Here is a 57,671-nt window from a genome sequence, read left to right as displayed (position 1 = left end):
AGGCATCGATATCTTCCACTGTTCCACGCGCCGCTTCTGGGAACCTGAGTTTGCAGGATCAGGATTAAACTTCGCCGGCTGGGCAAAAAAACTGACCGGGAAAGCCACTATCACAGTGGGTTCCGTAGGTTTGGATAAAGATATTATTTCACTGCACAAAGGTGAGGACTCCGCGCCGGCATCTCTTGAAAACCTGGTGCGCAGGATGGATGATAACGAATTTGACCTGGTGGCAGTAGGCCGGTCTATTCTTACAGATCCTTACTGGGTGCGAAAGGTGAAAGAAAACCGGTTGGATGAATTGCAGGGATTCAACAGGGAAGCGCTGTACAGCCTCGTGTAACCCGGTATCAGCAAGGCGTTAACAATAGATAACAGTTCTCATTTCACTCTGGCATAGTTTTATCATTTATGATAGATGAACAAGAAGCTTAAACCGCCTGCAGTCGCTAAACTTCCATCTATTCATCACACATTCAAATTTTGCCATCATGAGAACGTTAAAATATCTTATCGTTACCGTTTTACTTATAGCCGGATTAAGCAGTTGCCTGGTTGTGCGCGACAGGCCCGGATATTATCCGCGTCACCATCATCATTATTATCATCATGGATATTACCGGTAAAACCAACCCCGGAAGTTACAGCACAATCCCCGCATTGTACCTGCGGCATGGCCATCTTCCCCTTTAATTTTGTGTGCGTAACATAAAAATTAACGAAGATGAATACACGAAACGGGTACAGCTGGTATAAGCTGTTACTGCTGGCGATGCCATTGGCAGGAACTATCACCGCAACAGGACAAAGCACGCATGCAACGGAACAGGCAGGGGTGAGCCCCTGGGGAAAATCAGATGAAATAGGCACGCTGAATATGATGAGCGACAGTAATAACCTTTCCCTGTTCTCCAACATCAGAACGGGAAAGGTTTATGATCTTGGTGTGGAATATTTTACGGGGATGCCAGGATTCACAGCACTGGGCGATCCTCCTTATCAATACTGGCTTACGCATACACCCCGCGGTACTGTTGTGGGCAACGTCACCAAACTGGGTGATGATATGAACAAAAAAGTAAGCTATACCGGTGATGCCATCTCCATGTACACGCATACCGGTACGCACATCGATGCGCTTTCCCACTTTGGTTTGAATGGTAAGATCTGGAACGGGTACACCGCAGATGAACACCTGGGCGACCGCGGCTGGGATAAAGGCGGTGCCGAAAATATTCCGCCGATTATCGGAAGGGCTGTGCTCATTGACATTCCCGCCTGGAAAGGCGTGGAGGTGCTTCCCGGAAACTATGTGATCACATTGGCCGAACTGCAGCAACTGGTACAGGCCCAACACCTCGACATTCACAAAGGCGATATTGTGCTGATCAGAACAGGGCTCATGAAATATTTCTACAGCGATACCGAACGGTTTATGAGCAACACGCCGGGTATGAGTATGGAAGCCATAAAGTGGCTGATAGAAGAAAAAGGCGTAATGACGCTGGGCGCCGATAACCTGAGCGTAGAGGTGATGCCCTCCGGCAATAATCATAACTGGCTGCCGGGGCATACCTACCTGCTGGCCCAAAAAGGGGTAATGTTTATAGAGTTGTTGTATCTCGAAGAATTATCTGCCGCAAAAATAAACACGTTCGTTTTTATCGGGCTGCCGCTGAAGTTAAGAGGCGCGAGCGGGGCGCCCGTCCGTCCCCTGGCTATCCCGTTGTAATTCTTCCGTTACGTCGTCACGTTCACGCACAATCAGCTTTATCACTTCATTTCCTTTTTTTATAAACTCAAAGGTGAGGTCCCGTTCTTTCGTAAAGAAAAGATTTTCTTTCTCCGCGTAAAGCGAAAACTTTTTATCGCCTATCAGCATGATGAGTAAACCATTTTCCGTTTTTATTTCGGATGTGGTTTGAGGTCCCTTATATTTACCAGCGTAGCTACGCAGCACATCCGCCGGTAATGTAAGGGCCTTTCTTTTATTGACATACGGCGCCGGGCCGTGGTCGTAACTCAGTGCCCGCGTCATTTTCCAGCTACCGTTTTTCAGCAGCCAGAGATCGGTGAACTTTGCCAACCCATCTGCATATTCTTTCTTTCCTTTATTATGTATATAAAAGAGATGCGAACCTGTAAGTATAGCGCCGTATATCACGCCGTCTTTTTTGAGCGGGAACACTTTGATGGTGCTGTCGACCGCCTCTCTTCTCAAAGTGAATTGTTCCTTGTTGCCACAAACTCCCTTTTCAAATGATTGGGCCATAGCCGGTTTTCCCAGGGTGATGCCGCCTTTGTCGTGATAGAACTCTATATCTTCTGAGAAATATTCCATCATCTTTGTTATATCACAGCTATTATACGCCCGCCAGAAAAGGCTATCGTTATGCAGGATTACCGCAGATAGTTGCTGGTCGTTGTGCTGCGCTATGGAAATGCTGCGGAACGACAGCATACATGTCAGTATCAGAGTGGCAGTTATGAATAGTTTTTTCATTATAGAAATTATGAATGTGATAGAATGACGGCTTATCTGGCGTAAAGATTATAGCGGGATATTCAGCTGCGATTGTACAGTAGCCACCTGATCATCTTTTGTTGCTTCCAGGTATAACCGGTAGTGTTCCGGGTTTTCAGGTATGGAGATGGTAACATCGGCGCCGGTGCCCAGTTTCTTCAGAAAAATACTGTTGCCATAACCATCCGTTTTTACCAGGTACCATTCAAACTTTAAAGGGGTATCATCGGTGGCCGGTATCCATTCATTGTTGCTGTAAAGAAGCGCATGATATGTGAGCCGGCTGCCGGGATAATTAGTCCTTGCCGGCCGGAGTATATGAATACGCGGAATGGCAGGTTCACGGAAGGAATGCTGCCAGTAGCGTCCCAGCTGGTAAAAAGAGGATTTATATCTTCCCTGGTGGTCCGTGAGGCCATCAAATGTTACGTAGTCCCGTGTTTCAAGGTCCTGCCAGCTGGTAATAAAAGCCGGTTGCCGGCGACCGGGTAAATGGGTGTAAGCCGTTACAGGTATCTGGCTGAAATAATGCGGAACGTTTACGGTGGCCAGCTGCGATAAACCCGTGGTGTCGTTGCCTGCTACGATGCCAAAAGCGTCCACCTGCGGTAGTTGCTGGTGCAGTATTTCCAGTGTGCCGGCGATGTTGCTGTTAATGGCTACATCTATGGTCAGCGGCCGGGTAGTATCTATCGCTTTTATGGCGGCCATCAGGCTGCCTAACCAGGTAAGAAAGCTTTGTTGCTGATAGAGCAGCTCCGGTTTAAAATAATCTTTTGACAGCTGCTGCCATACCGTATCACCAATGTTCCAGGCTACGATGCTCCGGTCGTGTTTCAATTCTTCTACCCGTTTAAGAATAGTTTTCCGGAGATCCGAAAGCATGGTAGCATCTTTATCCATATCTGTTATGGCAGGTATCCAGAAGCCGTAATGGATGTGCAGATCCATTTCTTTTGCCACATGCAGGATGTTTCGGTCGTACACACCAGGGCCAAAGCGGCGGATGGTATTTACGCCAACAGCTTTCATACCGGTGAAATCTTTGATGATTTCCCGCCGGGTAAGGGCATGTAAATTCCTGAACCAGTTTTCTCCTGTCTGGTAATTGATTCCCCTGATGGTATCCGGCAGCGGTATGGCTGCCGCCATCCGCCCGGCTGCAGGGGTGGTGATCATGCTGGCGTAAGCAACGGGTTTTTCGGACTCACGGATACGGGTATACTTTTTTGCGGCGGCAAATACTTTTCCCGGTTCCTGTAATTTCCAGCGGAGCATATTTCCTGCAACAGGACGCAGTATGTTTTTATCCTGGTCGCTGTTAAATAATACGAAGGCATGTATTTCGCTGAACGCATGGTCGATGGCGTTAAATGCATCATCCAGCCATAGTTGCTGGTTACCGGCATCAGCCAGTGAGCCCATTTCTGCCACCATCACGGGCAGGCCTGAATGGAATACCGGCAGCTGATGGAACGGCGCATATAACTCCCGGAAAGCATAGGATTGCCCGTTCTCATTTTGTGGTCCATAATTAAGGCAGGTTACCCCGATCCAGTCGACATACAGCGTGCCCGGGAAGTATTGCTCCGCTGCGGCGGCACGCCACGGGTTCCACACCCAGATAACATTGCCGGCCCCGTTACGCCGGAACAGGTCATGTACATATTTCCAGGCGGCCTTGAATTCTTCCGGCGTGTTGTTGCCGGCTGGTGACCAGGGATAGGCGGGGTTATCCGCCTCATGCGCAAAGCGGAGGAACACCGGGCGGTTCAACGATTTCATCTGCGCAGCAAAATGCACCAGGTATTGATCAAAGTCCCCCGCGCTGATACGGGCAAAGACTTTTTGTTCTTTACCGGCTGCAGCGTTTTTAAACAATGAAGTCCAGGGTTCCCAGGTGATCATGGGCAACGAACCGTTGTTATAAATGGCTGCTATCAGTGAGTCAGGCAGGTTACATTGCGGCGCATCTCCCCAGGGCAGGTATAACGATATGATGTTAAAGCGGGTGTTAAACTGTTGCTGGTAATCCTTTACCTGTTGAATCGCCGTGAGGCCGTTTGTATCAGCTGGACTGAATATTCCGGTATAAAATGTGGTTTGTTTATGTGTGGGTGGATGCGTTGCAGCAGCCGGTTCGGGGTTGTTTGTCATCATGTAACCGGTTAATAACACCACCACGAGCAATAAAGGCAGCCCCAGTTTACGGAAACCGGCATATAAATGAAGATGCCGGAAAAGCCATAACTGTTTCTTTAACAGTAACGGGTATACGAGCACGATCCCCAGCCAGTGATATTTTACGGATAAGCGCCGGAGCCGGAGACTGGCAATAATATTAAAGCTCATGATCAGGCAGTTCACGCCTGCTATGCCGGCCATCACAAGGGAATAAGGGTTCCAGTCGTACGACAGTCCATAAACAATCGCTGCCAGCGAAGTAAGCAACACCAGCATATTAGGGATGTTCAGTTGCCAGTTATCCTGCCCGGTGTCGTCTTTAGGGGTGGGAATATACGGCACCTTCTTCCGGATCACGGTATATACAAGTCCAAGGATATAAATCCACCAGGTACCGATCAGCAGCAGTCCGCCTACCACATGAAAGCCTCTTTCGGTTTCTTCCATCACCCATCGCTGCACAAAATGACGGATAAGGATAATCGCTGTAACGGCCGGTAATCCCAGCCATACAAAGTTGATAAAGTCGACCCGCAACGGTATCAACCCGGTAAACAGGGAGAGAACGGGGATGAGAAAATTGATGAAGAAAACAATGCCGGACAAATAATGGAAGGGAATAGTGCCGTAATGCAGGCGTTGCCGCCAGGTAAAAGACCGGAACAATTTCGGGTAGGAAGTAACCAGTAATTCCAGGGTGCCACGCGCCCATTTCAGCTGTTGCGCGTAATAGGCCGACATGGTGGCAGGCACCAGCCCCCTGGTGAGTACTGCCGGCACGTACACCGATTTCCAACCTTTGGCATGCAGCTGCATAGCGGTGTGCATGTCTTCCGCAAGACCGCTGGCATGTCCTCCGATAGCATCCAGCGCGCTTCTCCGGAAGGTGCAGTTGGCGCCTATGGCCAGTACGGTACCATAACTATTCATGGTAGCCATAATAGGGCCATAGAACTGAAACGTTTGCTGGGCTGCCCCTTTCGCCACCAGACTGTCGCCCAGGTTGCTGTACGCCTGAACAATCTGCACAAACCCTACTTCCGGGTTATTGAAATGTGATACGATCACGTCGAGGAAATCCGGCGAAGGAACGTGATCCGGGTCCATGACCACGCACAGCTCCCCGCTGGCCTGCCGCAACGCATTGTTGATGTTGCCGGCCTTGGCATTTTCACGGGTAAATCTGGTTACATGTTTTACGCCCAGCTGTTTACATACTTCTACCAGGTAAGGGTCATTGGCTTCGTCGCAGAGGTAGGTGGTATGCGGGTAGGTAATGGCCTGTATAGCCGTTAACGTTTCCACGATCATGGCGTAGGGTTCACCCGCGCAAAAAGTAGTAAAGATGTCTACCGTGAATGGGTGTTCCATTTCCGGTGTTTCCGGTACTGAAATGGAAAAATAGTGATACCACTCATGGAGTACCGTGAGGCAGTTAAAAAAAAGACCCGCCATCAGGATCCAGTAAAAAGGAGCATACCCTATCTGCGCCCTGTTTAAAAGGCAAAACAGCAGATAACCCATGCTGCATACACCCAGCAGGATCATCAGCCGTAGCGTAAAGCGTTCGCGCCGGGAGGGTGGTAAAATAGGTGATGGACTACTCATTATCGACTGACTACGTAAAATGGTGTATTAGCAGTAGCAAAATGTCCCTTATTATCGGAAACAGTTGCAAAGATCCTGTAAGGTCCTTCTTTTACAGGAGAACGGAATGCGATTTTATTCCCCTGGGCAGGCAGCAGCAGGTTGTTGTAAGCAACAGGGGGCTGCCCATTGGACGCATCTTTGTTGTTGGTGTACCAGTCTTCCGCCAGTATTTCCCAGGTGATATGTAACGGGCCGGTAGCAGTATCCTGCAACAGTACCTCCGCGGTTTGCAGGCTGTCAGGATTTAATAAGATGTTGTCACCGGCTCCTTTGCCATTCAGCAGCATATATTTTAACGAGGGCGCCCTGTTGGCCGGCCATTTGCCGGTCCACAGGTACTCCATAACGGACACCGTTTCCGATGCGCTGCCTTCTTTTGAAAATAAGCTGAACCAGGTATCTGTTACCTCCTGTTTGCTGCCCCAGTAAAAAACGCAGGCGCCCAGGAACCGCGGGTCTTTCACCGGCATATATTGCTGGTAGCGCTCCAGGTATTGTTGCGCCTTTTTGGTACTGGTAACCTCAATGGGCGCTCCCCAACTGGTGAACTGCGACTCCCACGGGCCGTTAATTCCCCATTCTGTAACCAGGAAAGGACCATCCCAGTACCACGAAAATTTTTCCAGGTTATGTTGCAGGTCGCGCAGCTCGCCAAAAATATTCATGGAGATCAGGTCGAGGCCCTGCACCTTTAACCGGATATTATAAAGACACCGCCTGTTGAAGTTTATCAGCGCGGTGGTCACCGGGTGATCGGGATCATCCGTATGGATCATTTCCAGCAGGTGGTTATAAGCATTGTAAAAGCTGCTGTATTCCGGTTTGTAGGGAAAGTCGATTTCATTGCCCAGGCACCACATCAGCAATGCGGGATGCGATTTATACCGGTTTACCACACGTTTGAAGGCCGTGTATTGTGCCGCTACTTTAGCGGTATCATTATAGTAGGGTAAGAATCCGCTGACAGGCATGGGGAAGCCCGCTATTACTGCTATATGATTGGTATATGCGTCGTCCAGTATTTTATCAAGGTGTAAAGTATCCCAGGTACGGATGGTATTGCCACCTGCTGCATGTAGTTCCCGGAGATTTTCAAAACCAGCTGCGCCCTTTATGGCAAAGGGTTGTCCCTCGCGGTACAGCAGGTATTGTCCGCCCTCTTTGCTGATATAAACCTTGCCCTTATGCACGGGGGCAGGGGACGACAGGCAACCGGTAAGAACAGTAAACAGTGCGGCACGAAAACAGATCTTCTTGAACATTCACCAGGTATATTATATATTACTCGCAACACATGGCCGAATATAACATAAAATCAGAAACTTACACGGCGGATGCGCCATCTCATTAGAAATAACAAAAAATTGCTTATTTTAATTGGCACAGGCCATTAAATCATCATAATGAAATTACGTAAAGTACTTACCGTATCAGCACTTTGCTGTATGCTGTTCTTTTCCTTCAGCGCATTGGCACAATCAGAAAAACCGGGTGTTGCAGATATCACTTTTCATATGCTCACCTGGGTGAAACACCTGGATAGTGATGTCGATAAATATTTCAAACGTGAAAAAGGAGAACAGCTCAATCAACAGTTGGAATCCCTGAAACAGGAACTGGATAATTACCGGAAAGCCCGGAAAACATTGTCAGATAGCTTGTTCAGGAACAATATTGCTCCTGGGAAAAAGGACGATTATAACCTGGAAGCGCTTAAAGTGAGGATGAGTGCAGTAATGGAAAAGCTGCGCGGAGTAACCGACCTGGTGAATCCTGCACTCCAGGCGGAAGGAGATAAGCTCAACGAAGAAATTTACAACGCGTTATACGGCGATCAGCCAAAGTATTTATCATACCTGGAAGCATTCCTCGGCGGTTTGGAGGTTACTAAAAAGGACCTGGCGCTGGATGGCAGCACGGCTTATTCGCGCCTGGGAGATTGTGTAAATATCATTTCATCGCTGGAAGGAAAAATTAATAAGAAGATGGGGCAATAATCTTTACAGCCCTTTCCCTTTGCTTACCCAATCATTATTTTTAATGCTGAAACGGTAGGGGAGATATGCATCTTCCCCGGCATATTGCACGCCCACACGGGTTGACACGGTCATCGCTTCCTCCGGGATGTCTTCGCCGGGTTCTATCCATACTTTCGTTCCCGTGAGGCTCTCGCCATTCAGGCTGGCATCAATACCCATCGCTTTGCAAAGACTACCAGGTCCTGCTGTGAGTTTGGCGGAGGGCTTGTTGTTGTACCGCTGCTTCATGACTTCTATACCATCTACAGGTTGTAGCGCCCTGATCAATACTGCATGGGGCGTATCTTCGATGTTGGTCACCACATTAAAGAGATAGTGAATGCCATAGCATAAGTATACATAGGCAAATCCTCCCGGCTTGTAGATTACTTCCGTGCGTTTGGTACGGCGGTTATTCCATGCGTGGGATGCCCTGTCGCCAGCACCGGCATAGGCTTCTGTTTCCACAATCATACCGGCGGTGCGAACGCCATTGATACGTGTCACCAGTATTTTGCCCAGCAATTGTTTCGCAATAGTAGTTACCTCATGCTGCTGATAAAATTCCTTCTTTAGCTTGGCCATTGAAATAAATATCCCTGTTTTAAAAAATGAATTTATGTTATTTGCATAATTATAAGCACCATTATGGAAGAAATAAAATGGGGAATTATAGGTTGTGGAGATGTGACAGAAGTCAAAAGTGGCCCGGCTTTTAATAAAGTGCCGCATTCCTCCCTGGTGGCGGTCATGCGCAGGGACGCCGCAAAGGCGCAGGACTATGCCCGGCGGCATGGCGTACCCAAATGGTACGATAACGCGGAGCAACTGATCAACGACCCGGAGATCAACGCCATATATATTGCCACACCACCTTTGCAGCATGAGGAATACACCCTGCTGGCCTTATCAAAGGGCAAGCCGGTATACGTGGAAAAGCCAATGACGCTGAACGCAGCGTCGGCCATCAGGATGAAAGCCGCAGCAGACAAATACCATGTAAAATTAAGCGTGGCACACTACCGGCGCGAGCAGCCGGTATTCCTCAAAGTAAAGGAGCTGTTGTCGGAGAACGCCATCGGGGATATCCGTTTTGTATCCCTGCAGATGCTGCAACCGCCGGCCTCTGCCCTCATTGCAGATTCAGCGGTTAACTGGCGGATAGATCCCGCTATTTCCGGAGGCGGCCTGTTTCATGATCTGGCCCCGCATCAGCTGGACCTGATGATCTATTTCTTCGGCCAACCAAAACACGCCGCCGGCATTGCCGTAAACCAGGCCGGTGTAAACCAGGCCGACGACCTTGTTACCGGTCATATCTTATTTGAAAACGGCGTGGTGTTCAACGGCATGTGGTGCTTCACGGTATCGCCCGCTGATCAGCAGGACCGCTGCGAGATTACCGGATCATCCGGCACCATCAGCTTCCCCGTATTTGGCAGTAAAATAACCCTGCGCAAAGACGGACATACAGAAGAATTCATTTTTGATCCGCTGCAGCATGTGCAGCAACCCATGATAGAAAAGGTAACCGCCTTTTTCCTGGGCAAAGGCGGCAATCCCTGCTCTGCTGAGCAGGCTATACTCTCAATGGAGCTGATGGACCGGTTCACGCGGAGGTTGTCTTACTCAGGATTACGCTGATTATATTGATTTATGGGATTTGATCACTTTTGATTTTAATAGATTTGGGGAGATATGAGCGGAAACGCGGAGGTTGTCTTACTCAGGATTAAACTTATTTCACTGATTACGCTGATTTGACCACGTTTGATTTTAAGGGGATTATACTTTTTTCTGGTATATTTAAAAAGATGGCGCGAAGATGAGATAGCCCATACTTTACACATACCTTACAGATGCTTTACGCCTGCTTTACATATGCTTTATACGTGCTTATAACCTGCTGTTGATGTGAAGATGACGTGGACTTGATCCGTAATGTATTGTGTATCAATTCGCTAGAGTGGGTTTTACAATATTGTTTAGACGCGTTGCATCAAAGAAATGGTCTGGATATCAATGCTTTATACACATTATAAAGATAAACATAATCAGGCAGAAAGACAAACGATTAAAAAACTCAAAAAATAAAATCAACCTCCGCTTATATCTCCCCAAATCCTTTAAAATCCAAAAGTGATCAAATCAGCGTAATCAGTGTAATCAGCGTAATCCTGAGTAAGACAACCTCCGCTTACGTCTCCCCAAATCCTTTAAAATCCAAAGTGATCAAATCAGCGTAATCAGTGAAATAAGTTTAATCCTGAGTAAGACAACCTCCGCTTATATCTCCCCAAATCTTTTAAAATCAAAAGTGGTCAAATCCCATAAATCAATATAATCAGCGTAATCCTGAGTAAGACAAAATACGCGTTGTGAATACCCAACTATTTGCGTATCTTAATATCAGCAGAGAGCAGCATTCAACCATATCGCTCGTAGTGTGATGCAGACATATCCTCCCGGATATGAACTTTATGTTACGAATGCAGTGAACACTTAATATTCAAATTATCCTGTAATATTTTCGCGCTCATGAAACCTATCTTCACACTTCTGTCAGTACTGTTATTATGCTGCATCATCAGGCAGCCATTGCTTGCACAAACAACGCAGGCCTCGATTTCAGGGATTGTCTCTGATAATGCCAAACAACTCATTCCCGGGGCATCCGTATTGGTGCGCAACGAATCAACCGGATTTAGCAGCCGCACTATTTCAAACGCCAAAGGGGAATACCTTATTAAAGAGTTGCCACTCGGCGGACCATACACCATTCAGGTAACAGCGATGGGATATGCAGAACAAAGACGTACCGGCTACTCACTCAACCAGGGCGATGTAATCCGCGCCAACTTCCAGATGCAAACATCTGCGGTGGATATCAAGGAGATCACTGTGTCCGGCGCCGCACTCCGCAACAAAACGGAGAACTTTGGTGCAGCCACCACTGTATCGGCAAGGGATATTGCCCGCCTGCCGGTGAATGGCCGTAACTTCAGCAGCCTCATAGACCTTTCGCCGCTGAGCAGCGGAAGCAACCTGGCAGGACAGCTCGGCTCTTCTACCAACATCACCATTGATGGAACCTCTGCGAAGAATCCAACTTCCAGCAGTGGCACCAACACCCGTATCGGCGGCCCATATGCTATTTCAATGGAAGCCATCCGGGAATTTAAAGTGGTCACCAATCAGTATGATGTTACTTTTGGCCGCAGCGGCGGCGGTACCATCAGCACTGTAACCAAATCAGGTACCAACACCTTTTCAGGTAGCGCCTTCACCTTCGTAAGGGCCGATGCGTTGTCCAGTAAATACGACGCCCGCGGTAACAGGCGCCAGAACGACTTCTCCACCTATCAGTATGGCTTCTCTCTGGGAGGTCCTATCATTAAAAATAAACTGCACTTCTTCCTGGCATGGGATCACCAGGCCGACTCACGCCCCCTGCAACTGGCGGATATCAAAACGCCGGCGGATGAAAAACGGTTCAACGTTACACAGTCTACGCTGGATACCTACCTCGATATTGCCCGCAGCAAATATGGAGTGGCCTCCACGCCGCAGTTCGGGTCATTTAATAAGAAACGCGGTACAGATGCGGCTTTTGCGCGTATCGACTGGCAGCTCAACGAGCGGAACCTCCTCACTATCCGCGATAACTATGTAAACGACCGCGCACCATTAGGCCGTGACGATAACACTGCCATCAACCTCTACGAAGTATATGCGGATGCACATGCCGTTAACAACAGCTTGCTGGCCACGCTCCGTACGGTGGTAAATCCCCGGATTACGAATGAGCTGAAATTGCAGCACCTGTATACTTTTGAAGAGAGTTCACCCGGCGATCAACTGCCGGCGCAGAATATTCCGCGCGCCATCGTGGAAAGGGTACAGTCCACTATTGACAACAAACCGGTATTTACCTCTATCCAGCTCGGCGGACAACGCTATTCACCGGAGCACTTCTATAATAACGTATTCCAGCTGGTAGACAATCTTTATTATAATACCAATAAAGCCAACTATACTTTCGGCGCAGATATAATGTACAGCCACATGAACTCACTGTATGGCAGTGAAATGAACGGGCGTTATTATTTCACCGGTATGGATAATTTCAATAACCTGAAACCTTACCGTTATGCCCGCGAAGTGGCACTGGCAGATGATCCCAGCGTGAACCAGAATATTCTCAGCGGCGCATTGTACGCGCAGATGCAAACCTACCTGTTCCCGGGTTTTGAAATGATCGCCGGTATCCGTGCCGATTATACCACTTACCTGAACAAGCCAAACTTTAACCAAACGGTGTATGATGAGCTTGGACTGAGCACCGACAACTCGCTGAAAACTTTCCAGCTGCAGCCACGTATCCAGTTCAACTGGGATATCAAAGAAAAGCATACGGATTACCTGCGCTTTGGTGCAGCCATCTTTGGATCAGACATAAACAACTATGCCATGATCAACAACATGCTGTTTGATGGAACCAAAGTACTCACCGTGGATATCCAGGGCGCCGGTGTACCCGTTCCCGATTTCCCGGCATACCGTAAAGATCCGTCAACCGCACCAGGCAAGGAAATGTTCGACAAGCTCGGGCTGCCGCGCCAGGGTACCATTAATATGAACGGTAAGGATGCCAGGATCCCGGTAGTGTACAAAGCGAACATCTCCTACAATCACCTGTTCTCCGACCGCTTTAAAATGGGCGTGACGTTCTTCACCACTATTGCGCGTCACAATTATATGTATGTAGACAGGAACATGGCTGATCAGCCTTTCTTCCGTTTGTCGAATGAAGATAACCGCGGTGTATATGTACCCGCATCTACTATCAATGTAACCAATGGCGCTACCGACTGGACCAAAGGCCGTAAAACCACCAATGTGGGACGCGTGCTGGAACTGAACAGCGATGGTAAAGTAAACCAGTTTGCATTTGTGGTGGATGGTACCTTCCGTTATTTCAGAGACGGAGAGGTGTCCGTTAGCTATACGTGGAACGATGCGAAAGACAATACCTCTTACAACGGCGACGTGGCCAACACTGCTACCTTGTCGCTGATGGTAAAAGACGATCCGCGTAATCTCAGCACCATGAGTTATTCCGATAACCAGTTCCGTCATAAGGTAGTGGTATACGGCACCCTGCCTACTTTCTGGGGCATTAATGTGGGCGTGCGCTATTCCGGTATAGGCGGCACACGTTATTCGCTGGCAGTAGGCGGTAACGTGAATGGCGACTTTGTAAACTCAAACGACCTGGCCTATGTATTTGATGTGAATAATCCCAGCGTGCCGGAAAAGATGCGCACGGATCTCCAGGCGATTTTAGATAATCCCCTGGCGGATGAAAGCGTAAAAGATTATATCCGCAAAAGCAGCGGGAAAGTAGCAGAAAGAAATGGTGGTGTAAACGGTTTCTATGGCGTATGGGATCTGAGGATTGCTACAAAGATCCGGTTTGGCAAGAAGCAATATCTTGAACCATCCTGCGATATCTTTAACCTCGCCAATGTGTTTAACAAGGAATGGGGTACCAGTAAATTACTGGGCAAACAGAATATTTATTCTTTAGGTGGTTTCGATCCTGTTACCTCTACTTATAAGTATAACGTAAACGTGAACTCAGGCGTGGTGGTGCCGGGTGGTAACCCATGGCAGATCCAGCTGGGGCTCCGGTACGGGTTCTAGGAAAAAGAGGTAAGATATAATGAGAAGATAAAGCAGCCGGCCAATGTGCCGGCTGTTTTTTTGTCTCCCAAAAAAAAATCCGGAAAAAGATTTGACTCTAACGCTACGTCATACCCTAACTTCGTTTTCAATCTAATAGTTACCAGGATGATGAAGCAGTATGCGGTAAATAAACTGGCAAAATTGGCAGGTGTGAGTGTGCGCACGCTCCACTATTACGACCAGATTGGTTTGCTGACGCCCTCTGTGCGTACCTCCGCGGGGTACCGGGTGTATGGTGAAGCGGAATTGCTCCGGTTGCAGCAGATCCTGTTTTACCGTGAACTGGATGTAGAGCTGAAGGATATCGCCAGCATACTGGATGATCCTGGCTTTGACCTGATCCATGCGTTGGAAGGGCACCGGCAAATGCTTTTGTCGAAGAAAGACCGCATCGAAACCCTGGTGGCTACAGTAGAGAAAACCATCTCTCATCTAAAAAACAATGTAAACATGAACGTAGAAGATCTATATGCAGGACTGCCCAAAGAACAGGCAGCAGCCTGGCGGCGGGAAGCACAGGAAAAGTGGCCCGGTCAGGTAGCGCATGCAGAAAAGCAATTACTGGAAATGGACAAAGACAGCTATCAACAGCTACAGGAAGGCTTTAAAGCCAACTGGGAAAAGCTGGCATCGCTCTCTCACCTGGATCCGGCCAGCCAGCAGGTGCAACAGGAAATAGATCTGCATTACAGGTATATCCTGCAATTCTGGGGTAAAACCGGTAACCAGGCAGAAGCCTACAACGGGCTGGGTGATCTGCTTGCCACCGATGAACGGTATATGCAAGTGAATGGCCTGGCCAATCCGGCTTTTGGCAGTTTTATGCAACAGGCCATCCGGGTATATGTGGCGCAGCAATTGAAATAAAACAAGCAGGGTACGGAAATTATACCGTACCCTGTTTAAATTTTTGGGAGATGTGATTACCACGCACCCAACTCTGACAGCACTGCATAGTGTGAGCCTGAGTAATTGGAAGCGGTCACGATTTTGATATATTTTGCAGAAACAGCTGCCCCGAAAGAGATATACTGCTTACTGTTTACATTCGCCAGTGTATAGTTTCCCCTCGATGTATAGGTTACATTATCAGTACTGGTAAACACCGAAATATCTTTCAGCGAACCATTAAGATTGGCCCGCTGAAGGAATGCCAATCCTTGTATGGACTTGATGGCATTCATATTTACAATCACTGTATGCGGATGCGCCGGCTGTACTGTTTTCCACTGGGTATGCCATACGGTAGCCTGGTTGTTGTCAAGCAGGTTAGTGGCGGGCCCATCGTCTTCCTGGCTGCTTACATACGTGATACTCCAGGAAGATTTATTCAGTTCATCTTTGGTGCTGATATCCAGTACAGGTTCATTATTTACAAAAGAATACGGGTAAGAGATTTCAGTAGAGGAGCCGTTGGTATACAGGAAGCGGATACGCAGGGCGTAGTTGCCTGTCTTCGTATGAAGTTCACTGATGGGCATACTCAGCTGGAAACTATCGCCGGAAGGCGCAGCCACCCATGGCACGGCATCATAATCATTTCCTCCTTCCGGATCATTATATACGTTTACGTTATTCACGGTTTGTGTGGAAGAGAATTTCACTTTCAGCACAATGTTGCCGCCGGTATAACTGGCTTTGATGATATCGATAGTGGTATTTCCTCCGCCGTAAATACCTGTGGCGGTGCTGGTGCGGAATACCTGCGAGTTGTTGAGGATAGCAGCGCTGGCGGCAGTAAGGAAAGTGGGGTTTTTACCATAGGTATAATTACCGCTGCCCATGAGCGCCGTGCCTTTAGCCGGATCAGCGGCTTCCGATACTTTCTCTTTGTTATGCGGGAGATTAAGTCCATGGCCCAGTTCGTGCATGAGGCCACCTATCCATTTGGTAGCGCGGTTGCCCAGCGTGGTATTCTGACCGAGGTAACTGGTATCCATTTGGGCATAGTCCAGTGCAAAGCACCAGCGGCCCAAGCCGTAAAAGGGTACGCCACCGGGATCACCATCGGAAGCGTAGGTGCTGGCGGGCATGATAACGAGCGTGTGTTCACTGCGTTTATCTGCCGGATGCGCAGCAAACCAGGTGTTCAGTTCACCGATAGCAGTGTTGCCGCCTCCTTCATAAGGATAACCGGTTTTTGGCAGCGCGCCTTTTACTACGGTGATCTTTACTTTACCTGCGGAATCGAGCGCCAGGCCAAAGGAGCGGTCGCCATAACCGTAATAGTTCATCCACTTCCCGTAGAAGCGCTGCCCCTGCTGTAAAATACCGTTTAGCCGTGCCCGGTAGTTTGTGATGGTATCGCCATCGGAAGGCACAAAGTAAACAACGTTTAAGGCATATGCGCTGGGTACAAAGTTTTCCAGGCCGGATTTGGTTTTATCTTTCATGGGCTGCAATTCCCCGCCGGGAGATCGTTTGCAGGCCATAAAAAGGGTAGGCAGCAATAGCATACCTGCTAGCAGGGAATGAAGGTTTTTCATTTTCATTGTTCAGATTTATGATTAACAAAGACAGTAAGAATCGACAGATTTTGGTTTAAGGTTTTCCAGATTACGCTGTTGGCGTTTCACATATTCAGGTGAACTAAATTAAGTAATTGTTTTATAAAGCAGAAAAATAATATCGGGTAAACAGGTTTGACTACTTTTCACCGAAAGAAAATTATAGAGAGAGCAGGAAAAATATATAATAACTTTAAGGATGCCCGAAGTATTGAGTAAAAAAGAACAGCAAAGAAGATTTCTTTTAGGATACAGCTATGCTTTTGAAGGTTCGCCTGGAAGGCGGAACTGGAAAAAGGTTTTTGCCTTCTGGCATTCAGCTGCGTCGAATGGTCATAAAAAGGCGCAGTTTTATGTGGGGACCTGCTATGATTATGGAAAAGGTGTAGGGAAGGATACGGAAGAGGCATTTTACTGGTACCTGAAAGCCGCCATGCAGGGGCATATGGATGCACAGTTTAATGTAGGACTCTTTTTCAGGACCGGAGAATATGTAAACCAGGATTATGAGAAAGCAATAAGATGGTTTACACTTTCAGCAAAACAGGGAGATATTGAGGCCTGGAGAGAATTGGGATATAGTTATTTCTACGGCCAGGGTGTGACAGAAGATCATCGGAAAGCAGTTTACTGGTATAGAATGGCCGCCAGAAAACAAGACCTCAAAGCCCTTTACAATTTAGCGCTTTGTTATAAATGGGGAGACGGTGTAATGCAGTCTGACCGGTGGGCAAAGTATTATTTTGAAAAAGCTGGAAGGAAAGGACATAAGGGGGCGCTGAGGCAATTGAAAAATTATGTAAAAAAGACCAGGGATAGATAGTTTCCTCTGCTCCAACATTAGTTGTAATATTCCTTCCTTTCTTCCGGATATGGAATATTTATCGCAAATTGGTCCCCGTAAATATTAATAACTTATGTTCAAGTACCTGTACCTGTCAGGGTTGCTCTTTGCAGCCCTGGGTTTGTATGCAACCCCGGCTGTCCCTAAAGCCGCCCCCATTGAAGATTCAACGGAGCTTTATCAAAAAGAGCTTGATAATTATGTTGATTCTGTCAACAAGTCTTTTAAATATGAAACCGGCACTATTGTATTGCCGGGTGGAAAGGTGGAGATTAATGTGCCTGCGGGTTTCAAATTCCTGAACAAGGAAAAAAGCCAGTATGTGCTCACTACGCTTTGGGGCAATCCGCCGGAAAACGCCAACAATACGCTGGGAATGATTTTCCCGGCAAATTCTGATCCTTTTGCGGATAGCAGTTATGCCTTTATTATTGAATTCGAAGACATTGGTTATGTGAAGGATGATGACGCCGAAAAGATTGACTACAATGAAATGATGAAAAACATGCAGGAAGGCGAGAAGGAAACCAATGAGGAACGTGCCAAGCAGGGATACTCTGGTATTCACCTGATTGGATGGGCGCAGCAACCTTTCTACGACAAAAAGAATAAGGTACTGCACTGGGCAAAGGAAATCCGTTTCGATGACCAGGAAGGCGGTCATACGCTGAATTACGAGATCCGTATACTGGGGCGCCATGGCGTATTATCGCTGAATGCGGTTTGCACGATGAGTGAACTCCCGCTGGTAAAGGCGGATATCGGCAAGGTGTTACACATGGCTACTTTCACACAGGGGAATACTTATTTCGATTTCGATCCGAAGGTGGATAACGTGGCGGCATGGTCTATTGGTGGCCTTGTAGCTGGTAAATTGCTGGCGAAAGTTGGGTTCTTTGCCATCCTGGTAAAATACCTTGCTGCCGGCTGGAAATTTATTGCCATTGGGTTTGTAGCGCTCATCGGATTTTTCAGACGCCTGTTCAGCCGCAAAAAAGCAGAGAAGGAAAATGTTGTTTTCAACACCGGTACAAATGAACCGGATACCGAACCACACACCGCTGAAGAAAACAGAGATACCTCTGTTCTGCCTCCGGTAGAAAACAATCCCGAAGACAAATCCTGATAAAAATCTTTTAAAATCAAAAAATAAAAGTTAATCAAATCAGCGTAATCAGCATCATCCGCCTAATCAGGCAGAAAGACAATTTCCATCGCCGAAGGCGATCCCCGATATCAGAAAGCCTGCGCACCCCGCAGGCTTTCTTTCTGCCCGAAATATTTGTTTTCCTATTATTTTCCGAATAAATGTCTTATTTTTTCAAGTGAGATGCCATTATCTATGGTTTCCGGATTGTCAGAATTGATCACGAAAGGTATATTTTATGTCAACGCCATCCGATGCACTGGAGCCAGCCATACTTTTCAAAACTTACTATACCAGGCTTTGCTACTTTGCCTTTCAGTTTACCGGCGATAAAGACGCAGCCAGGGATATTGCCCAGGAAGCCTTTGTAAGCTACCTGGGGCAACAGGGGCAGGTAACCGCGCATCCGGGGGCCATCAAAAATTTCCTGTATACAACCGTCCGTAACGCCTGTTTAAATGCCATCCGGCATGAGAAAGTGGTGGAGAAATTTGCAGCCGCACAGGAAGGCGCGTCAGAAAATGATCCTTCTGTAATTTTAACGATGATCCGGTCCGAAGTGATCGGCGAAATTAACCGCGCACTGGAAACGTTGCCCGAAGCCTGCCAGGTGATTATCAGGATGGGCTATATCTCCGGGCTTAAAAACCAGGAAATCGCCGACCAGCTGAACATCAGCATTAATACGGTTAAAACCCAGAAGAAAAGAGGACTGCACCTGTTAAGACAACGGCTTAACCCCGAAATTTACGCCGTATTATTCCTGTAAATCCTGCTTTCAAAAAAATATTCTTATTTCTTTCACCCTTTTTTCCGTCCCGCGTTTCTTTACCTGGTAAGCAACCTTTATGGAGCAAAACCAGGATCTGTATAAATACGCCGGCTTAATTTTAAAATATCTCCGGGAACAGGCTACGGCGGCCGAACAGCAGGAGCTGGAAGCCTGGCTGGAAAAGGATGTGCGGCATCAGCAGCTGCTGGAATCCCTGAAAGACCAGGAAACCCTGCGCGATGCGATCGCCTTTCATGATACCATTGATGTGGATGCCGACTGGCAGGCCGTGCTGGCCCGCTCCACTCCGGCAACTCCGGGTAGGAGGGTAGCGTGGCGCCGGATCGCTGCATGGACGGCCGCCGCTGCCGCCATATTAGGAGGCGTGATCCTCGCCTACAATTGGCGCACACCGGATAGCAAACCCGGGAAAATGCTGGCCGCTACTTCTTCACAAATAAAAAATGATGTCCTCCCTGGCAGCAACAGTGCCACCCTGCAACTGGGCAACGGGAAAACCGTACACCTGGGCAATCAGCCGGAAGGGCCCATCAAAGAGGCGGATGGAACCACTATTGCGCAGCAACCAGGCGGACTTGTATACAATAAATCAAATGAACCGCACGGGGCTGCGCTATTCAATACTTTGTCTACCGCAAAGGCGGGGCAATACCAGCTCACACTGGAAGACGGCACACGCGTATGGCTCAATGCCGCCTCCTCCCTGCGTTTCCCCGTACACTTTACTAATGGCGAACGCCGGGTAGAACTCACCGGGGAAGGATATTTTGAAGTAGCTGCCAGTCCTGACAAACCTTTCCGGGTAATGGTGCAGCAGATGGAAGTACTGGTGCTGGGCACCCACTTTAACGTAGGCGCTTACAGCAAAGTGGTGAAAACTACGCTGATCACCGGCGCTGTAAAAATCCAGGTAAAGGATAAACGTTCCTGGCAGCTGGCGCCTGGTCAGCAGGCTAATGTGCAGGGCGACCAGGTACGTATCGCCGCAGCGGATACTGAGAAAGCTATCGCCTGGAAAGAAGGGATCTTCTTTTTTAAAGATGACGATTTCCGGGAAATCATGGAACAGGTGGCCCGCTGGTACGACCTGGACATTCATTACGAAGGCCCGCTGCCCGCAAAACGCATCAGCGGCAATATCAGCCGCCAGGCGAAGTTGTCGCAGGTGCTGGAAATGCTCAACTTCGTGAGCGGGGCCAACTTCAGGGTAAATGGAAAAGACGTCACTGTAACACTGTCAAAATAAATAAGTATAACTGGAACGGACACACGAAAATTAAAAAAGTACCTGTAATAAACAAAGACCAGAATTTAAACGAATCAATCGCTATTAATTAAAAATTAAACCGATGATGAACAGATTTATTTCCGCTTCCGGGCGGGGTATACTACTCCCATTGCCTGTAAAAATGAAGGTGGCCCTGAAGCTGACCACCCTGCTGCTTTTTCTTTTTGCATTAAGTGCAGCAGCCACTGCTTATGCGCAGAAAGTTACGTTGTCGGTAAAGAAAGTACCGCTGCAGCAGGTGTTTGACGCTATCAAACAACAAACCGGCTACTACTTTTTATACAACAATGATATCCTGAAAAACACCACTCCCGTTTCTTTGAACGTAAAGGATGCGGAAATAACGGCGGTGTTGAATCAATGCCTGGCAGGCCAGCCGCTGGAATATAAAATCATCGACCGCACCATTACCCTGAAGGAGGTGCCGGTGAAAAAAGCTGCCACGGAACTGGCGGCCGATACCTTGATCACCGGCAGGGTGACCGATGAAAAAGGTGTGCCACTGCCCGGTGTAACCGTTACAGTAGAAGGATCTGCAAGAGGCGCCGTAACAGATGCTACGGGAAAATACACCATCCAGCTGCCCTCCGGCGCCAGCGCATTGTTGTTCTCCTTTATCGGGTTTAACAAACAACGGGTGGAAACTGCCGGCAGCACCACGCTCGATGTAAAGTTAACGGAAAGCTCAAAGGGTTTGTCTGAGGTAGTGGTAACGGCACTTGGTATCAAGCGCGAAAGTAAGTCGCTTGGATACACCGTAGCAGAGCTGAAAGGCGCCGACCTGTCGGAAGGAAAGGAAGTGAATGTAGCCAATGCGCTATCCGGTAAAGTGGCCGGTGTACAGGTGAGCCAGCCAGCCTCCGGTGCTGGCGGATCTTCCAAGATCCTGATCCGTGGAAATAACTCCCTGCAGGGTAACAGTCAGCCGCTATACGTAGTTGACGGAGTGCCCCTCGATAACCAGAACATCGGTGCTGCCGGCAGCACCGGCGGTGTGGACTATGGCGATGGCATCTCCAATATAAACCAGGAAGATATTGAAAGCATATCCATCCTGAAAGGCCCTAATGCTGCAGCATTGTACGGCCAGCGCGGCAGTAACGGTGTAGTGCTCATCACCACCAAATCGGGCAGCTCCCGCAAAGGCATCGGGCTGAAATTCAGCAGCGATTATGCCATCGGCAACGCATTGGTAACTCCCGATTTCCAGGATGAATATGGCCAGGGATTAAACGGTGATTTCACGCACTTCCGCGCCACCGACGGTAAAGTGTATACGATGGCGCAAGCCAAAGCACAAGGGCTGCAGGGCATGCCTAAAATGAGCGCCGGCCGCGACAGGATTGCCCGCAGCAGCTGGGGCCCAAAAATGGAAGGGCAGGAGTATGAAGACCAGTGGGGAAATATTTTGAAGCTGACGCCGCAACCCAATACCTATAAAGACTTTTTCGACCAGGAAAAACAATTCGTAAATAATATTGCCGCAGATGGTGGAAATGATAAAGTGAACTACCGCTTCTCTTATTCCAACACGCATGTAAACGGGTATGTGCCCACTAACACGCTTGACAGGAACACTTTTACCCTTCGCACACAGGCGTCTATTACGCCCAAATTACAGCTGGATGCGAAGCTCAACTACATCTCCCAGAAAGGTAAAAACAGGCCCACACTCTCCGATGCATCCGATAACCCGGCTTACCTGTTTATCAGTCAGCCGCGGAGCATGCCGCTGAGCATCCTCGCCGATTATACCTGGACCGCCCAGGATGTGGCCCGGCAGTTCGGCTACAGCGGCGTAACACCCGGACTGGAGAAAACATACGCTACCAACAGTTCTACCGCCAATCCTTACTGGACCATCCATAAAACGCAAAACACCGATCACCGCGACCGGCTCCTGGGGATGCTGCGGCTGTCGTACGATTTTAATAAATGGTTGAAATTAACTGCCCGCGGCGGTACCGATTTTTATACAGAAGAACGCCTGCGCTGGAGAGCCAAAGGCACGTACCAGAGCCAGAACAGGAATGGTGATATTGAAGACCGGATAATAAGGGTCCGGGAAGATAACTATGATGTATTGCTGGCCGGCAACCTGGAGCTGAGCAAGGACTTCACCCTGGGGCTGAATGCAGGCGCCAGTCACCAGAAAAAGTTTATGCGCATGACCGGCAATACCGGGAAAGAGTTTATTGTGCCGGACCTGCATGTGATCAATAACACGCTTACCAATTCCTATCTTTTCGATTTACAGGAATCTGAGATCAACTCCGTATACGGCTTCGGGCAGCTGGCTTTCCGGAACTACTGGTTCGTGGATTTCTCCGCACGGAACGACTGGTCATCTACCTTGTCTGCAAGTAACAATTCTTTCTTTTATCCTTCTGTAAGCACCAGTTTAATCATGACCGACCTGCTGAAGATGAACAGCAACATCGTTAGTTTCTGGAAGCTGCGCGGATCGCTGGCGCAGGCTGGCAGCTCTGGTAATCCTTACCAGCTCACCGGCGCCTACAGCCTGGATCAGTTCACACATGGGGGTCAGCCGCTGGCATCTTTTACTTCTATTATTCCCGATCCTAACCTGAAAAATGAACTGACTACCTCGGTGGAATTTGGTACCGACGTACGTCTCCTGAACAACCGCCTGGGCATCAGCTTTACTTACTATAACGCCGCTACGAAAAACCAGATCCTGGATGTGCCCTTACCGCCTTCCAGCAAATTTGAAGCGCGCAGGATCAATGCCGGCGAAATCCGCAACAAGGGAATTGAACTGTCGTTAAACGGAACACCCGTGAAGCTGGCCAATGGATTTACCTGGGAAAGCACCTTTACATTTTCCCGCAACAAAAATGAAGTGGTATCACTCACCGAAGGTGTGGAAACATTTGTATTGGGAAGTGATAGGGGGATCAACGTAATAGCTGCACCAGGTAAGCCTTTCGGCACTATGATCGGAACAGGCTTCGCCTGGCTGAAAGATGAAGCCGGCAACCGGCTGATAGATCCTGCTACGGGCTTGCCATTGCGCACACAGGGGCGTCAGCTCACAGAGCTGGGAAATGCCATGCCCGACTGGACCGGCGGTTTTGCCAATACCTTCCGTTACAAAGGTTTTGCTTTAGCCGCATTAGTGGATATCCGCCAGGGCGGCCTGGTATATTCCCAAAGTAACCGGGAAGAACTGATTTATGGTACCACAACAAAAACACTGGCAGGCAGGGACGGCAGCTACGTAGCCTCCGGTATGATTGCGGAAAAAAACAGCAGTGGCAACTGGGTTAGCACCGGTAAAGAAAATACGATGAAAGTATTGGCGCAGGACTACTGGAACGTAGTCGCCAGCGATAAAGAAAATGTGGTATCGGAAGAAATGATGAATGACGCCAGCTACGTAGCCATGCGTGAAATCAGTTTGAGTTACGCGCTGCCATCGAAATTATTCTCCGGTAAAATGATCCGCAGAATGAATGTAGGCATCTATGGCAGGAACCTTTTTTACTTCCAGCGGAAAACGGATGGCTTCTCTCCCGAAGCGTCTTCCTTCAACGTAAACAACTCCTCTCTCGGCCTGGAGTCAACGGCGCTGCCGATGATGCGGAGCTTTGGTGTGAATGTAAGCTTGGATCTTTAATCTGTAAAAACGAAGCATATGAAAAACAAATCATCGATATATAGAAAAGTGCTGGTGTTAACGGTGGGGTTGTTACTGGGTGGCTGTACCAAAGACTTCAGCGATCTGAACACGCCGCCAACAACGGTAACAAACATTGATCCCGCCCTGTTGTTATCAAAAGTACAGAAAGATGCGGCCTTTGCTGAAGGAACAGAAACCGCCAATATACAGGTAGGTTCCTGGGTGCAATACTGGGCCGGTGGCCTGGTGGCGCCTACTTCCCGTTATATCCAGCAGCCGGATAATAACATGTGGGCCGCACATTATACCTTGTTGAGAAACCTGGGCCAGATCCGCAACCAGGCATTGAAAGGAAAAGAAAATGATCCAACCGGGAGAACAAAGCTTGCCATTGCCCGCATCCTCGAAATATTTATATGGCAACGGTTAACGGATCTCTTCGGCGCCGTACCGTTTTCACAAACAACAGAGGATGCTACCGACGTAAATAACAAACCGGTGTACGACAGCCAGCAGTCGATCTATGAACACCTCATTGCCGACCTGGATGCCGCTATCGCCAATATCAACGCCAGCGATGTATCGTACGGCAACGCGGACTTCTACTACAAAGGCGTTACCGACAACTGGAAGAAATTCGGTAACTCACTGAAACTGCGTTTAGGTATGCGCATTAAGTATGCCGCGCCGCAGCTGGCGGAAAAAACGGTGCGGGAGGCGATGAGTCAACCACTTTTTTCAGATAATAAAGACAATGCCGCGGTACCTACTTTCAACGATGCACAAACTACCAACGCAAATCCTATCCTGGCGCAGTTTATCAGCGGCAGCCCCGATCTGCGTTACCTGGCATCGGCTTTTGTGGCCACACTGAATGATAAGCATGATCCCCGCCTTACCTTTATTTCCGCGCCTACCGTAAATTCAAAAAACAGCGGAACGCCTGTGTACAAAGGTATTGGTGTGGCATTAACGGATGCGTTGTTGTCCGGTATCATTAAAGATGATTATTCCACCGCTTCTATGACCACCTACTTTAATAAAACATTGGCTACGCCTATCCCTGCTTATGTATTCACCTATGCAGATGTATGTTTCTTTAAAGCAGAAGCGGCGTTGATGGGATGGGGTGCTACGCCCGCAGAAGCGGAGAAATTTTACCAGGATGGTATCAAAGCAGCAATGGCCATGCAGCCGTATAATATTACTACCATTCCGCAGGCGTACATTGATGCGGAGTTTTCACTCGCCGGACTTACATCAGAAAAACAGCTGGAGAAGATCATGACCCAGAAATGGATCCTGCTGTTTGGCCGTGACTATGAAGCCTATGCGGAATGGCGCCGCACCGGCTACCCCGTTTTAACGCCGGGCCCTAACCAGGGATCTACCAACGGTACCATTCCCCGCAGGGCGGTATATTCATCACTGGAAGCCCTGCTGAATACGGATAATTATAAGACTGCCGTATCTGGTTTAACTAACGGAGATTCTTACCTGTCGAAGGTTTGGTGGGATCAAAAGAAATAGATGCTGAATAATAGAGAAGAGGGCCGTCTTTTACAGACGGCCCTTTTTTATTTCGCCCCGGTACTTTACCGGTAAAAATGTGTTTTTACCGGCATGATCGTGTCATTAACCCATTTGTACTATGCTGCCGTAGTTCGGCTGCCTATTTTCGTATTCATTCCTAAAACAACTATCGTATGAATCAGGTACATGAAATTAATGCGATCAGGCAGGCGAACAACGCCATCTATCATTCATTCCGGACACTGGATTTCCGCGGCGCTGCAGTATATCTTACGGAAGATTGCGATTACATTACGTTTAACGGCATGCACTTAAAAGGGCGGGAGGAGTACATCACACTGCACGAGCAGCTGATGAATAACTTTATGTTCAAAGGCGCACGGTTGCACGGACAGATTGAACAGGTACGTTTCCTGAATGAGAATGTAGCCATCGTGGTAGCCACCGGCGCTATCCGTTTCCGCTGGCAGAAAAAAGTGCCTGAAAGCCGTCAGTCGGTGAACACCACGGTTTGGGTAAAAAGCCCGGAAGGCCAATGGCAGATGTCTGCCTTTCACAATTGCCGCGTAAAGAAAATGAACTGGCTGGCCAGGTGGATCATGGGGACTGTGAAAAAAGCCGCCTGAAAGACGCCGCAAATCGCCCCTTAGTTTGTCGGAACCACACCCCCGGAGTGTTCCCCGGAATGAATAATTTTGTTTTAAGAGATACATCTTACAAGATCATTCAAAATAAAAACAGGTATTATGTCATTCCAGGCTTATTTAGACAATATCAAAGCAAAAACCGGCAAAACAGGTGAAGACTTTAAAAAGCTGGCAGAGAAGAAAAAGTTCTTACAAAACGGCGAGCTGGCCCCCAAGGTAAAAGCCGGCGACATTGTAAACTGGCTGAAAGAAGAATATGAACTGGGCCACGGTCATGCGATGGCGATATTCGCGTACTTTAAAGGGAAGCGGGATTAGTTTTTTTCCGCAACTGGTCTGCACTCCAGCGATAGGCAGGTAAAGCAGACAATAAAAAGCTGCCGGCACTGGCGGTGAAAACAGAATAGTTCAATGGCGCGGCTATGCCCAGCGCCACTGTCATGGCCAGTGCAAAGCCAAGTAGCAAAACGCCGCTGCCAATAGCTGCCCACCGGGTCCAAAAGCCCGTGATAAGCATTACGGCAAAAAGTATTTCTGCCCCCGAAGCTAATGCAGCAAAGACTTCCGCCACTGCATAGGGGAAAAAGAACATCAGTTTATGTGCATACTGCATAAAATGTTGCCAGTCGCCCCACCCGATATTCGCTCCACCCGGAGGTCCCCACACGCCGAACCTGTCGAGCCCCGCACACAGATAACTGGCACCTAACGCCACCCGCAGAAAAAGCTGGATGATATCCTGTTTAATATTCATTGCCTGGTATTTTTGACAGGCAAAAATAATACAGGTAAAGCTCCTCCTGGTAGTCCAGTTTATAATCAGGAGATAGTCCAGCGTTGTTATTATCTATGCTATTTACTACTTTCAATGGGCAAAATATATTATCATGAAGAAATGGTTGTTGGGACTGCTCATCGCCGCAATAGTGGCCGCTACTGCCTTTACACCCCGCAAAATCACCTGGGTGGCCATCGGGGATTCTATTACCTACCTGAATGATCACCCCGGTGAAACCGGCAACAGGATCACCAAAGGATACCTGACACGCGTAACCGAAAAGCTCCCGCACATACAGTATATCAATAAAGGTTATAACGGCTGGACTTCCGGCGGTATCGCCGATGCCATAGAAAAACTGGATCCTGTAAAAGCGGATGTGTATTCTGTGTTTCTTGGTACCAACGACTGGTGGGGCGGGCGCCCTGTTGGTAATTTCTCCGACTATCTCGATAAAACGGGGAACAGCACCGTGTATGGCGCATTCCGGACGATCATTGACAAGTTGAAATCACTGAATAAAAAGGCGCATATCATCCTGATCACCCCGCTGCAACGCGGCGATTTTGTATACATCGCCGATATGCACAACAACGCCTGGGGCTCTTATAAAGAAAGAAAAGGGCAACAGCTTTCACAGGTGGTGGCCGCCATTGATTCTATTGCCGGCTATGAACACTTCGACAAATTAGACCTGTATCATAACAGCGGCATCACCCCGGAAAATATGGTGAAGTATAAACGCCTGAAAGACCCCGCCACCGGTGAATATAAAGACTATCGCTGGCCGGATTATAAAGGTATTCCTTTCCATCCGGACACAGATGAATACCCTTATCCGGTGTCAGCGATCGATATGACGTACGATGGCCTGCATCCCTCTGATAAAGGATTTGCCGTTATTGCGGATATGCTGGTGGAGATCATGAAGCAATATTAGCTTCATCTTTGATACATGAAAAGTTTACTAAGCATTGACTGTAATATCGCCATATATCCTCTGAAATAAATATGCTATATTACCCCTGGTTTAAATTCTGAATAATGGCGATTAACTTACAAAAGGGACAAAGGATCGATATCGGCCTCTCAAAAATCAGTATTGGTTTAGGCTGGCATCCTAATGAAGGAACAGGCTCCGCTTTCGACCTGGATGCTTCTGCATTTATGATCGATGAGAGCAGGCATATTCTCCAGGAAGAATATTTTATTTTCTACGGAAATACAGATTCTCCGGACGGCGCACTGCATCACACCGGTGATGACCCTACCGGCGGCAACAGCGCTGATGGCGATGATGAAACCATCCAGGTAGACCTCACCAAAATAGATCCCCGCATAAGGGAAATCTTATTCGTGGTAACTATCCATGAAGCCATCAGCAGAAGACAAAACTTCGGACAGGTAAGAGATTCGTATATCCGTATCGTTGATGAAGGCACCGGCAATGAAATTGCAAAGTATGAACTGGGAGAAGATTTCTCCATTGAAACCGGCGTGGAGTTTGGCCGTCTTTACCTGAAAGATGGGAAATGGAAATTTGAAGCATCCGGGATTGGCTACAGGGAAGATCTGGCTTACTTCTTATCCAAATATTTCAAAGGTCAGATTATTAAATAACCCCTGATAAACCACTACCTATGGCTATCAATTTAGTAAAAGGTCAAACGATCGACCTCCGTAAAAACGACAAAGGAGAAGAATTCGATTTATCCACGGTCACGATTGGTTTGGGCTGGGATGTACGGCAAACGAAAAGCAACGAAGGCTTCTTTGGAAAATTATTCGGCGGAGAAAAAAAAGAAGCAGAATACGACCTCGATGCCGTAGCCATGCTGCTCGACAGCAGCGGCAAAGTGGCGAACCTTGGCAGAACCGTACAAACAAAGGATGGCAGATCAGTAGGATTGTTTGAGGGAGATGTGATCTTCTTCAATTCCATGCGCCACCCTTCCGGCAATATCTGGTTAACCGGCGACAACCGGACCGGTGCTGGTGATGGAGATGATGAACAAATCATCATCAAGCTGGACCAGCTGGAGAATAAATATGAAAAGATCCTGTTTATGGTCACCATTTACAATGGCCGCGCCACCAATCAGCATTTTGGTATGATCGATAATGCGTTCATCCGGGCGGTTGACAGCCGCGGAAAAGAGATCGCTAAATTTAGCCTGTCGGGCGACAGCACCTACAATGGGATGTGCTCCATGACATTTGCAGAAATTTATCGTAAAGATGGCGCCTGGAAGTTCAGGGCCATTGGTATTCCACATCAATCCGATAGCTTTGTGGACGAATTGAAAAAGTTAACCTATTCCTGATCACAAAAAACCTATATTCAGCATAACCTCATCCGGCGGAAAACGCAGGATGAAATGTTACCCATTTTCAACATGCCAACACTGGTATTAAATTAATGCAGTATGAGAAGATTACCCGTGTATCTTTTATTAGATACTTCCGGTTCTATGAATGGAGAACCTATTGAGGCAGTGAAAAATGGCGTACAGATAATGATTAACTCACTACGTCAGAATCCACAGGCCATTGAAACCGCATTTATCAGCATCATTACTTTCGATAGCTCCGCACGGCAGGTAGTACCCCTTACCGACCTCGCGTCTTTCCAGATGGTGGATATAAAAGCGACCGGCACCACCGCACTGGGAGAAGCGCTGCAGCTGGTAAGCAACTGTATCGATCACGAAGTGGCCAAAACAACTACGGAGAAGAAAGGCGATTGGAAACCACTCGTGTTTATCATGACCGACGGCATTCCCACCGATAACTGGCAAAGTGGATTGACCGCATTTAAACAACGCAAAGTGGCGTATACGATCGCCTGTGCTGCCGGCTCCGGTGCAGATACCGTCATACTGAAACAAATCACCGATAATGTACTCAGTCTCGATACCGCCGATAGTCAGAGCATCGCCCGCTTCTTTGCATGGGTAACCGCTTCCATTGGCGTTACTTCCACAAAAGTGGAAGATGCCGGCAAAGAATTAATAGGCTTAAACGAACTGCCGCCACCACCGGCAGAACTGAATATCGTGGTGTAAGAAATTAAAATATTGATATGCGACGATTACCGGTATTTTTTTTATTGGATACCTCCGGATCTATGTACGGTGAGCCCATTCAGGCACTCAACAACGCCCTGAGTGGTATGGTAAACACTTTGCGGATGGACCCCCAGGCAATGGATTCGTTGTGGCTCAGCATCATCACTTTCGACCGGGAAGTAAAAGAACTGACCCCGCTGGTGGAACTGGCCAATTTCCACCTGCCGGAAATTACCTGTCCGCAGAGCGGGCCCACACACACCGGCTATGCACTGGAATTTCTCCACGCAAAAGTGAACAGCGAAGTACGCAAAGGTACTCCCACGCAAAAAGGCGACTGGCGCCCGTTGCTGTTCCTTTTTACCGATGGTAAACCTTCGGATCTGCAGCTGTACCGCAAAATGATCCCGCTGATAAAAGACCTGAACTTCGCCACCATTGTAGGTTGCGCGGCAGGAAAAGCAGCAGACAACGGCATGCTCAAGGAACTGACAGACACCGTGGTGCATCTCGATACGGCCGACAGCGCCACATTGAAGCAATTTTTCAAGTGGGTATCCGACACCATAGAACAGGGAAATAAAAGTATGGGCACCACCGAGCAGGTAACACTGCCGCCGCCTCCCAACGAAGTGAATTTAGTCATCTGATAATAAAAAGAATGAACGTAAAATTGATCGGACACGATTTTAAATGCCTGGAAGTAGAATTATCCCAACAGGAGAAATTCTTCTGTGAGAAAGGTGCACTGATTTATCATGAAGAAGGAATTACTTCAAAGGTCAATGTATTCGATAAAGGCGTAGCCGGACTGATAAAAAGAAAACTCACCGGCGAAAGTATTTTCCAGGTAGAACTGTGCAATACCCATTTAAATCCGCGCAAGCTGGTGGTAGCCGGCAAAGTGGGGCTGTTGCCCGTTAACCTCAAGCAGCTTACTTCCGGCATTGTTTGTAAAGCAGGCGCTTTTGTGGCCTCCTCCGACAAAATTGATATTGATGTGAAAATGAACCTGACCTCCCTCATAGGTGGTACAGGCCTGATCATGCAGAAAATAACAGGATTTTGTACGGTATTTTTAGATGTGATAGGTACACCCATTACACTGGACCTCACACCCGGGCAAACCGTTTTTGTGGATGAAAAAAGCTTTATCTGCATGAATGCAGATATGGTAAACCGGATGTCATCCCATTTCTCCGGAAATAATCTCCTGGGAGGAGAAGGATTAAGTATGCTGAAAATTACCGGTCCGGGAACCGTATATATCACTTCTGTAAATTTTGGATAATGAGAAGACTACCGGTTTATTTCCTGATAGACGTCTCCGAATCAATGGTGGGAGAACCTATTCAACAAGTGGAAGAAGGGCTGGGACAAATCATCCAAGCACTTAAAACAGATCCCTACGCCATTGAAACAGCCTGGATCTCTATTATTGTTTTTGCCGGCCAGGCGAAAACACTGGTACCGCTGCAGGAAATCATCAACTTTTATCCGCCGCGTTTTCCTATTGGCGGAGGCACCTCTTTAAGCCGGGGACTGGGACACCTCATGTATGAACTGAGAAAAAACCAGGTGAAAACCACCTATGAAATAAAAGGCGACTGGAAACCGATCATCTTTCTTTTCACGGATGGCGTGCCTACAGACGATACCAGCGCAGCCATCGCGGAATGGAAACAGAACTGGCAACGCACTGCCAATATGGTGGCCGTTTCTTTCGGCAATGAAGCAGATACCAACCTGCTGAAGGAGCTGACGGAAAACGTAGTGCATTTTAAAAACAGCTCTCCCGCAGCCTATAAGCAGTTCTTCAGGTGGATTACCGACTCTATCAAAACCAGCAGTGAAAGTGTAGAGAAAAACGCTTCAGGATTTGAACTGTCGAAAATACACGATACCGTTACCTTATCGAAAATAGATCTCTCAAAACCATCACCACCCCGCAGTTACACCGATAGCAATTACGTGGTAATGGTGGGTAAATGCCAGCACCTGCAACGCGATTACCTCATGAAATACCGCCGCGCAGAACAGGACGCAGAAATATACGGACTAAACCTGAACCGGCTGTATTACCGGCTGGTAGGGGCGTTCCAGGTAGATAAAACCTATCACGAACTGTCCGATAGCCACACAAAACCGGCTGTTATCAACAGTGAAGAACTGATAGGCAATCCCACCTGCCCCTGCTGCGGCAACCAATGGGGATTCGCCCTGTGCTCCTGTGGCCAGATTCATTGCATCGGCGAAGAAAAGCTCAGTACCTGCCCCACCTGCGGAAACACCGCGGCATACGGCGCCAGCGACGGTGGTTTTGATGTAAACCGGGCACAAGGCTAACCGACAAAAGAGAAACATGGACAAATCCTTTATCCGGGAATTATTTAAAGCAAATAATATTACGGTCGGCACTAACCGGCAGCACCTGTTCGACGCTTTTGTGAATGAAGAGAAAAACAGGCTGGCGGTAAGGCAGATCCTGGAAAATAAAAAGCTACTAATGGATACCTGGCAGTTTAAAAACCGGTTGGCCGACATTCAGCAACAACCCGTCAGCATCCCGAATGCCACTGCAGGAAAGCCTTACGAGGTGACACTGGATTTCGGACTGCTGAAATGGAACGACTTTACCTATTTTCATATCGAGGGGCTGGAAGAAACCGGTCTGCAATACGATCCGGAAACAAAAGTGATCCGGGGCACACCCGTTAAAAGCGGCGATTTTAAACTAACGTTGAAATACCGCATCAACGGCGAAGATGAAACCACCGCGCCAAACGAAAAAAAGGTGCCGCTGGTCATCAACCCCAATCCCAGATCGCTCTGGAAAAATATTGACAGCGATAAAAATGATCCCTACTGGAAAGAAGACAACGTAGCGGAATATGCCCCGCTGGGCGACAGGCACCTGCTGGTAGCCTCCAAAAGAGGCCGCTCACACGCCAATACCGGCGGCTTCCGGGAAGATGATTTCGCCTTTAAACATTTCGGCGACACCGGCTGGAGCGTTATGGCCGTTTCTGACGGCGCCGGCAGCGCAAGGCTGTCCCGCGCAGGGTCCAGGATCGCCTGCACCGGCATCGTGGAATACTTTGAGCAGCACTTTACGCCGGTACTAAGGAGCGCATTTGATGCGCTGATTGCCGCACACGCTACCGCCGGAAGCGACAAAACACAAAAAGAACTCACCCGCTTTGTATACGATAACCTCGGCAAAGCAGCGTTCACCGTACATAAAAAGCTGGAAGAATTTGCTGTCGCCTGCGCAGCGCCAGTAAAAGATCTTCATTCCACACTTATATTTGTACTTTTAAAAAAGTACGAATCCGGCTATGTGATCATGAGCTTTGGCGTAGGCGATTGCCCCATTGCTTTGATTAATAAGGATTTTACAGACATCCAGTTGCTGAACCGGCTGGATGTGGGAGAATTTAGCGGGGGAACCCGGTTTATTACCATGCAGGAAATCTTTAAAAGTGATACATTTGCAACCCGCTTCGGGTTCAGGCTGGTGCCTGATTTCTCGTACCTGATGCTGATGACCGACGGTATTTATGATCCCAAGTTTGAAGTAGAAGCCAACCTGGAGAAGCTGACAGCCTGGAAAGCACTGCTGGAAGACCTCGGCGGTAAAAACGATGACAATGTAAAAGTAGACCTGGCCAGCCATACACCGGAAACCGCCAGCCAGCTATCTGCCTGGATGGACTTCTGGAGCCCCGGGAATCATGACGACAGAACTTTAATGATCATCAGTTAAGTATGCGGACTATATGAGTACAAAAACGGTGAATTCCGTCATCAATGCAGGGAAAAGTTATCAATACGTTGATAACGGAGAACCTATGCGGGGTGGCATGAAGGACGTTTACTTCAGTCCGGATAAATCATACGTGGTGGCATTTTACCGGGACACACAGGACTACGCTTCGAAAGAGCGGTTGCGGAAAATTGTGACGGACTACTATAACAGCTTCTTTAACCGGGAAGGCGGCGACTACTACCGGGATCTTTATTGCTGGCCAACAGACATGGTGGAAGCAGATAAAAAGGTAGGCCTCGTAGTACCGTGTTACCATGCTAACTTTTTTTTCAAGAAAGGATACGCATCAAACGACCTGATTAAAGGAAAGGAGAAAGAAGGGAAATGGTTTGCTTCACCCAAATTCAGGAACAAGCAGTTTACGCTGCGCCTGGATGAAGCAGAACTGGGCAACTGGTTAAGCTATTTCCAGATCTGTGTAAATATTTCAAGAGGTGTGAAACGCCTGCATGCAGCCGGACTCGCACATTCCGACCTGTCGTATAAAAATGTGCTGGTAGACCCGGTAAGTAAATCGGCTACTATCATCGATATAGATGGCCTCGTGGTACCGGGCCTGTTTCCACCGGATGTAATTGGCACAGCCGATTTCATCGCACCGGAAGTACTCGCCACCAAGCACCTGGGCCTGAAAGACCCGGGCAGGAAGCTGCCCAACCGTCTTACCGACCTGCATGCGCTGGCAGTAATGATCTACATGTATCTTTTATACCGTCATCCCTTAAAAGGAGGGAAGATCCACGATCTCGACGCAGAAAAAGACGACCTGCTGGCAATGGGAGAGAAGGCGCTGTTTATTGAACATCCGCAGGATACTTCCAACCGGCCAAAACTGAATCACATTAATCCGAAGGAATTGCCCTGGGCAGATGTAAATAAGTTACCATACACCATTACAGGGCCTTACCTGAAGGAACTGTTCTACCAGGCGTTTGTAACCGGTTTGCACCAGCCAACCGAGCGGCCGCCGGCAGAAATGTGGGAACAGGCGTTACTAAAAACAACAGACCTCATGCAGCCCTGCAGCAATGCCGCCTGCGAACAGAAATGGTACGTTTTTGATAACACCCATTCTCCTAAATGCCCTTTCTGCGGTACGCCGCATAAAGGCACCCTGCCCGTACTGGACCTGTATTACGAGTTTAAGCCAACGGTATGGAAACCGGAAAACCACCGGCTGATGGTGTATAATAATCAATACCTGTTCCAATGGCATGTAAACAGGAATACTATCCGCAACGAACGGATCACCGCCGCGCAAAAAGTGCCGGTCGGGTATTTTGTTTTTCACCAGGGCAAATGGGTGCTGGTCAACCAGCAGCTCACTTCTTTAAAAGATCTTACAGAAGATAAAGAAATTGCCATCGGTGAGATGGTGGAACTAACGGATGGAAAAAGACTATTGCTGTCGAGGGAAGAGGGTGGAAGAGTAGTCATTATAACGATTGCCAACAAGTAGAAACCTATATAAAAAATAAAGTGAAATGAATGAATTAATCCAACAAATTATTGACAACCCAATACCTTCGGCAATCATTGTCGGGAATCTCGTTATTATTGAAAGTTTATTGTCGGTAGATAACGCCGCTGTACTGGCTACCATGGTAATGGACCTGCCCGAAAAACAACGTGACCGCGCCCTTAAATACGGGATTTTCGGCGCTTACCTGTTCCGTGGTCTGGCTATGTTGTTCGCGTCTTTCCTGATCAAGATCTGGTGGCTGAAACCATTGGGCGGTTTATATCTCCTGTACCTGGTATTCAGCTGGTGGAAAAATAAGAAAACAGAAGGAGAGAAAGAAGAAGAGAGCATCGACAAAGGCCAGAACTGGCTATACAAGGCCACAGTGGGGGCTATCGGGCCTTTCTGGGCTACGGTGGCACTGGTGGAGTTAATGGATATGGCTTTCTCTATAGATAATATTTTTGCTGCAGTAGCTTTTACTGATAATATACTGCTGGTTTGCCTGGGCGTGTTTATCGGTATCCTCGCCATGCGTTTTGTGGCACAGGCTTTCGTGAAACTGATGACGAAGTTTACCTTCCTGGAAGCAGCGGCGTACATCGTTATTGCGATCCTGGGTATTAAACTGACGTTGTCTATCTACGAACATTTCTTCCCGGAATCACCTGTTACCCACTTCCTGGAAAGTTCAAAAGCAGACATCATTACGTCGATCATCACCGTAGGCGTGTTTATCGTTCCGATCATTACATCGGCGCTGTTAAATGTTCCTAAAAGAACCCCTGCTGCAGAGTTGGAGAAAAAATGATGCCGGTAACAAACCGGCTTAGCTTAATAAAGGTTTCTATGGCGCCAGTTTGCGGACTGGCGTCTTTTTTATGCCTAAATCACATTGGTGTTCAGCATCGTTTTGAGGATGTTTGTCTGCACATCAAAGCGACCAATCTGTTGCAGGAAATCGACGTCGGAAATTTTCTCATAGTATTCTTTCAGGAGGGCATGCACGTTATCCGGGATCACCGTTTTCAGTACGTTGGCGCGGCTCATCAGGTTATCATTCTTATCCGTTAACTCCTGTACAATCCTTGTTTTTTTGGAGAGGGTATTGGACCAGTCAACATCTGTGATTTTTGAAAGATCGCAGAACAGGAATAAATTTTTAGCGGGGAAGAAGAGATAGTAACGGTCCATATTAAGGAAACGGTACACTTCCAGGATCAGGTTACCGGCACTGAGTCCGCAAAAGAACTCGGTTTTAAAATCCATTTTGCACAACAATCCCATCAGCTTGCGCTGTATGATGGCGGAGTTGTTGCGGTACACTTCTGCCGGGTTGAATTTAATCAGTTCATTGAGCGCTTCGGTGGAAATATCGAAATAAAAATCCTGGGAGAAGCGTGCGCTGAAAGCGTTAATGTTTTTGGAGAAGGGGTAGTCTTCGGAGTTGTCAGACAGCACCTGGTACAGCTTCCGCAAAGATAAATTGATCTTCAGGGATTGTTTCTGTTTATCCTGCTGGTAATTTTTCTCTGAAAAAACGGAGTCGTTGATATTGGCGATCAGGTCTTTGTTGATCTGTATTTCGTCGTATAAAATACTCACGTTTCTTTCATTGCTGGCTTTTATTTTTCGCAACAGGTCAATCACCGTGGCGGTGTATTGCAGGTGAAACAGTTCCAGCTTATTGACATCAAGTTCCGGATTGGTTTCAAATAATTTATGGACAACCTGGCTTCGGAGATAAATCTTGTATATTATCTCTTCTTCAAAAAAAGTGGACAGCAATTGTAACTTGCTGATAGTTTTATTTGAGTCATTTAATATTATTGCCAGGTTATCCTCCATTACTTATCCTCCGTTAGCTAACGTTTGTTACATTTTTCTTCAGCTCTGTTTCCAGCGTCTGCAATTCACCATTCAGCACTTTCCGGCTTTCGGTGCCCTGATCGTGGATCTTCTTCACTTCATGTAAAGTTTCAATCAGCGACTGGGTAGTTCTCTTCAATGTTTCAATAGATACTACTGTTTTCTCATTCTCTTTCGCTACCTCGATGCTGTTTTGTTTCAGCAGATCGGCATTTTTCTGGAGAATGGTATTGGTGGTATCAGAAATCTTCTTTTGCATTTCCACGTTGGCTTTCTGTCTTTGCAGCGCTACCGCAATGGTGAGCTGGTTTTTCCAGACAGGGATCGTGGTGGAAATGATCGACTGCGCCTTTTCCGCAATGGAAGTATTGTTGTTTTGTACCAGCCTGATCTGAGCTAAAGACTGCAGCATAATAAAGCGTACAATCTTCATGTCCGCCAGTCTTTTATCCAGGCGGGTAATGAAGTCCCTTAAATCAGCGATTTCATAGTCATTGTAATTGGCGGCATTCACTTCCATTTCGGCCAGCTTCTGGCTGAGCTCATTGAATTTCAGCTGACCTGAAATAATGAGATCTTCCATTTGTTTGATGTAAGATACGTTACTATCAAACATGGTTTGCAAAGAACTGTTGTCTTTCAGTGAATTGATGCGGCCCGCTTTGATCTTGTTGGTAATCTTATCAATGTTACTGATAACGGTATCGTACTTCTGGAAAAGCTTCTTGGCATCAAATACCAGTTTTTTCAGGAAAGGTATTTTGGAGATAAAGCTCTGTACGGCGCCCTGGTTCAGTTCATCTACGTCGATATAATTCAGTTCTGTAAGCAGATCGTTGATCAGCCCGCCTACTTCGCCTGAGTTATAGGTACGTACAGAAGTGAGGAACTCATTACTGTATTTTTCCATTGAATTCTGTACATCGGTACCATAATTCAGAATGGAATTTACATCGGTGGTTACCAATGTTTTACTTATTTCCCCGTATTTCTTTGCATCGTCCGGCGTAATAACTGCCAGATCCACATTTCCCTCTTTGTCGAGCCTTACCGCGGGAAGGGTTTGGTCGGTGATATTTGGGTTTGCTTCCATAAGGTATCTGATTATAAATTGATATTATCTTATCAAAAGTGATCCTACAGGTAGTTCTGCGCAACGGTGCTTACGGTTTCCTGCAGTTTTTTATCTTTTGTAGGTTCACCGATCGCATTAAATTTCCATTCGCCGTTCTTTTTGTAGAAAACGCCCATCACCATAGATACGTGTCCTGCAAAGCCGGGGCCGCTGGCGATATCATAGGTGGCAAATACTTCGTTCACGCGGGAGGGGGTACCTTCATAAATGCGGATAGACGCAAAAGGAATCGTACCAAAGTCGTGTCCGCGGAAGCTGTTCAGCACAAACGCTACGTAGTTGGTGTTAGCGTCCAGCCTTGAGAAATCGAGCGTGATCACTTCATTGTCCAGGCCGTCGTTGCCGTTCAGGTCACCGGTCAGATCATCGCCGCTGTGTTTTACCGCGTTGTCTTTTGATTTCAGGTTACCAAAGTAAACCACTTCCTGCAGTTGTTTCTGTTCGGTGAACATTGCGCAGCTGCCGTCCAGGTCTACCGCTTCTTTGGTTTTTGACAGGCCAAACAGGCCTTTCTTTTCAATAGCGCCCCAGTTGATCCCTACACAGATATTCTGAAGTTTGGCGCCATTGCTTTTTTCGAGATTTATACGCTGACCTTTTTGAAGATTGATTGCCATGTTGATCTTATATTTAGATATAGTGGTGTATAGATTAGTTGTATTTGTTCAGGTAGTCCTGCAGACCGCCTTTCATGCCAACGCCTACTGCTTCAAACTTCCATTCGTCGTTGCGTTTGTAAATTCTTCCGAATTCCACAGCGGTTTCAATAGAAAAATCTTCTTCCAGCTCGTATTTCAGCAGCACTTCGTTGGTAACCGGGTCGAATATACGTACAAAGGAATTCCTTACCTGGCCAAAGTTCTGGCGGCGTGCTTCTGCATCGTGGATGGTTACCACCACGCATATTTCGGTAATTTTCGGATCTGCTTTAGACAGGTCAATTTTAATCTGTTCATCGTCGCCGCCGCCATCGCCGGTGAGGTTATCGCCGGTATGCTCTACGCTGCCATCGGGTGATACGAGGTTATTATAAAAAATAAAGTGCTGCTCAGATAATATCTTTTTATTCTCTCCCATTACGAACAGGGAAGCATCCAGATCGAAGCTGGTGCCGGTAGATGAAGCATTAGCGTCCCAGCCCAGGCCGATTACGAATTTGGGCGCATTAATCGTTTGCCGCTGACCTTTTTGCAAATTAATTGCCATGTTGTATGCTTTTATGTTTTCTGTTAAATAAGTAATTATTAATAAAATTCAGATTTTTCTGGTAAACTTCTATCGTATGATAACCGTTTCCCAGGGCCATATTATACAAAAGATTCACAAATTTATCGGATTGATTTTGAAGGAAAATACAAAATGAATCGAAATCATAATTCAAGATATACTTTACAATCCGTGTATTAATGAAAAATTGTTCCCCCTGGATGATTTTTTCCAGGTGGAAGATGGACTTTACAAAATGATAGTTCAGGTGGTTTTCAATGTTGGGATGAATGCTTTTATTCTGCAGTTCTGCATAATAGAGCAGGTACACATCGTTAGGCAGGTCATAGGCATCCACCATTTTCAGGATCATTCTTTCATGGCCTCCTGTAATTTTGATGTCATCCAGGAAAATCACTTTCTTCCCGGTCAGGAAGTGGCGGTCGATATGGAAGCTGTCGTTGCCGATCAGCTTTAACCGTTGCTCCGCATCCAGTTCGCCGTAATCCTCCTTGTAGGTAATGGTACGGTGTACTTTGGTTTCCTGTAAAACCGGGTGCCCGTGCGCTGCCAGCCACCTGTTCAAATGAAAAACGAAATAGTTTTTCATCGCAAAGGTAGCCGTTGGGATAAAGGAATATGGACTTGACACTACCACAAACTGTGGCACTTCCTGTCCTTTGAGGTGATGCTCAATAAACCCTTCCGCCAGGCTGGTCCCGAATTTTTCGGCAACGGCGTCGTCCCCGAACTTGAAACGGCTGTAATCATCGGGGCTAAACCCGAAATGGCCGGCATGGGTGATCTTATGAAGTGAATAGGTTGTTGTCATCAGTTAAGTAAACTTGAAATACATTGATGATTGGAGTTGACCAGTAAAGTACGAATGCCTGTCACCTGCGCCCCGTTAATATCTGCTTTTACATTATCGCCAATATGTATGATGTTACTTAGCGGGATTGCCGTATCATTTCTTACTATCGCTACGTTTTCCAGCATCAGGCGAAACATTTTTTCATTGGGTTTCGACATGCCGGTTTCATCTGAATACAGCTGGAAATCGAAAAAATGCTCCAGCTCCAGCTCCTGTAATACCCGTCTTAATGTGCTGCCTTTTATAAAAGCGGTGTTACTGAGTAAACTGATGGTACTATCGGACGATGCTTTTATCCTGCGCAATGTTTTCACTGTTTCCGAACAATAAATAACCGGGAGGTATTTGAGCACCAGGGCGTCCATTTCCTGGTAAAGTCCTGCCAGATCAATGCTCCCGAAGGCATTGTCGTAATCATTTATTTCACTGATCACCATGAGGTACATTTCTTCCGCATCAATATTACCGCCTGTTTTTTCATTGATGGCATTGCATAGCAGATCTGTTTTGCGGAATATGCGGCCTACCTCTTCCAGTGTTTTTTGGTGTTGATTGAAATGGTTGTAAAAAAAGCGCGTCCTTTCCTGTTTAAATAAAGGATTCGATTTTATTAAAGTTAACCATAGATCAAAAGAATAATGTTGGTATATGTTCATGTACTTTTTAATCATTTACGTCACTCCGGCAATTGTTAGTCGGCCCGGTTCCCTGTACCAGCATACCTGTAAGGGTTAATATAAGTAATATTTAGCAGCTCCTGTTTAATCTTTTTGTTACCAAAATCAGTTTGTTATGGGTTAATACTAAAAAAGCCTGCATCCCGCTTTTTTTCAAGGTCCTAATATAGGATTTTATCTTTCATATAAACCCAAAACCACCTGTTAATGTATTGGTAATAAAGTAAGTTGGTTTTTTAACTTATCTAGCTTTCCTGCCCGGGTGTTACAAGCCCGGATATGCAGTTCCCGGCCGCTAAGCTACCAAAAAGCAGCCATTCTGCACCTGCGGAAATTCTCAGGTTGCGAGTGCTGTTTCTGGCATGCTCTATGCGCTGGCCCGCAGGCCAGCACTGAATCGGTGTTGGAATCTGTGCAAAAAAGGGATGTGTATAAATCTCCGGTTCTATCATCAGTTAATGAACACGGCCTCTCTCTTCCTGGTTGCCGGTGTCGCCGGCCGGCTGCTTAGCGGCCCTGCTGCCAAAGCGGTAACTGATGCCTAGCTGCAGGTAACGGTTCAACTGGAAGTTGCTCAGCTGCTGCCGCGCGCCGTTGATGGTGGAATTAATGGTCATGGCGCTGCTCTGGCAAATATCATTCATGGTTAACACGATGTCTACTTTCTTCTTCATCACCGATGCCTTCAGCCCGATATCCAGCTTAAAATAAGCATCTGATCTGCCAATATGATTTATTTCGGGGAACTGGTACCAGCAGTTGATGGCGCCTGCAAAAGTTTTATCGCGGTTGAAATAGATGTTATTATTTGTGGCAAGATACATTCCCCATCCACGGATACTACTCACCTGCGGAATGTCAGAATGTGCGTCGGTATGGTAAAGGGTTACCTGGTTATTGTTGTCGAGCCAGTCAAAAACAGTAAACGACACACTTTCAGAGATGCCATACCGGTAAGTCCGGATAAAGTTTAACGGAACCGTATACACGAGGTTGGTGTCTGCACTGGCGATGGTAACGTTGTTAAATCCATCATCTGTTTTATTAAAAAATAAGGAAGAAGTAAGCCTGTTCCTGAAAGTATGTGATAATTCAATATTGGTGTTATACTCGGGATTTAACGCAGGATTCCCTTCGCCATAACTATAGGAGGTATACAACGATTTGAAAGGGTTCAGGTTCCAGAACGACGGGCGGTTAATACGCCGGCCTGCTGTAAAAGCCAGGCTGTTGTCTTTATTGGCCTGCCATGATACCGACAGCGACGGGAATAACCGGAAATATTTACGTTGGGTGCGCTGATCCAGCGTATAGGAGTAACCGGTAGTTTGCGTAAGTTCCCCTCTCAAACCAGCTTCATACTTCCAGTTGTCCTGTTCCTTGTTCATGCTCACATACAGCTCCTGCGTGTTTTCCTGGTAATCAAACTCGTTGCTGAGATTTTTGTCGTATTCCAATCTGCCGGAAGAATCCTTGTTATAATAAAAAGCATTGCTGTAGTTATCGATAAAGCTCAGCTTGCCGCCTACCAGGAACTTTGCAAAACGGGTAGGGAGTTCCATATCTGCTTTCAGCGTGTAAATATGAATGCGTTGCTTGTTATCGTCGTAGTAACGGGTGGTGCCGGAAGGGTGGGTGGTGTTATCACCCAGGTAGTTATTGCTTTCAAAATCGGACCGGTCGGTGCGGTAGTAGCTGAAGTAGTCTGCATTCAGCAGCAGCCTGCGGCCGGTGGTATCAAAGTTGATCGCGGAATGCAGGTTGATAGAATGATTATCGGCGATAGGGCGGTAGGTGGCGTGTGTTTTCATGATAGAATCCTGTTTGCCGGTGGCATTGTCAAATACCGGGTTGTTCACGCGGTCGCCGCCATCATACACATTTTTACCGCCCTGGTAATTCAGCCCGATGGTGGCCTTCCGGCTGATCCTGTAATCAGCGCCGGCGATTACATTCGCATTGAGATAGGTATATTTACCGGTGTCCGACTGTATCCAGGTTTGCTTCGGGTAATAGATGGTGGTCCGGAAGCCTTCCAGGTGCTGATCCTGATCGAGGTTAATGCTCCCATACGCCGACCACCGCGCGGCGTTGTAGTTCAGCGTGGCGTTTACATTCAACGCCTCATAGTTACGGGTGCCATACACTACGGCGGGGTTGTGAAGCCATCCTTTGGCATTGGCCTGCACGGTGCCGGAGTAGCCTTCGTTTTTACGCTGACGGGTAGTGATATTGATTAGTCCTGCATTTCCTTCTGCGTCATACTGTGCGGAAGGATTTTTGATCAGCTCAATTTTCGAGATCTGGCTGGCAGACATAGATTTTAAGTAGCGTACCAGGTCGATGCCGGCCAGTTGCACCAGGCGGTCATTTACCATCACTTTTACCGCTCCCTTACCGGTAATGCTGATTTCATTGTCGTTCACTTTTATGCCGGGCACTTTGCCAATGGCTTCCAGCACATTGCTGCCGGCAGCGGTAATGTTAGACGCCACATTGTACACCAGTTTATCCGGGTTGTTTTCAATAGCGGGTTTGCCGGCCGTAACGGTCACTTCACCCAACCGGGTATTGGAAGGTTGTAAGGTGATGTTTACCACTGTATCACGGCGAATGCTGAAATGCAGCGTGGCGGCCTGGTAGCCGGTAACAACGGCATTCAGCGTGTATTCGCCTGCAGACAGCCTGGTAAAGCGGAAGCTGCCGCTGCTGTCTGTTTGCAATACCTGCTGCGGATCCCCGGGTAACCGTTGAAGGCGTACAATGGCATAAGCAGCGGGCGTATGAGATGAATTGTTCACTGTGCCTGTAAGTACCGCCTGCGCATAAACGCCGTTGCTGATAATACTTATCAGGAAAAAATTAATCAGAAATTTCAAAGACGTGGGTTTTACTGATAATAGATCGGAGCTAAGATAGAAAAACTGACCGTAATGAAAAACATGAATAAGGATAAGTGGTTTTGGTAAATCAATGATTTTTTACAATTCCGGGTTTTGCGGGAGAGATACTTTTGTAAAAAGAAAAACAAATGAAAACCGTTCATCTTACGATATACCTGGTCACTACACTGCTGCCAGCGATGTCATTTTCACAGGGAAAAAGTATTCATCAACAAAAGGAATTTAAAATAACAGATATGGAAAAGAACAAAGCCATTATACAGGAACTATATGAAAATGTCATGAACAAAAAAGACATGCGCCTGTTGCCGTCCATTGTATCCGAAGCGCATACCGGTCCGGAAGGACACAAGGGCGTGGCGGGGTTTACTGCCCCCATTGCACCACTCATCGCCGCCTTCCCGGACATTCAGTGGAAATTATCGTCACTGGTATCAGATGGGAATAAGGTAGTGGCGAAATGGACCTGGTATGGCACACAAACAGGGCCGTACAAAAACATTCCTGCTACCGGCAAAGCTATTCATATCAACGGCGTAGCCATCTATGAATTTAAAGATGGAAAAATCATCGCATCAGAAGTACAGACCGACCGCCTCGGGTTTTTAACCTCGCTGGGCGTATTACCCGCGGATATTGCCACGGCACCGGTAAAAGAACAGGTACAGTTCATTGATAAATTTGTAGTGCCTGCTGCGGGCATCACGGAATTCAAGCAGCGGGTGGCGGTGAACCGGCGCCTCATTAAAACGCTCCCCGGCTTTATTTCAGATGCTGCCTATGAATATTTTGATGAGCAGGGCAACCTGGTGTATGTTACCATTGCGCAGTGGGAAAACAAAGCGGCGGTAGCCAGCGCCAAAGAACAGGTGCAGGCGGAATACAAAAAAGAAGGATTTGATATGCCGGGCATGATGAAACGCCTGGGAGTGAGGATGGACAGGGGATTGTACACCCGCGCAACAGAATAGCAGCGGCAATAAAAAGTAAAAAAGGTGTGCAGCGTACTGCGCACCTTTTTTTATGTATCCTTTTAATATCTGTTTACAATTGTTTAAAATCCGTTGACAGGTTACTGTAAAAAGATGTGTTAACTTATCTACCTGAACAACCAAAACTGCATTGATTAGCAACTGCTTCACCAGGAGCAGTTGCGCATGATTGAAAACCCGAAACCCCCTTCATTCACTCATCTTAAAAAAAAACGTATGAAAACTTCATTGTTTGCTGCGGCATTTATTGTGCTGGGCATACTGTTGGGATGCGAAAAGAAAAGCGCTCCCGGCGGTGATCTTCAACCTGTTTCCGGAAAAAATAACCTGCAGGTATTAGCCACACCACCCGTCACCTGGCAGGAACATTGGTTTGAACACCAACAGCTGCTTAACCGCGTTTTTTATGATACCAGCGTAGCAGTTTATTTTGATAATGATGTAAACAGCAGCATTACCTGGCCCAACACCTACCTCGCGCAGGTATGGAACTATACCAAAAGCACTTACGGTGCTTTTGGCGACGATTCCCGCCTCTTTGTAATCCTGCACTCCGGCAAATATTCCGGTGGGCATCCGTCTACGTATATGGATGCCAGTCATGATTACCGCAACGTAATAGATGTAGGCTCCTCCGATCCCAATGCCTGGATCTCCGGTGCAGGCAACGACATTGACCTTACCACCCATGAAGTGGGGCATATTGTGGAAGGCGCTTCCAAAGGCGTACACGGCTCCCCGGCGTTTGGCATCTGGCACGACAGCAAATGGATGGAAATCTACCAGTACGATGTGTACCTGGCCCTGGGCCGCAGTGCCGATGTTACCCGCTGGTATAACATGAAGATCACCCAAACAGATGCTTATCCCCGCGCAGGCACTTACTGGTTCAGGGATTGGTTTTATCCAATCTATACTAACTACGGTGGTGTAGCGCCACTGAATAAATTCTTCGCACTGCTGGCGCAGCATTTCCCCAAACAAACGTACAATAACGGCATCACCACTTACCCCGAATACACCCGCGGCCTTAACTTCGGGGAATTTGTACATTACTGGAGCGGCGCTGCCAATAAAGATCTGAAGCAATTGGCCCTCACTGCCTTTGGCAATAAAGACGAAGGGGGCAACGACTGGACCGCACAGCTGAAGCAGGCAAAAACGGATTTCCCGGGTATCACTTATCCTTCGGATGACATTACCGGTTCGGGCACGATTACCGTGAGTAAAGAAAACAATGGTGGCGCCTCCGCGGCAGAAGGCTCCTTGAAGCTCACCGATAATGTATACAGCACCAAACTATTTGTGAATGCGGTGCCTGCTGATTTTAAAATGCAGCTGCAGTTTGTCACCGGGCAAACCGTGAAATCATATACCCTTACTTCCGGTAACGACGCTACAGACCGAGATCCTAAAAACTGGCAGCTGAAAGGCTCCAATAATGGTACTACGTGGACGGTACTCGATACCCAAACAAACCAGGTGTTTGGCGTCCGAAATCAAACCAGGCAGTTTGCCATTTCCAATACTACGGCGTATAAATATTATGCCGTGTATGTAACCGCCACCAATGGCAGTGTGGATTTCCAGCTAAGCGAGTGGAGGTTATTCAAGTAAATAACAGAAGGGCTGTTGCTGTAAAAAGGGACAGCCCTTTGTTTTCGTATACAGGTGGCCGTTATCCCATATCCTCAAACCGGCGCAATATTTCTTCCAGTTGCTTCCGGCTAAGATCAATGTTCATCCCCTGCGGATCCAGGATATTTTTGGACCTTAGTTCTTTCAGGGTCCTGTTAAAACTCCGGGTCGTAATACCCAGGTAAGATGCCATATCCTTTTTGGGAATAACAATGTCTTGTTCCGCTTCCAGCGCCAGCAACCGGAGCAATGCATATTCTACCGGGTATAGTTGCTGGTAAGACGCGCGGATACAGGTTTGGCGGATACGGATCACCAGTTCTTCCAACATCAGCCTGTTGAACTCCGTATTGTTAACCAGCAGCCAGCTAAACAAGGTATGCGGAATGGCATATGCTGTTACGGGCGTAATGGCTTCAATATTACACAGGCATTTTTCTTTCCTGATGCCTTCCAGGTCGCCGGTAATTTCACCCTTTCCCAGGAATTCGAAAATATAGTCTTTCCCGTTATCTTCTTCAATATAACATTTTGTAATACCTTCCCGGATAATATAAACATGACTGATGGTATCACCCTGGCGGATGAGCCGTGTGCCGGCAGTAAAGGTTTTAATGGCCACTGCTTCGCCTTCCGCGCTGCTGGCGGTGAATTGTTCCATGAAATGAAGAAAAGCAGGATTGGTCCGTAACATACTTTTAAGAAGTGGGACAAATGTCCCGTTTTATAAACTGCCGGGTTCTATTTTTGCATCCGGAAAAACGTAAAAATAACAATGATCTCTGACATTAGCGTGATCGCATTCGATGCCGACGATACCCTTTGGGTAAACGAGCCTTACTTCCAGGAAACAGAAGCCCTTTTTTGCAGCCTGCTGGAAGATTACCTGCCGCATCATACCGTATCGCAGGAGCTGTTTAAAACGGAGATGGCCAACCTGGAACTCTATGGTTATGGCATAAAATCTTTTATGCTTTGCATGATAGAAACCGTACTGCGCGTATCCGAAAATACTGCCGGCCCGGAAGTTTTCCATAAGGTGCTCCAGTATGGAAAAGAAATGCTGGATAAGCCCATTGTGCTGCTCGATGGGGTAGAAGAGGTGCTGCAGGCGCTCTCCGGCAAGTATCGCCTGGTAGTGGCTACAAAAGGCGATCTGCTGGACCAGGAACGCAAACTGCGGAAATCGGGCCTGGAGCATTATTTCCATCATATTGAAATTATGAGCGACAAAAAGGAACGCGACTATCTTAAATTAATAAAGCACCTCGACTGCAAGCCGGAAGAATTCCTCATGATGGGCAACTCCCTGAAATCGGATGTACTGCCGGTGCTGGCACTGGGCGGTCATGCTATCCATATTCCGTACCATACCACCTGGCAGCATGAACACATCGATCATACAATCGAAGATCCCCGTTTTTATGAGTTTACTACAATGGCAGATATCCTGCCGCACCTGATATTATGAAACAATTATTAGATCTGGACACCTGGGCGAGAAAGGAACACTTTAACTTCTTCCGCCAGTTCGAAGAACCTTTTTTCGGGATCACCACCGACATCGACTGCACCACTGCCTTTAACAACGCCAAAGCCAGCGGGGACTCCTTCTTTTTAAGCTACCTGCATAAGTCGCTGGCAGCCGCCAACGAAGTTCCCCCTTTCCGTTACCGTATCGCCGGTGATGAAGTATGGGTGTATGACCAGGTACATGCATCACCCACCATTAACCGGCCCGACGGTACTTTTGGTTTTGCATATATGAATTTTTATGAAGATGCAGCCGCATTTGAAGCCAGCAGCAAAGCAGAAATTGAAAGAGTACGTCAGAGTACAGGATTGATACCAGCTGTGTCGGGAGAGAATGTGATTCATTATTCCTCCCTGCCCTGGATTAACTTTACCGCCGTATCCCATGCGCGGAGTTTTTCATTTAAAGATAGCTGCCCTAAAATTACTTTCGGTAAAGTAAAAGAAGTGGGCGACCGGAAAATAATGCCTGTATCTGTGCATGTGCATCATGCGTTGATGGATGGATTCCATGTGGCGCAGTTCCTGGAAGGGTTTCAACGAAGGATGGAAATGTCTGCCCTGTAGACGAGCTCACTTTCCTTGCCCTTCTCAATTTCTTACCTCTATTTGTAGCAATTTGGCAACACTCCCGGTCCGCCTTTTATTTTAAAACTCCCTGCCAGCAGTCACTTCCGGTCAGGCAGCCTTTTTGCGGTACCTCCCGCAAATTCAGACACATCATTTTTAAAAATCATGCTTTATGAATAAAAAATTGCTGGTCCTGGGAGCAGCTGCGTCTGCTGCCGCCGCATATTTGTTGTATAATAATACCAAAGTGTCCATTCCTAAGGGGGCCAAAGCTGTTTCTCCTTTTGACATACAAAAATTCCTGGGCACCTGGTATGAAATCGCCAGGCTGGATTACCGGTTTGAACATTATCTCAGCAATGTTTCTGCCACCTATTCATTAAAGGAAAACGGGGAGATAAAAGTGGACAACAAGGGTTATGATACCAAGAAATACCGTTGGAAAGAAAGTGAAGGTAAAGCTGCGTTTGTGAGTACACCTGACGAAGCCCGGTTAAAAGTATCTTTCTCCAGACCGTTTTACGCCGGGTATAATGTCATTGATATCGACGAAAAATATCAGTATGCCCTGGTGGCCGGCAACAACCTGAACTATATCTGGATTTTATCGCGTACCCGGACTATCCCCGAAGATATCAAAATCCGTTTCCTGGCAACCGCCGCCGCACTGGGATATGATACCGGCGCCCTCATATGGACCAAACATGATAGTTATGTGGGGCCCAGTTGAGGCCGTGGATAAAATAAATTAGGATTTACTAAAAATATTAGTATTTTTGTTTCAGAAAGCAAATGAATAATGTAAAAAAGCCTTGAGAACCATGCTGTAGTGGCCATCAGGGCTTTTTTATTTTATATTAGTACTAACTATCTTAGTATCTTTCCTGGAAATGTTAAATTCAGTTCATGCATAATCCCCTGGCGCTGCTCTCTCCGGAATTAGTGATGTCTTTGGCAAAGCATGGTTTTGTTGCTTTTGTAAGACAAAGTTATCCGCGTGGGAAAGATCATTTTGATACGGATATCATTGAAACTTTTCTCATTACCCCCTATAAGCATCTTGCACTGGCAAATGAGCACCTGCAACATATTTCAGCGGATTGTAGAAAAGGCATTTACCATACCGCTAACCAGGAAGAGATGATGAAACTGATGACTGCCGCTTCACAACCTAAAGGATATAAAGTGTATGTAGCGTTACTGAAAGTCCGGAAATGGAAAGGAACCGCGCAGCTGGAGGAGAAATTAAAACGCTACCTGCAAACAAACACCAAATGGAAAGTAAAAGATGGCGCCATAGTGGCCGATCTCTACCTGCATTATGGAGAACTGATGCTGAAGGTGGTAAACCCGGTTGGGGAAATCAGGTTGCCCTTGAGTGAAGTAGAAAGACTTTAAAAGAGGGTACCGGTGTAAAAAATAGCCGGCACCCCGGTGAAACAGTTAGCAGTCGAAAGTCCTGATTACCGTAGTGGTAGGATGAGTGATCTTTTTCTGCTGTTGATCTGTGGATGTAATACCTGCACTTAACCTGGCCACTTTAATAGTGCCCAGCTTCATTTTTTGCTCATTCTTCTTTTTCATACCAATATGTATTTAGTGAGTAATTGCTTTGAGCTGTTTTTTAGAGATGGCGATCATGGATTCATAATACCTGCTGAGGAAATGATAGATCACGAGTTCATGTTTGCGCTGATTGGATAACAGGATCCTGTTAAGGAACATGTGAATGTAGCTGCAAAGGAGATCGTCGCGGTTGGCGAGCTGTATGCCTGCAAGCTGTTCCTGTATATGAGCGGAGCGGGTTTGAAAGCAAGCCACGGCCGCTTCAATACCCTGTTCGCTGTCCTGCATAGGATCAAGTATACTGCTCACTTTCCGCATTTCTTCCCGGTATTTGTCGTTGAGTTGTACCAGCAAGGACTTTTCACCACCAAATTCTTCGAAGAAGCTTTTCTGGAGCATTTTCAATAAGGCCGATTTGGCTGAAAGCGTATACCCGAAATCATTCAGCAGCATGTCCACCCCTCTCAATGCCAGCATCCAGCGGTAGTTTTCACCTTCTTCTTCTTCCAGGAGATCCAGTATGCTGATGACGCATGTACTGTCGTAATGAAACACCGCTTCGCTAAACAGCATGGTATCTGCGCCGTAGCGTTCAATTTCCCTTTCGTAGGTATCTGTTTGAAGCCGGTGTATGCTATCGGTGGGCAGTGCGGCGTGCAATCTTTCCAATACGGTGCTCCAGAAATGTGGATTAGTGCTGTGGTGGAACCTGATCCGCAGGTGATGTTCGGGATCGGTGTACCGGATAAAAAACCACTGGTCAATGATGTTGTCCTGCATCAGTTCCTGTGTTAACGGCAGGATCTTTTCTTTCAGGATATTTTCCGCACTCCGTGTACCGGCGTATAGTTTAACATACAGCCATTCACTGCCGGTACTGAATTTTCGGACGGGCGTACCGGCAGGTGTGGTAATTATTTGGTTTGTTTGTTTGTTTTCTTTTTCGGAAGATATGTTCCTGAGTGGAATAATAAATTCGTTGGTATACGCGCCATCGGGGCCGTTGATCCAGCAATTTCCGGGTGTATGGAGGAACTCCTGCAGGGTTACCTGTTCTTTTTTCAGCAGGGTGGTTACCAGCAGGTGCACTGCCACTTCGTTTTCAAGATCAGCCGGCAGTTCATTGTCGCCTTCCTTTACCACTACATAACGGGGAAGCTCCAGTTGTGCGCTGATGTCCCGGAAAATTTCCATATACTTTTCCGGGGTTGCTTTAGCCAGTGCCGGGTATGATTTTTTGTGCAGCATCCAGGTTCCTTTGCTGAGGATGATGTTGCCATACTGCACGCGCGGATAGAAAGAGACCTCACCGGGTATCTGCCAGTGCCAGCCAATACCGGTATGGTAGTCCTGGAATTGCAGATCGCACAGGAATTTATAAACCGGTAGTCCCTGCCGGTAATTATGTGCGGTGCTGAGGCGTGGTACAATAATTTTATTCAGTTTCCTGGAGCGCAGCACTACCTTATTACGTTGTACACTCACCATCAGATCGGAAAGGTGCAGCTGGTACGCTTCCGGGGCGAGGCTATTGGCCAGGTATACAATTTCGTACTCCCGTAACCGTGGCCGCATAAGAATGTTGCCTGTCCGTGATTCCGGCAGGTGAATAATTTCAGCATAGATCTTTTCCGGGTCGCTGGCTTCTTCCGCTTTTAAACAGGCTTTTACATGGGCGGCCAGTTCTTCATCACCATGACAAAACCTTCCCAGCAGGTTGGCGGCGGAAGGGCCGCTGCAGCCATTCATATCGAAGAGGTAGTCGCCGTTATCGATAGCTGCGGCGCTGTTGCTCAGTATGCTTCCCATCAGGTACATGCTGTGGGGGAGGGAGGGTGTTTCTTTTTCCCGGAAGCTTTCCAGGTGCTCGCGGGTGAGGGTGATCACCTTTTTGTTTTCCTTCAGGCACTGATGAAGCTGTTGCAGCTGAAAGTCCTGCAACTTACTGCGGGGGGCGGCAGATGTGGTATTACGTGGTGGAAGGTGTAAATTATCTACCAGCGGCGTATGGTCTGTATTGCTCTGGCTATGGGCGCCATAGCCGATACCGGCTTCACTGTCCAGGGCCAGGCTGAGCGGAATTTCCTGTTCTTCATACCGTTGCCGGAAGGCATCGCAAAACTGCCGCAGGTCGCTGTTGTTATCGTTGCTGGCCAGTTTCCACAGCTGCGCTACCTGGGCGGACAATTCATTGATAACGGTATGGCTCAGGGTATTTTTTGCGGTTGAAAGAAACAGATCTGTTTGTACCAGGTCTTTGTTACTGGTTTCCGTGAGCAGCGACTGCACCAGCTCATGGGTGGTGGTATACTTGCCGGTGCCTGTCTGTTGCAGGTTAAGCATACTTTGTATGGTCGTCAGCAATGCGGTTGTTTCGGTGGTATGCTCCAGGTTTTTTAACCGGTTCACCAGGTGGCTAAAAAACTCGTCACCGGTAACGGTGGGCTCCAGTTCACTTACCAGCAGCTGGTTCTGCAATAGTTCTTCTGTGAAAACTTCAGCATCTTCTGCGCTGATGTCTTCTTCTTCACTTACAATGCTGTTGCGTATGTCCGCCAGCGTGGCGCCGTTGCGGGCTGTTTCCAGCATTTTTTCCAGGTAGCTGCTATAATTTACAGCGGTGAGATAATAATTGCGGACCTTATTTTTAACGCTGTAGGCCGCATAGCGATATTGGCTGCCGGCAGCATACAAGGAGTTGTTGGGATAATACAGCAGTTGTTCCCGGATGGCCGGTATGGCAGTAATGGCGGCGGTAAGCTCTGCCACATAGTTCATGTCGAGGCGGCAATGTTTTTTATGCAACTGTTTATCATTCAGTTGAATAGCCGTATGATCCGATAATCCGCCGGTGGCACAGCCTGCAAAGAGACCGTAAGGCGTGCATCTGCTGCTCATCCGCAGCAGGTAGCGATACAGTGCTGATGCCAGTTTCTGGTTGTCGCTGTCGGTGGCCAGCCACTTCTGCAACTCCTGGTATAATTCCGGAGAAGCAATATAAATAGCTTCCTGCAGGAACTCATCCCGGAAAATAGCTTTGATAACAGGAGCGAGGGAGGCTTGGGAGATATGGTGTAACTGAGTGACAATATTCACCGGTAATAGCGGTGTTCTTACCACATAGAAGTTTTCAGCTCTGATCATGGCGCAAGGTCAACATTAAAAAAATGAAGGTAATTTTTTCTGCCACAGTATAGTATCACGTAAAACCGGTAAAAAGGATGTTTAAACATCTTTATGTAAAAAATCACGTTTTTACGTGATCCCTATATTCTCACTTTCTACCTACATTTATCATCAATCCTGTAATCTTATAAAACCTGTATTTCGAATGACCCTATTATATTGAACCTGCCAAACTTATTGTCTATTTATTTTTTCAACCATAAACATTTGCGAAATGAGAAAAACACCTGTAAAGAAATTGGCCCTCGGTAAATTAAAAGTGGCTAAACTCAGTATCAGCAGCCAGGAACAGGCCGATGGTAAAGCACCTACATATACCGGCTGCAGCCTGTTTATGAAATGTACTCCACCTATTTCCAAAGATCCTTGCTTCTAATTAAACTGAACAACCATGAAAAAATCCGGTAAGAAACTGAGTCTCGGTAAAATTAAAGTGGCCGACCTCAGCAAAGTCAATAATGACAGCAGGGGAGCTGCTCAATTCATTCCATCACTGGCCTGTGTTCCAAGTGTTAAGATCACTTGTCTTAGCCAGGGTGCACCTGTATGTAGTGAAGACTCCTGCATTTTCTAATTTCATCATTGTACTGTTAAAAAAATTGTGTCATGAAAAAAACATCAGGCAAAAAACTCAGTCTGGGTAAAATAAAAGTGGCCAGTCTTTCCAATGCAACAGGACAACAGATGGCGGCAACCGTCGGCACCTGTTCCGTTCTGTGTTCGCTCCGGATTTGTACTGACAACATCAGTCAGGGCGCTCCTATTTGCAGCCTCGACTCTTGTCGCTACTGATCAGTACAGATCGATAATTTTCACAGCAACCTGACTGTATGGCAAAACATGTATTGCAGTATGCATACGTGTTTTGCCATTATATATTTATAACGGCAATTTATTATATGGATCAACAGCAAGAGGCTACATCCGCGCTGCAAAGGATCTGCGCAGCGCTGGACCCATTTATCCTGGAAGATACCAATACCAGCCTGCTGGGGGGATATACCGGCGTGGCCTTGTTTTATGCCTACTATTATCAGCTCACCGGTAAGGAAGAACACCTGGACAAAGTCCATTACATCATAGAAAAATGCCTGCAGGCATTATCTGAAGAGCCCATGAATGGTTCTCACTGCAGTGGAATTGCAGGCGTATCCTGGTGTATTCAGCACCTGGGCGCCATGGGATTTATTGAAGCCGATGATACCGAAGATACCTTTGCAGACATCGATCTGCTGGTAGCAGATTTTATGGCGTCCGAGTTAGCGGAAGGCAGAAATGATTTCCTGCATCATGGCCTTGGCACAGCACTTTATTTCCTGGAGCGGCTGCCGGCGGCCACTGCAATTGCCCAACTGGAAAACCTCGTGGCGCACCTGGAAGAAAGCGCCATCCTGTTACCAGGCGGCATTGCCTGGAAAGATCATTTCTCCAGCAGAAGCCAGCAGCATCCTGATGAAGACCTGTTTAACCTCGGACTGGCACATGGTGTTCCTGCCATCATCTCGGTGTTGGCGAGGTGCTATGAAAACGGGATTGCAAAGGAACGTGCCGGCAGGCTAATCAACAACAGTGTTCAATGGTTGCTGCATACAAAAAATACCGCGGCAGAAGCCACGCATTCACGCTATCCTACTATTGTAAATGCCGCCAATAAAGTAATGGGCGACGCGCACAGCAGGCTTGGATGGTGCTATGGAGATCTTGGTATTGCCATCACATTGCAGGGAGCCGGCAAACGTTTAAATAGAACCGATTACCAGGAGGAAGCTCAACAGCTGTTTAAACACATTGCCACACACCGGAATGTAAAAAATGGCGCGGTGCATGACGGTTGCTTATGTCATGGCAGCGCAGGCATTGCCCATATCCTGCAACAGGCCGGACTGGCCGGTGGTGATACCGCTTTATTGAATGCCTCCCGCTATTGGCTGCAAAATACCCTGCAAATGAATACCTGGGATGATGGACCTGCCGGGTATAAATTTTATCATCATCCCGATTATATTAACAGTCATAATGTATTGGAAGGTATTGCGGGCATCGGGCTGTCGCTGATCAGTTTTGCGGATACCTCTATCAAACCGGCATGGGGAGAATGTATGCTGATAGATTAAACTTGTCTTGATTTTTTTACTATATTACATACATAGTAAATGAGCATTTCAGTTGTTCGCCCGATATTATTTATGCCATCGCATACAGACGTTACAGCAAACAGAAAAACCATGATCCGTTTATATTTCGTTGATGATCATCCATTGATACTCGAAGGATTGCGATCTTTACTCAGTATGGAAAAAGATATTCACTTAGCAGGTGAAACCAGGAACGGAATTTCCTGTCTTCACTTCTTAGATCAGCACACTGCCGATGTTGTATTACTGGATACCCTGCTGCCTGATATCAGTGGGGCAGAACTCTGCGCCAGCATTAAAAAACGGTACCCGGATATTGCGGTACTGGGATTGAGCTATCATAAAAACGACAGCGGCATTGCCGGGATGCTGGACAGCGGCGCAAGCGGTTGCCTGATGAAAAATGCCGATAAGGAAGAATTGCTGCGGGCAATACACGACGTATATTCCGGGCACACCTATCTATCGGCAGAATTAAAACAGTCGCTTAAAAAAGACCTGCTGCCGTTACATATTACCAAAAGGGAAAAGGAAGTATTGTGGCTCATTGCCAACGGTCATACCAATCATGAAATTGCAGAGAAGCTGTTTATCAGTTCAGATACGGTAGATAGTCATCGCCGGAACCTGCTGGGTAAATTCAATGCACGGAATACCGCGATGCTCATAAAATGCGCCGTGGATAATAAAGTGCTGATTTAAGCCAGGCTCGTGCATATAACCAGGGATTTTCGTCACAGCAGTGGCGCGTATTTTTTACATCCTGTAGAGATTTTTACCAGAAAAATAGCTAAAAACCGTCCTTTTTCACTGGCACGATTTTTCGGCATTTATTATCAGATGTTTCAGAATGGGGTGGTCTGGTAAAACAGATCTGAGATCATACTCAAGCACCTGATCTGGGTAATGCCAGCGTAGGGAAAACGAAACAACTAGCAGCTCCGGCCACAACCGGAGCTTTTTTATGCCTTTACGGCTGGTAATGACAACAGCGGGATATTGGAATCGTACGCCAGCTTTTTGGAGACGCTACTATGGAAGAAAGAGGCTACTGCGCCCAGTTTTTTAGGCACCACAATGATCATGGAAGCATGGTGGGTATTGGCGTATGATAAAATACCTTCTACCGTATTATCTGTATTAATATAATCGAAGGCTGCATTGTACTTGTCAAAAATTTCATGTAAACTGGTAATGGATTCTTTTGTTTCTACAGTATAGCTGTTACCGGCTGATTTATCTACGTTGATGACCTGCACAGCGGCTCCGGGAAAGGCATCCAGGAACTCATACAGCTGATGCGCCGGTATGGATGCATGGTCTTTCAGGTCGGTAGTAAATACCACAGAATTTATGGGTTTACCAATCAGCGTGCTGTTGGGAACAATAAGTACCGGCACGCTGCTTTCCTGGATCATCATGGAAGTAGTGCTGCCCAGTAATAATTTCTCCAGCCCGGAACGACCGGAAACACCCATCACCACAATATCTATTTCTTCACTCTTGCAAAGCCCGCTGATGTGTACGGGAAGTGAAACATCTTCCGCCATCAGGTCGATCCTTACATTTTTTACGAGCGCTGACAGGCGATCCTGTTGCAGGCCCAGGTTTTCCATACTTTCGAGATATATCTGCTGATCATTGGTGGTATTTGCTACAGGTAAATCAGTACCTATAATAGTGCTTTGGTAAGCATGATACAAAACGATCCGGCTGATTTGAAG

General features: G+C 47.2%; 51 protein-coding genes (2 of these 51 only partly in view). 34 read left to right on the top strand and 17 right to left on the bottom strand.

The annotated features are described in order from the left end of the window. On the top strand, nucleotides 1-343 hold the final stretch of the coding sequence (locus ACLHR0_RS16005; protein ID WP_436487861.1) for an NADH:flavin oxidoreductase. 743 nt of this gene lie to the left of the window's left edge; the window shows 343 of its 1,086 coding nt (coding positions 744-1,086); its start codon lies off the left edge, out of view; the stop codon is at nucleotides 341-343. A 381-nt stretch (nucleotides 344-724) separates the two neighbouring features. Next, entirely contained in the window at nucleotides 725-1,732 is a 1,008-nt protein-coding gene (locus tag ACLHR0_RS16000) for a cyclase family protein (RefSeq protein WP_436487859.1), read from the top strand. Here the strand turns inward: ACLHR0_RS16000 and ACLHR0_RS15995 are convergent. From ACLHR0_RS15995 to ACLHR0_RS15985, 3 genes are read right to left on the bottom strand one after another with little or no spacing between them, the layout of a single operon-like run. After that, nucleotides 1,682-2,503, bottom strand: coding sequence for a nuclear transport factor 2 family protein (locus ACLHR0_RS15995; RefSeq protein WP_436487857.1), 822 nt, complete (start codon nucleotides 2,501-2,503; stop codon nucleotides 1,682-1,684). The two genes, ACLHR0_RS16000 and ACLHR0_RS15995, sit on opposite strands and share 51 nt — an antisense overlap. A 48-nt stretch (nucleotides 2,504-2,551) precedes the next feature. Then, on the bottom strand, nucleotides 2,552-6,316 hold the full coding sequence (locus ACLHR0_RS15990; protein WP_436487855.1) for a glycosyltransferase: 3,765 nt from the start codon (nucleotides 6,314-6,316) through the stop codon (nucleotides 2,552-2,554). Continuing rightward, entirely contained in the window at nucleotides 6,316-7,620 is a 1,305-nt protein-coding gene (locus ACLHR0_RS15985) for a glycoside hydrolase family 2 TIM barrel-domain containing protein (protein ID WP_436487853.1), read from the bottom strand. The genes ACLHR0_RS15990 and ACLHR0_RS15985 overlap by 1 nt, the downstream gene beginning before the upstream one ends. A 141-nt stretch (nucleotides 7,621-7,761) precedes the next feature. Here ACLHR0_RS15985 and ACLHR0_RS15980 point away from each other — a divergent pair, with 141 nt between their 5' ends. Continuing rightward, on the top strand, nucleotides 7,762-8,355 hold the full coding sequence (locus tag ACLHR0_RS15980) for a hypothetical protein (RefSeq protein ID WP_436487851.1): 594 nt from the start codon (nucleotides 7,762-7,764) through the stop codon (nucleotides 8,353-8,355). Nucleotides 8,356-8,358: 3 nt separating this feature from the next. On the opposite strand, the gene ACLHR0_RS15975 is transcribed toward ACLHR0_RS15980, so the two are convergent. Beyond that, nucleotides 8,359-8,961 carry a DNA-3-methyladenine glycosylase gene (locus ACLHR0_RS15975; RefSeq protein ID WP_370911996.1) on the bottom strand — a complete coding sequence of 201 codons (603 nt, stop codon included), beginning with the start codon at nucleotides 8,959-8,961 and terminating at the stop codon, nucleotides 8,359-8,361. Nucleotides 8,962-9,024: 63 nt separating this feature from the next. Between ACLHR0_RS15975 and ACLHR0_RS15970 the strand changes: the two genes are divergently transcribed. The 3 genes from ACLHR0_RS15970 (at nucleotide 9,025) to ACLHR0_RS15960 (ending at nucleotide 14,991) form a co-directional block, all read left to right on the top strand. Then, nucleotides 9,025-10,020 (top strand): Gfo/Idh/MocA family protein, encoded by a 996-nt coding sequence (locus ACLHR0_RS15970; RefSeq protein ID WP_436487849.1) that lies wholly within the window; start codon nucleotides 9,025-9,027, stop codon nucleotides 10,018-10,020. An 894-nt stretch (nucleotides 10,021-10,914) separates the two neighbouring features. After that, the gene (locus ACLHR0_RS15965; protein ID WP_429049154.1) at nucleotides 10,915-14,082 is read left to right on the top strand and encodes a carboxypeptidase regulatory-like domain-containing protein; all 3,168 of its coding nucleotides are present in this window, start codon (nucleotides 10,915-10,917) and stop codon (nucleotides 14,080-14,082) included. A 147-nt stretch (nucleotides 14,083-14,229) separates the two neighbouring features. Next, a complete protein-coding gene (locus ACLHR0_RS15960) occupies nucleotides 14,230-14,991 on the top strand; it encodes a MerR family transcriptional regulator (RefSeq protein ID WP_436487847.1) in 762 nt (253 codons plus the stop codon). A 56-nt stretch (nucleotides 14,992-15,047) separates the two neighbouring features. On the opposite strand, the gene ACLHR0_RS15955 is transcribed toward ACLHR0_RS15960, so the two are convergent. Continuing rightward, nucleotides 15,048-16,616 carry a discoidin domain-containing protein gene (locus ACLHR0_RS15955; protein ID WP_436487846.1) on the bottom strand — a complete coding sequence of 523 codons (1,569 nt, stop codon included), beginning with the start codon at nucleotides 16,614-16,616 and terminating at the stop codon, nucleotides 15,048-15,050. Between the two features lie 214 nt (nucleotides 16,617-16,830). Here ACLHR0_RS15955 and ACLHR0_RS15950 point away from each other — a divergent pair, with 214 nt between their 5' ends. The 8 genes from ACLHR0_RS15950 to ACLHR0_RS15915 all read left to right on the top strand — a co-directional run bounded on the left by ACLHR0_RS15950 (nucleotide 16,831) and on the right by ACLHR0_RS15915 (nucleotide 26,844). After that, nucleotides 16,831-17,454 (top strand): tetratricopeptide repeat protein, encoded by a 624-nt coding sequence (locus ACLHR0_RS15950; protein WP_436487844.1) that lies wholly within the window; start codon nucleotides 16,831-16,833, stop codon nucleotides 17,452-17,454. A 94-nt stretch (nucleotides 17,455-17,548) separates the two neighbouring features. Beyond that, complete coding sequence (locus tag ACLHR0_RS15945) at nucleotides 17,549-18,601, top strand: DUF2167 domain-containing protein (RefSeq protein WP_436487843.1); 1,053 nt, start codon at nucleotides 17,549-17,551, stop codon at nucleotides 18,599-18,601. 259 nt (nucleotides 18,602-18,860) lie between these two features. Beyond that, nucleotides 18,861-19,391 (top strand): RNA polymerase sigma-70 factor, encoded by a 531-nt coding sequence (locus ACLHR0_RS15940; protein ID WP_436487842.1) that lies wholly within the window; start codon nucleotides 18,861-18,863, stop codon nucleotides 19,389-19,391. A 79-nt stretch (nucleotides 19,392-19,470) separates the two neighbouring features. Next, nucleotides 19,471-20,661 carry a FecR family protein gene (locus ACLHR0_RS15935; protein ID WP_436487841.1) on the top strand — a complete coding sequence of 397 codons (1,191 nt, stop codon included), beginning with the start codon at nucleotides 19,471-19,473 and terminating at the stop codon, nucleotides 20,659-20,661. A 103-nt stretch (nucleotides 20,662-20,764) separates the two neighbouring features. Continuing rightward, nucleotides 20,765-24,343 (top strand): SusC/RagA family TonB-linked outer membrane protein, encoded by a 3,579-nt coding sequence (locus ACLHR0_RS15930; protein ID WP_436487839.1) that lies wholly within the window; start codon nucleotides 20,765-20,767, stop codon nucleotides 24,341-24,343. Between the two features lie 18 nt (nucleotides 24,344-24,361). Further along, nucleotides 24,362-25,876, top strand: coding sequence for a SusD/RagB family nutrient-binding outer membrane lipoprotein (locus tag ACLHR0_RS15925; protein WP_436487837.1), 1,515 nt, complete (start codon nucleotides 24,362-24,364; stop codon nucleotides 25,874-25,876). Between the two features lie 176 nt (nucleotides 25,877-26,052). Then, complete coding sequence (locus tag ACLHR0_RS15920) at nucleotides 26,053-26,505, top strand: YybH family protein (RefSeq protein WP_436487836.1); 453 nt, start codon at nucleotides 26,053-26,055, stop codon at nucleotides 26,503-26,505. A gap of 120 nt (nucleotides 26,506-26,625) precedes the next feature. Then, nucleotides 26,626-26,844: a DUF4287 domain-containing protein gene (locus ACLHR0_RS15915; RefSeq protein ID WP_429049131.1), complete on the top strand. Its 219-nt coding sequence runs from the start codon at nucleotides 26,626-26,628 to the stop codon at nucleotides 26,842-26,844. On the opposite strand, the gene ACLHR0_RS15910 is transcribed toward ACLHR0_RS15915, so the two are convergent. Beyond that, the gene (locus ACLHR0_RS15910; RefSeq protein WP_436487833.1) at nucleotides 26,825-27,280 is read right to left on the bottom strand and encodes a DoxX family protein; all 456 of its coding nucleotides are present in this window, start codon (nucleotides 27,278-27,280) and stop codon (nucleotides 26,825-26,827) included. The genes ACLHR0_RS15915 and ACLHR0_RS15910 overlap by 20 nt on opposite strands. A 133-nt stretch (nucleotides 27,281-27,413) precedes the next feature. Between ACLHR0_RS15910 and ACLHR0_RS15905 the strand changes: the two genes are divergently transcribed. The 10 genes from ACLHR0_RS15905 (at nucleotide 27,414) to ACLHR0_RS15860 (ending at nucleotide 36,474) form a co-directional block, all read left to right on the top strand. Further along, on the top strand, nucleotides 27,414-28,244 hold the full coding sequence (locus ACLHR0_RS15905; RefSeq protein WP_436487831.1) for an SGNH/GDSL hydrolase family protein: 831 nt from the start codon (nucleotides 27,414-27,416) through the stop codon (nucleotides 28,242-28,244). Between the two features lie 104 nt (nucleotides 28,245-28,348). Next, nucleotides 28,349-28,924, top strand: coding sequence for a TerD family protein (locus tag ACLHR0_RS15900; protein WP_370912011.1), 576 nt, complete (start codon nucleotides 28,349-28,351; stop codon nucleotides 28,922-28,924). Between the two features lie 20 nt (nucleotides 28,925-28,944). Continuing rightward, the gene (locus ACLHR0_RS15895) at nucleotides 28,945-29,628 is read left to right on the top strand and encodes a TerD family protein (protein ID WP_370912012.1); all 684 of its coding nucleotides are present in this window, start codon (nucleotides 28,945-28,947) and stop codon (nucleotides 29,626-29,628) included. A gap of 102 nt (nucleotides 29,629-29,730) precedes the next feature. Then, nucleotides 29,731-30,369, top strand: a complete 639-nt coding sequence (locus ACLHR0_RS15890) for a vWA domain-containing protein (RefSeq protein ID WP_436487829.1) — start codon at nucleotides 29,731-29,733, stop codon at nucleotides 30,367-30,369. A 17-nt stretch (nucleotides 30,370-30,386) separates the two neighbouring features. Next, nucleotides 30,387-31,022: a vWA domain-containing protein gene (locus ACLHR0_RS15885; RefSeq protein ID WP_436487827.1), complete on the top strand. Its 636-nt coding sequence runs from the start codon at nucleotides 30,387-30,389 to the stop codon at nucleotides 31,020-31,022. An 11-nt stretch (nucleotides 31,023-31,033) separates the two neighbouring features. Next, nucleotides 31,034-31,663: an AIM24 family protein gene (locus tag ACLHR0_RS15880; RefSeq protein ID WP_429049114.1), complete on the top strand. Its 630-nt coding sequence runs from the start codon at nucleotides 31,034-31,036 to the stop codon at nucleotides 31,661-31,663. Further along, nucleotides 31,663-32,718 carry a TerY-C metal binding domain-containing protein gene (locus tag ACLHR0_RS15875; RefSeq protein ID WP_436487825.1) on the top strand — a complete coding sequence of 352 codons (1,056 nt, stop codon included), beginning with the start codon at nucleotides 31,663-31,665 and terminating at the stop codon, nucleotides 32,716-32,718. Before ACLHR0_RS15880 ends, ACLHR0_RS15875 begins: the two co-directional genes overlap by 1 nt. A 16-nt stretch (nucleotides 32,719-32,734) precedes the next feature. Then, on the top strand, nucleotides 32,735-34,138 hold the full coding sequence (locus ACLHR0_RS15870) for a PP2C family serine/threonine-protein phosphatase (RefSeq protein ID WP_436487823.1): 1,404 nt from the start codon (nucleotides 32,735-32,737) through the stop codon (nucleotides 34,136-34,138). A 13-nt stretch (nucleotides 34,139-34,151) separates the two neighbouring features. After that, nucleotides 34,152-35,660, top strand: a complete 1,509-nt coding sequence (locus ACLHR0_RS15865; protein WP_429049106.1) for a helix-hairpin-helix domain-containing protein — start codon at nucleotides 34,152-34,154, stop codon at nucleotides 35,658-35,660. Nucleotides 35,661-35,685: 25 nt separating this feature from the next. Continuing rightward, nucleotides 35,686-36,474 (top strand): TerC family protein, encoded by a 789-nt coding sequence (locus tag ACLHR0_RS15860; protein WP_429049104.1) that lies wholly within the window; start codon nucleotides 35,686-35,688, stop codon nucleotides 36,472-36,474. Between the two features lie 74 nt (nucleotides 36,475-36,548). Here ACLHR0_RS15860 and ACLHR0_RS15855 read toward each other — a convergent pair whose 3' ends face one another. From ACLHR0_RS15855 to ACLHR0_RS15825, 7 genes are all read right to left on the bottom strand, one after another. After that, complete coding sequence (locus ACLHR0_RS15855; protein WP_436487820.1) at nucleotides 36,549-37,511, bottom strand: hypothetical protein; 963 nt, start codon at nucleotides 37,509-37,511, stop codon at nucleotides 36,549-36,551. A gap of 13 nt (nucleotides 37,512-37,524) precedes the next feature. After that, nucleotides 37,525-38,625 carry a toxic anion resistance protein gene (locus ACLHR0_RS15850; protein WP_370912021.1) on the bottom strand — a complete coding sequence of 367 codons (1,101 nt, stop codon included), beginning with the start codon at nucleotides 38,623-38,625 and terminating at the stop codon, nucleotides 37,525-37,527. A 44-nt stretch (nucleotides 38,626-38,669) separates the two neighbouring features. After that, on the bottom strand, nucleotides 38,670-39,284 hold the full coding sequence (locus ACLHR0_RS15845) for a TerD family protein (RefSeq protein ID WP_436487818.1): 615 nt from the start codon (nucleotides 39,282-39,284) through the stop codon (nucleotides 38,670-38,672). 34 nt (nucleotides 39,285-39,318) lie between these two features. Further along, nucleotides 39,319-39,873 (bottom strand): TerD family protein, encoded by a 555-nt coding sequence (locus ACLHR0_RS15840; protein WP_370912023.1) that lies wholly within the window; start codon nucleotides 39,871-39,873, stop codon nucleotides 39,319-39,321. Further along, complete coding sequence (locus tag ACLHR0_RS15835) at nucleotides 39,863-40,705, bottom strand: phosphoribosyltransferase family protein (RefSeq protein WP_429063877.1); 843 nt, start codon at nucleotides 40,703-40,705, stop codon at nucleotides 39,863-39,865. The genes ACLHR0_RS15840 and ACLHR0_RS15835 overlap by 11 nt, the downstream gene beginning before the upstream one ends. Next, complete coding sequence (locus ACLHR0_RS15830) at nucleotides 40,705-41,403, bottom strand: HAD family hydrolase (RefSeq protein WP_436487815.1); 699 nt, start codon at nucleotides 41,401-41,403, stop codon at nucleotides 40,705-40,707. Before ACLHR0_RS15830 ends, ACLHR0_RS15835 begins: the two co-directional genes overlap by 1 nt. Before the next feature lie 476 nt (nucleotides 41,404-41,879). Continuing rightward, nucleotides 41,880-44,303 (bottom strand): TonB-dependent receptor domain-containing protein, encoded by a 2,424-nt coding sequence (locus ACLHR0_RS15825; protein WP_436487813.1) that lies wholly within the window; start codon nucleotides 44,301-44,303, stop codon nucleotides 41,880-41,882. Nucleotides 44,304-44,455: 152 nt separating this feature from the next. Between ACLHR0_RS15825 and ACLHR0_RS15820 the strand changes: the two genes are divergently transcribed. Both ACLHR0_RS15820 and ACLHR0_RS15815 read left to right on the top strand, forming a co-directional pair. Then, a complete protein-coding gene (locus ACLHR0_RS15820; RefSeq protein WP_436487811.1) occupies nucleotides 44,456-45,298 on the top strand; it encodes an ester cyclase in 843 nt (280 codons plus the stop codon). Nucleotides 45,299-45,535: 237 nt separating this feature from the next. Further along, complete coding sequence (locus tag ACLHR0_RS15815) at nucleotides 45,536-46,936, top strand: hypothetical protein (protein ID WP_436487809.1); 1,401 nt, start codon at nucleotides 45,536-45,538, stop codon at nucleotides 46,934-46,936. Nucleotides 46,937-46,997: 61 nt separating this feature from the next. Here the strand turns inward: ACLHR0_RS15815 and ACLHR0_RS15810 are convergent, their stop codons facing one another. Then, on the bottom strand, nucleotides 46,998-47,651 hold the full coding sequence (locus ACLHR0_RS15810; protein ID WP_436487807.1) for a Crp/Fnr family transcriptional regulator: 654 nt from the start codon (nucleotides 47,649-47,651) through the stop codon (nucleotides 46,998-47,000). 81 nt (nucleotides 47,652-47,732) lie between these two features. On the opposite strand from ACLHR0_RS15810, the gene ACLHR0_RS15805 reads away from it, so the two are divergent. The 4 genes from ACLHR0_RS15805 (at nucleotide 47,733) to ACLHR0_RS15790 (ending at nucleotide 50,458) form a co-directional block, all read left to right on the top strand. Beyond that, nucleotides 47,733-48,428, top strand: a complete 696-nt coding sequence (locus tag ACLHR0_RS15805; protein WP_436487806.1) for an HAD family hydrolase — start codon at nucleotides 47,733-47,735, stop codon at nucleotides 48,426-48,428. Continuing rightward, the gene (locus ACLHR0_RS15800) at nucleotides 48,425-49,057 is read left to right on the top strand and encodes a CatA-like O-acetyltransferase (RefSeq protein WP_436487804.1); all 633 of its coding nucleotides are present in this window, start codon (nucleotides 48,425-48,427) and stop codon (nucleotides 49,055-49,057) included. The genes ACLHR0_RS15805 and ACLHR0_RS15800 overlap by 4 nt, the downstream gene beginning before the upstream one ends. 175 nt (nucleotides 49,058-49,232) lie before the next feature. Then, on the top strand, nucleotides 49,233-49,790 hold the full coding sequence (locus ACLHR0_RS15795; protein ID WP_429049075.1) for a lipocalin family protein: 558 nt from the start codon (nucleotides 49,233-49,235) through the stop codon (nucleotides 49,788-49,790). 176 nt (nucleotides 49,791-49,966) lie between these two features. Continuing rightward, nucleotides 49,967-50,458, top strand: a complete 492-nt coding sequence (locus ACLHR0_RS15790; protein WP_436487801.1) for a hypothetical protein — start codon at nucleotides 49,967-49,969, stop codon at nucleotides 50,456-50,458. A 45-nt stretch (nucleotides 50,459-50,503) separates the two neighbouring features. On the opposite strand, the gene ACLHR0_RS15785 is transcribed toward ACLHR0_RS15790, so the two are convergent. Both ACLHR0_RS15785 and ACLHR0_RS15780 read right to left on the bottom strand, forming a co-directional pair. After that, nucleotides 50,504-50,644, bottom strand: a complete 141-nt coding sequence (locus tag ACLHR0_RS15785) for a hypothetical protein (RefSeq protein WP_370912034.1) — start codon at nucleotides 50,642-50,644, stop codon at nucleotides 50,504-50,506. A 12-nt stretch (nucleotides 50,645-50,656) separates the two neighbouring features. Beyond that, nucleotides 50,657-53,770, bottom strand: coding sequence for a lantibiotic dehydratase (locus tag ACLHR0_RS15780; protein WP_436487799.1), 3,114 nt, complete (start codon nucleotides 53,768-53,770; stop codon nucleotides 50,657-50,659). Nucleotides 53,771-54,026: 256 nt separating this feature from the next. On the opposite strand from ACLHR0_RS15780, the gene ACLHR0_RS15775 reads away from it, so the two are divergent. The 4 genes from ACLHR0_RS15775 (at nucleotide 54,027) to ACLHR0_RS15760 (ending at nucleotide 56,649) form a co-directional block, all read left to right on the top strand. Further along, entirely contained in the window at nucleotides 54,027-54,188 is a 162-nt protein-coding gene (locus ACLHR0_RS15775; protein ID WP_159454461.1) for a hypothetical protein, read from the top strand. A gap of 230 nt (nucleotides 54,189-54,418) precedes the next feature. Next, nucleotides 54,419-54,604 carry a hypothetical protein gene (locus tag ACLHR0_RS15770; protein WP_429049067.1) on the top strand — a complete coding sequence of 62 codons (186 nt, stop codon included), beginning with the start codon at nucleotides 54,419-54,421 and terminating at the stop codon, nucleotides 54,602-54,604. A gap of 107 nt (nucleotides 54,605-54,711) precedes the next feature. Continuing rightward, the gene (locus ACLHR0_RS15765; protein WP_436487797.1) at nucleotides 54,712-55,926 is read left to right on the top strand and encodes a lanthionine synthetase C family protein; all 1,215 of its coding nucleotides are present in this window, start codon (nucleotides 54,712-54,714) and stop codon (nucleotides 55,924-55,926) included. A 111-nt stretch (nucleotides 55,927-56,037) separates the two neighbouring features. After that, on the top strand, nucleotides 56,038-56,649 hold the full coding sequence (locus tag ACLHR0_RS15760; protein WP_436487795.1) for a response regulator: 612 nt from the start codon (nucleotides 56,038-56,040) through the stop codon (nucleotides 56,647-56,649). A 260-nt stretch (nucleotides 56,650-56,909) separates the two neighbouring features. Here ACLHR0_RS15760 and ACLHR0_RS15755 read toward each other — a convergent pair whose 3' ends face one another. Beyond that, nucleotides 56,910-57,671, bottom strand: the 3' portion of a protein-coding gene (locus ACLHR0_RS15755; protein ID WP_436487793.1) for a universal stress protein. The gene runs 81 nt beyond the window's last position; 762 of the gene's 843 nt are visible here — the last part of the coding sequence; the start codon falls outside the window, past its right edge; its stop codon occupies nucleotides 56,910-56,912.

This window comes from Chitinophaga sp. ARDCPP14 (assembly GCF_051362515.1).
Classification (GTDB): Bacteria; Bacteroidota; Bacteroidia; order Chitinophagales; family Chitinophagaceae; genus Chitinophaga.
This window is presented reverse-complemented; position numbering and strand designations above follow the sequence as displayed.

What these genes read in the sequence shown, in the direction of transcription:
- ACLHR0_RS15985 (WP_436487853.1), bottom strand. Translation starts at nt 7,620, where the DNA reads ATGTTCAAGAAGATCTGTTTTCGTGCCGCACTGTTTACTGTTCTTACC.
- ACLHR0_RS15795 (WP_429049075.1), top strand. Translation starts at nt 49,233, where the DNA reads ATGAATAAAAAATTGCTGGTCCTGGGAGCAGCTGCGTCTGCTGCCGCC.
- ACLHR0_RS15800 (WP_436487804.1), top strand. Translation starts at nt 48,425, where the DNA reads ATGAAACAATTATTAGATCTGGACACCTGGGCGAGAAAGGAACACTTT.
- ACLHR0_RS15970 (WP_436487849.1), top strand. Translation starts at nt 9,025, where the DNA reads ATGGAAGAAATAAAATGGGGAATTATAGGTTGTGGAGATGTGACAGAA.
- ACLHR0_RS15815 (WP_436487809.1), top strand. Translation starts at nt 45,536, where the DNA reads ATGAAAACTTCATTGTTTGCTGCGGCATTTATTGTGCTGGGCATACTG.
- ACLHR0_RS15875 (WP_436487825.1), top strand. Translation starts at nt 31,663, where the DNA reads ATGAGAAGACTACCGGTTTATTTCCTGATAGACGTCTCCGAATCAATG.
- ACLHR0_RS15975 (WP_370911996.1), bottom strand. Translation starts at nt 8,961, where the DNA reads ATGGCCAAGCTAAAGAAGGAATTTTATCAGCAGCATGAGGTAACTACT.
- ACLHR0_RS15760 (WP_436487795.1), top strand. Translation starts at nt 56,038, where the DNA reads ATGATCCGTTTATATTTCGTTGATGATCATCCATTGATACTCGAAGGA.
- ACLHR0_RS15960 (WP_436487847.1), top strand. Translation starts at nt 14,230, where the DNA reads ATGATGAAGCAGTATGCGGTAAATAAACTGGCAAAATTGGCAGGTGTG.
- ACLHR0_RS15890 (WP_436487829.1), top strand. Translation starts at nt 29,731, where the DNA reads ATGAGAAGATTACCCGTGTATCTTTTATTAGATACTTCCGGTTCTATG.
- ACLHR0_RS15790 (WP_436487801.1), top strand. Translation starts at nt 49,967, where the DNA reads ATGCATAATCCCCTGGCGCTGCTCTCTCCGGAATTAGTGATGTCTTTG.
- ACLHR0_RS15990 (WP_436487855.1), bottom strand. Translation starts at nt 6,316, where the DNA reads ATGAGTAGTCCATCACCTATTTTACCACCCTCCCGGCGCGAACGCTTT.
- ACLHR0_RS15930 (WP_436487839.1), top strand. Translation starts at nt 20,765, where the DNA reads ATGATGAACAGATTTATTTCCGCTTCCGGGCGGGGTATACTACTCCCA.
- ACLHR0_RS15995 (WP_436487857.1), bottom strand. Translation starts at nt 2,503, where the DNA reads ATGAAAAAACTATTCATAACTGCCACTCTGATACTGACATGTATGCTG.
- ACLHR0_RS15840 (WP_370912023.1), bottom strand. Translation starts at nt 39,873, where the DNA reads ATGGCAATTAATTTGCAAAAAGGTCAGCGGCAAACGATTAATGCGCCC.
- ACLHR0_RS15880 (WP_429049114.1), top strand. Translation starts at nt 31,034, where the DNA reads ATGAACGTAAAATTGATCGGACACGATTTTAAATGCCTGGAAGTAGAA.
- ACLHR0_RS15845 (WP_436487818.1), bottom strand. Translation starts at nt 39,284, where the DNA reads ATGGCAATCAATCTTCAAAAAGGTCAGCGTATAAATCTCGAAAAAAGC.
- ACLHR0_RS15770 (WP_429049067.1), top strand. Translation starts at nt 54,419, where the DNA reads ATGAAAAAAACATCAGGCAAAAAACTCAGTCTGGGTAAAATAAAAGTG.
- ACLHR0_RS15900 (WP_370912011.1), top strand. Translation starts at nt 28,349, where the DNA reads ATGGCGATTAACTTACAAAAGGGACAAAGGATCGATATCGGCCTCTCA.
- ACLHR0_RS15780 (WP_436487799.1), bottom strand. Translation starts at nt 53,770, where the DNA reads ATGATCAGAGCTGAAAACTTCTATGTGGTAAGAACACCGCTATTACCG.
- ACLHR0_RS15765 (WP_436487797.1), top strand. Translation starts at nt 54,712, where the DNA reads ATGGATCAACAGCAAGAGGCTACATCCGCGCTGCAAAGGATCTGCGCA.
- ACLHR0_RS15835 (WP_429063877.1), bottom strand. Translation starts at nt 40,705, where the DNA reads ATGACAACAACCTATTCACTTCATAAGATCACCCATGCCGGCCATTTC.
- ACLHR0_RS15895 (WP_370912012.1), top strand. Translation starts at nt 28,945, where the DNA reads ATGGCTATCAATTTAGTAAAAGGTCAAACGATCGACCTCCGTAAAAAC.
- ACLHR0_RS15865 (WP_429049106.1), top strand. Translation starts at nt 34,152, where the DNA reads ATGAGTACAAAAACGGTGAATTCCGTCATCAATGCAGGGAAAAGTTAT.
- ACLHR0_RS15785 (WP_370912034.1), bottom strand. Translation starts at nt 50,644, where the DNA reads ATGAAAAAGAAGAATGAGCAAAAAATGAAGCTGGGCACTATTAAAGTG.
- ACLHR0_RS15925 (WP_436487837.1), top strand. Translation starts at nt 24,362, where the DNA reads ATGAAAAACAAATCATCGATATATAGAAAAGTGCTGGTGTTAACGGTG.
- ACLHR0_RS15940 (WP_436487842.1), top strand. Translation starts at nt 18,861, where the DNA reads ATGTCAACGCCATCCGATGCACTGGAGCCAGCCATACTTTTCAAAACT.
- ACLHR0_RS15905 (WP_436487831.1), top strand. Translation starts at nt 27,414, where the DNA reads ATGAAGAAATGGTTGTTGGGACTGCTCATCGCCGCAATAGTGGCCGCT.
- ACLHR0_RS15915 (WP_429049131.1), top strand. Translation starts at nt 26,626, where the DNA reads ATGTCATTCCAGGCTTATTTAGACAATATCAAAGCAAAAACCGGCAAA.
- ACLHR0_RS15820 (WP_436487811.1), top strand. Translation starts at nt 44,456, where the DNA reads ATGAAAACCGTTCATCTTACGATATACCTGGTCACTACACTGCTGCCA.
- ACLHR0_RS15830 (WP_436487815.1), bottom strand. Translation starts at nt 41,403, where the DNA reads ATGAACATATACCAACATTATTCTTTTGATCTATGGTTAACTTTAATA.
- ACLHR0_RS15885 (WP_436487827.1), top strand. Translation starts at nt 30,387, where the DNA reads ATGCGACGATTACCGGTATTTTTTTTATTGGATACCTCCGGATCTATG.
- ACLHR0_RS15855 (WP_436487820.1), bottom strand. Translation starts at nt 37,511, where the DNA reads ATGGAGGATAACCTGGCAATAATATTAAATGACTCAAATAAAACTATC.
- ACLHR0_RS15950 (WP_436487844.1), top strand. Translation starts at nt 16,831, where the DNA reads ATGCCCGAAGTATTGAGTAAAAAAGAACAGCAAAGAAGATTTCTTTTA.
- ACLHR0_RS15935 (WP_436487841.1), top strand. Translation starts at nt 19,471, where the DNA reads ATGGAGCAAAACCAGGATCTGTATAAATACGCCGGCTTAATTTTAAAA.
- ACLHR0_RS15980 (WP_436487851.1), top strand. Translation starts at nt 7,762, where the DNA reads ATGAAATTACGTAAAGTACTTACCGTATCAGCACTTTGCTGTATGCTG.
- ACLHR0_RS15965 (WP_429049154.1), top strand. Translation starts at nt 10,915, where the DNA reads ATGAAACCTATCTTCACACTTCTGTCAGTACTGTTATTATGCTGCATC.
- ACLHR0_RS15955 (WP_436487846.1), bottom strand. Translation starts at nt 16,616, where the DNA reads ATGAAAATGAAAAACCTTCATTCCCTGCTAGCAGGTATGCTATTGCTG.
- ACLHR0_RS15805 (WP_436487806.1), top strand. Translation starts at nt 47,733, where the DNA reads ATGATCTCTGACATTAGCGTGATCGCATTCGATGCCGACGATACCCTT.
- ACLHR0_RS15810 (WP_436487807.1), bottom strand. Translation starts at nt 47,651, where the DNA reads ATGTTACGGACCAATCCTGCTTTTCTTCATTTCATGGAACAATTCACC.
- ACLHR0_RS15910 (WP_436487833.1), bottom strand. Translation starts at nt 27,280, where the DNA reads ATGAATATTAAACAGGATATCATCCAGCTTTTTCTGCGGGTGGCGTTA.
- ACLHR0_RS16000 (WP_436487859.1), top strand. Translation starts at nt 725, where the DNA reads ATGAATACACGAAACGGGTACAGCTGGTATAAGCTGTTACTGCTGGCG.
- ACLHR0_RS15945 (WP_436487843.1), top strand. Translation starts at nt 17,549, where the DNA reads ATGTTCAAGTACCTGTACCTGTCAGGGTTGCTCTTTGCAGCCCTGGGT.
- ACLHR0_RS15870 (WP_436487823.1), top strand. Translation starts at nt 32,735, where the DNA reads ATGGACAAATCCTTTATCCGGGAATTATTTAAAGCAAATAATATTACG.
- ACLHR0_RS15920 (WP_436487836.1), top strand. Translation starts at nt 26,053, where the DNA reads ATGAATCAGGTACATGAAATTAATGCGATCAGGCAGGCGAACAACGCC.
- ACLHR0_RS15850 (WP_370912021.1), bottom strand. Translation starts at nt 38,625, where the DNA reads ATGGAAGCAAACCCAAATATCACCGACCAAACCCTTCCCGCGGTAAGG.
- ACLHR0_RS15775 (WP_159454461.1), top strand. Translation starts at nt 54,027, where the DNA reads ATGAGAAAAACACCTGTAAAGAAATTGGCCCTCGGTAAATTAAAAGTG.
- ACLHR0_RS15860 (WP_429049104.1), top strand. Translation starts at nt 35,686, where the DNA reads ATGAATGAATTAATCCAACAAATTATTGACAACCCAATACCTTCGGCA.